Source organism: Streptomyces sp. SAS_270, assembly GCF_052543295.1.
In genome coordinates, this window is sequence record NZ_JBMNDS010000009.1 from 1 (window position 1) to 52,047 (window position 52,047).

Annotated in this window: 65 protein-coding genes (1 of these 65 only partly in view); 27 read left to right on the top strand and 38 right to left on the bottom strand. The window is 69.5% G+C overall.

Going from position 1 to position 52,047, the window contains the following annotated elements:
- Positions 1–1,069, top strand: a 1,069-nt coding sequence (locus tag ACN6LB_RS08395; protein ID WP_445025210.1) for a penicillin-binding transpeptidase domain-containing protein, incomplete at its 5' end; no start/stop codon positions are given.
- A 571-nt stretch (positions 1,070–1,640) separates the two neighbouring features.
- Positions 1,641–3,584: a radical copper oxidase GlxA gene (gene glxA / locus ACN6LB_RS08400; protein WP_445025211.1), complete on the top strand. Its 1,944-nt coding sequence runs from the start codon at positions 1,641–1,643 to the stop codon at positions 3,582–3,584.
- A gap of 149 nt (positions 3,585–3,733) precedes the next feature.
- Here the strand turns inward: glxA (ACN6LB_RS08400) and ACN6LB_RS08405 are convergent, their stop codons facing one another.
- Positions 3,734–4,102: a hypothetical protein gene (locus ACN6LB_RS08405; RefSeq protein ID WP_445025212.1), complete on the bottom strand. Its 369-nt coding sequence runs from the start codon at positions 4,100–4,102 to the stop codon at positions 3,734–3,736.
- Positions 4,103–4,509: 407 nt separating this feature from the next.
- Here ACN6LB_RS08405 and ACN6LB_RS08410 point away from each other — a divergent pair, with 407 nt between their 5' ends.
- Positions 4,510–4,713 carry a hypothetical protein gene (locus ACN6LB_RS08410; RefSeq protein ID WP_445025213.1) on the top strand — a complete coding sequence of 68 codons (204 nt, stop codon included), beginning with the start codon at positions 4,510–4,512 and terminating at the stop codon, positions 4,711–4,713.
- 120 nt (positions 4,714–4,833) lie between these two features.
- On the opposite strand, the gene ACN6LB_RS08415 is transcribed toward ACN6LB_RS08410, so the two are convergent.
- Entirely contained in the window at positions 4,834–5,118 is a 285-nt protein-coding gene (locus ACN6LB_RS08415; RefSeq protein WP_445025399.1) for a hypothetical protein, read from the bottom strand.
- Between ACN6LB_RS08415 and ACN6LB_RS08420 the strand changes: the two genes are divergently transcribed.
- A complete protein-coding gene (locus ACN6LB_RS08420; protein ID WP_445025386.1) occupies positions 4,999–5,283 on the top strand; it encodes a GNAT family N-acetyltransferase in 285 nt (94 codons plus the stop codon). The genes ACN6LB_RS08415 and ACN6LB_RS08420 overlap by 120 nt on opposite strands.
- Here the strand turns inward: ACN6LB_RS08420 and ACN6LB_RS08425 are convergent.
- From ACN6LB_RS08425 to ACN6LB_RS08445, 5 genes are all read right to left on the bottom strand, one after another.
- Positions 5,273–5,929 carry a YHS domain-containing protein gene (locus tag ACN6LB_RS08425; RefSeq protein ID WP_445025214.1) on the bottom strand — a complete coding sequence of 219 codons (657 nt, stop codon included), beginning with the start codon at positions 5,927–5,929 and terminating at the stop codon, positions 5,273–5,275. The two genes, ACN6LB_RS08420 and ACN6LB_RS08425, sit on opposite strands and share 11 nt — an antisense overlap.
- A gap of 59 nt (positions 5,930–5,988) precedes the next feature.
- Positions 5,989–6,837: a hypothetical protein gene (locus ACN6LB_RS08430; protein ID WP_445025215.1), complete on the bottom strand. Its 849-nt coding sequence runs from the start codon at positions 6,835–6,837 to the stop codon at positions 5,989–5,991.
- The gene (locus tag ACN6LB_RS08435) at positions 6,824–7,483 is read right to left on the bottom strand and encodes an ATP-binding cassette domain-containing protein (RefSeq protein WP_445025216.1); all 660 of its coding nucleotides are present in this window, start codon (positions 7,481–7,483) and stop codon (positions 6,824–6,826) included. Before ACN6LB_RS08435 ends, ACN6LB_RS08430 begins: the two co-directional genes overlap by 14 nt.
- 14 nt (positions 7,484–7,497) lie before the next feature.
- The gene (locus ACN6LB_RS08440; protein WP_445025217.1) at positions 7,498–8,142 is read right to left on the bottom strand and encodes a TetR/AcrR family transcriptional regulator; all 645 of its coding nucleotides are present in this window, start codon (positions 8,140–8,142) and stop codon (positions 7,498–7,500) included.
- 1,222 nt (positions 8,143–9,364) lie between these two features.
- Positions 9,365–9,874 carry a nitroreductase family deazaflavin-dependent oxidoreductase gene (locus tag ACN6LB_RS08445; RefSeq protein WP_445025218.1) on the bottom strand — a complete coding sequence of 170 codons (510 nt, stop codon included), beginning with the start codon at positions 9,872–9,874 and terminating at the stop codon, positions 9,365–9,367.
- 170 nt (positions 9,875–10,044) lie between these two features.
- Between ACN6LB_RS08445 and ACN6LB_RS08450 the strand changes: the two genes are divergently transcribed.
- The 3 genes from ACN6LB_RS08450 (at position 10,045) to ACN6LB_RS08460 (ending at position 12,588) form a co-directional block, all read left to right on the top strand.
- On the top strand, positions 10,045–11,133 hold the full coding sequence (locus ACN6LB_RS08450; RefSeq protein WP_445025219.1) for a PP2C family protein-serine/threonine phosphatase: 1,089 nt from the start codon (positions 10,045–10,047) through the stop codon (positions 11,131–11,133).
- Between the two features lie 34 nt (positions 11,134–11,167).
- A complete protein-coding gene (locus tag ACN6LB_RS08455; RefSeq protein WP_445025220.1) occupies positions 11,168–11,689 on the top strand; it encodes a MarR family winged helix-turn-helix transcriptional regulator in 522 nt (173 codons plus the stop codon).
- A gap of 236 nt (positions 11,690–11,925) precedes the next feature.
- Complete coding sequence (locus ACN6LB_RS08460; protein ID WP_445025221.1) at positions 11,926–12,588, top strand: hypothetical protein; 663 nt, start codon at positions 11,926–11,928, stop codon at positions 12,586–12,588.
- Here ACN6LB_RS08460 and ACN6LB_RS08465 read toward each other — a convergent pair whose 3' ends face one another.
- The 5 genes from ACN6LB_RS08465 to ACN6LB_RS08485 all read right to left on the bottom strand — a co-directional run bounded on the left by ACN6LB_RS08465 (position 12,589) and on the right by ACN6LB_RS08485 (position 18,928).
- The gene (locus ACN6LB_RS08465) at positions 12,589–13,335 is read right to left on the bottom strand and encodes a DUF4142 domain-containing protein (protein ID WP_445025222.1); all 747 of its coding nucleotides are present in this window, start codon (positions 13,333–13,335) and stop codon (positions 12,589–12,591) included.
- A gap of 116 nt (positions 13,336–13,451) precedes the next feature.
- Positions 13,452–14,219, bottom strand: a complete 768-nt coding sequence (locus ACN6LB_RS08470) for a DUF4142 domain-containing protein (RefSeq protein ID WP_445025223.1) — start codon at positions 14,217–14,219, stop codon at positions 13,452–13,454.
- A gap of 152 nt (positions 14,220–14,371) precedes the next feature.
- Positions 14,372–16,306, bottom strand: coding sequence for a radical copper oxidase GlxA (glxA, locus tag ACN6LB_RS08475; RefSeq protein WP_445025224.1), 1,935 nt, complete (start codon positions 16,304–16,306; stop codon positions 14,372–14,374).
- Positions 16,307–16,904: 598 nt separating this feature from the next.
- Complete coding sequence (locus tag ACN6LB_RS08480) at positions 16,905–17,150, bottom strand: hypothetical protein (protein WP_445025225.1); 246 nt, start codon at positions 17,148–17,150, stop codon at positions 16,905–16,907.
- 98 nt (positions 17,151–17,248) lie between these two features.
- A complete protein-coding gene (locus tag ACN6LB_RS08485; RefSeq protein ID WP_445025387.1) occupies positions 17,249–18,928 on the bottom strand; it encodes a chloride channel protein in 1,680 nt (559 codons plus the stop codon).
- A gap of 328 nt (positions 18,929–19,256) precedes the next feature.
- On the opposite strand from ACN6LB_RS08485, the gene ACN6LB_RS08490 reads away from it, so the two are divergent.
- Together ACN6LB_RS08490 and ACN6LB_RS08495 are read left to right on the top strand one after the other, a co-directional pair.
- Positions 19,257–19,772: a universal stress protein gene (locus ACN6LB_RS08490; RefSeq protein ID WP_445025226.1), complete on the top strand. Its 516-nt coding sequence runs from the start codon at positions 19,257–19,259 to the stop codon at positions 19,770–19,772.
- Between the two features lie 71 nt (positions 19,773–19,843).
- Positions 19,844–20,008 (top strand): hypothetical protein, encoded by a 165-nt coding sequence (locus ACN6LB_RS08495; protein WP_445025227.1) that lies wholly within the window; start codon positions 19,844–19,846, stop codon positions 20,006–20,008.
- Positions 20,009–20,064: 56 nt separating this feature from the next.
- On the opposite strand, the gene ACN6LB_RS08500 is transcribed toward ACN6LB_RS08495, so the two are convergent.
- Together ACN6LB_RS08500 and ACN6LB_RS08505 are read right to left on the bottom strand one after the other, a co-directional pair.
- Positions 20,065–20,370, bottom strand: coding sequence for a YciI family protein (locus ACN6LB_RS08500; RefSeq protein ID WP_445025228.1), 306 nt, complete (start codon positions 20,368–20,370; stop codon positions 20,065–20,067).
- Positions 20,371–20,434: 64 nt separating this feature from the next.
- A complete protein-coding gene (locus tag ACN6LB_RS08505; protein WP_445025229.1) occupies positions 20,435–20,977 on the bottom strand; it encodes a TetR/AcrR family transcriptional regulator in 543 nt (180 codons plus the stop codon).
- A gap of 467 nt (positions 20,978–21,444) precedes the next feature.
- On the opposite strand from ACN6LB_RS08505, the gene ACN6LB_RS08510 reads away from it, so the two are divergent.
- Positions 21,445–23,502, top strand: a complete 2,058-nt coding sequence (locus ACN6LB_RS08510) for a serine/threonine-protein kinase (RefSeq protein WP_445025230.1) — start codon at positions 21,445–21,447, stop codon at positions 23,500–23,502.
- Positions 23,503–23,743: 241 nt separating this feature from the next.
- On the opposite strand, the gene ACN6LB_RS08515 is transcribed toward ACN6LB_RS08510, so the two are convergent.
- The 7 genes from ACN6LB_RS08515 to ACN6LB_RS08545 all read right to left on the bottom strand — a co-directional run bounded on the left by ACN6LB_RS08515 (position 23,744) and on the right by ACN6LB_RS08545 (position 29,684).
- Positions 23,744–24,073 (bottom strand): hypothetical protein, encoded by a 330-nt coding sequence (locus ACN6LB_RS08515; RefSeq protein ID WP_445025231.1) that lies wholly within the window; start codon positions 24,071–24,073, stop codon positions 23,744–23,746.
- Between the two features lie 509 nt (positions 24,074–24,582).
- Positions 24,583–25,092, bottom strand: a complete 510-nt coding sequence (locus ACN6LB_RS08520; protein WP_445025232.1) for a BBE domain-containing protein — start codon at positions 25,090–25,092, stop codon at positions 24,583–24,585.
- A gap of 344 nt (positions 25,093–25,436) precedes the next feature.
- Complete coding sequence (locus ACN6LB_RS08525) at positions 25,437–25,967, bottom strand: FAD-binding oxidoreductase (RefSeq protein WP_445025233.1); 531 nt, start codon at positions 25,965–25,967, stop codon at positions 25,437–25,439.
- A gap of 222 nt (positions 25,968–26,189) precedes the next feature.
- Entirely contained in the window at positions 26,190–26,567 is a 378-nt protein-coding gene (locus ACN6LB_RS08530) for a hypothetical protein (protein WP_445025234.1), read from the bottom strand.
- Positions 26,568–26,693: 126 nt separating this feature from the next.
- Entirely contained in the window at positions 26,694–27,992 is a 1,299-nt protein-coding gene (locus tag ACN6LB_RS08535; protein WP_445025235.1) for an SLC13 family permease, read from the bottom strand.
- On the bottom strand, positions 27,989–28,357 hold the full coding sequence (locus ACN6LB_RS08540; RefSeq protein ID WP_445025236.1) for a hypothetical protein: 369 nt from the start codon (positions 28,355–28,357) through the stop codon (positions 27,989–27,991). The genes ACN6LB_RS08535 and ACN6LB_RS08540 overlap by 4 nt, the downstream gene beginning before the upstream one ends.
- Positions 28,358–28,430: 73 nt before the next feature.
- On the bottom strand, positions 28,431–29,684 hold the full coding sequence (locus ACN6LB_RS08545; protein WP_445025237.1) for a cation:proton antiporter: 1,254 nt from the start codon (positions 29,682–29,684) through the stop codon (positions 28,431–28,433).
- 256 nt (positions 29,685–29,940) lie between these two features.
- Between ACN6LB_RS08545 and ACN6LB_RS08550 the strand changes: the two genes are divergently transcribed.
- The gene (locus ACN6LB_RS08550) at positions 29,941–30,354 is read left to right on the top strand and encodes an STAS domain-containing protein (RefSeq protein ID WP_445025238.1); all 414 of its coding nucleotides are present in this window, start codon (positions 29,941–29,943) and stop codon (positions 30,352–30,354) included.
- On the opposite strand, the gene ACN6LB_RS08555 is transcribed toward ACN6LB_RS08550, so the two are convergent.
- The 3 genes from ACN6LB_RS08555 to ACN6LB_RS08565 form a co-directional block, all read right to left on the bottom strand.
- A complete protein-coding gene (locus ACN6LB_RS08555; protein ID WP_445025239.1) occupies positions 30,349–30,810 on the bottom strand; it encodes a CBS domain-containing protein in 462 nt (153 codons plus the stop codon). The two genes, ACN6LB_RS08550 and ACN6LB_RS08555, sit on opposite strands and share 6 nt — an antisense overlap.
- Positions 30,811–30,938: 128 nt before the next feature.
- Complete coding sequence (locus ACN6LB_RS08560; RefSeq protein WP_445025240.1) at positions 30,939–31,349, bottom strand: hypothetical protein; 411 nt, start codon at positions 31,347–31,349, stop codon at positions 30,939–30,941.
- Positions 31,350–31,456: 107 nt separating this feature from the next.
- On the bottom strand, positions 31,457–32,089 hold the full coding sequence (locus ACN6LB_RS08565; protein ID WP_445025241.1) for a hypothetical protein: 633 nt from the start codon (positions 32,087–32,089) through the stop codon (positions 31,457–31,459).
- Positions 32,090–32,155: 66 nt separating this feature from the next.
- Between ACN6LB_RS08565 and ACN6LB_RS08570 the strand changes: the two genes are divergently transcribed.
- Together ACN6LB_RS08570 and ACN6LB_RS08575 are read left to right on the top strand one after the other, a co-directional pair.
- The gene (locus ACN6LB_RS08570) at positions 32,156–32,743 is read left to right on the top strand and encodes a hypothetical protein (RefSeq protein ID WP_445025242.1); all 588 of its coding nucleotides are present in this window, start codon (positions 32,156–32,158) and stop codon (positions 32,741–32,743) included.
- A 135-nt stretch (positions 32,744–32,878) separates the two neighbouring features.
- The gene (locus ACN6LB_RS08575) at positions 32,879–33,088 is read left to right on the top strand and encodes a hypothetical protein (RefSeq protein ID WP_445025243.1); all 210 of its coding nucleotides are present in this window, start codon (positions 32,879–32,881) and stop codon (positions 33,086–33,088) included.
- Between the two features lie 117 nt (positions 33,089–33,205).
- Here ACN6LB_RS08575 and ACN6LB_RS08580 read toward each other — a convergent pair whose 3' ends face one another.
- Positions 33,206–33,622 carry a GIY-YIG nuclease family protein gene (locus tag ACN6LB_RS08580; protein ID WP_445025244.1) on the bottom strand — a complete coding sequence of 139 codons (417 nt, stop codon included), beginning with the start codon at positions 33,620–33,622 and terminating at the stop codon, positions 33,206–33,208.
- 49 nt (positions 33,623–33,671) lie between these two features.
- Complete coding sequence (locus ACN6LB_RS08585; protein ID WP_445025245.1) at positions 33,672–33,878, bottom strand: three-helix bundle dimerization domain-containing protein; 207 nt, start codon at positions 33,876–33,878, stop codon at positions 33,672–33,674.
- A 161-nt stretch (positions 33,879–34,039) separates the two neighbouring features.
- Between ACN6LB_RS08585 and ACN6LB_RS08590 the strand changes: the two genes are divergently transcribed.
- Genes ACN6LB_RS08590 through ACN6LB_RS08600 form a run of 3 tightly spaced genes read left to right on the top strand, consistent with a single transcriptional unit; the run spans position 34,040 to position 35,708 of the window.
- On the top strand, positions 34,040–34,936 hold the full coding sequence (locus ACN6LB_RS08590; RefSeq protein ID WP_445025246.1) for an MFS transporter: 897 nt from the start codon (positions 34,040–34,042) through the stop codon (positions 34,934–34,936).
- Positions 34,846–35,490, top strand: a complete 645-nt coding sequence (locus ACN6LB_RS08595) for an MFS transporter (protein ID WP_445025247.1) — start codon at positions 34,846–34,848, stop codon at positions 35,488–35,490. Before ACN6LB_RS08590 ends, ACN6LB_RS08595 begins: the two co-directional genes overlap by 91 nt.
- 47 nt (positions 35,491–35,537) lie before the next feature.
- Positions 35,538–35,708, top strand: a complete 171-nt coding sequence (locus ACN6LB_RS08600) for a hypothetical protein (RefSeq protein WP_445025248.1) — start codon at positions 35,538–35,540, stop codon at positions 35,706–35,708.
- Here ACN6LB_RS08600 and ACN6LB_RS08605 read toward each other — a convergent pair.
- Positions 35,663–36,499, bottom strand: coding sequence for a phosphatase PAP2 family protein (locus ACN6LB_RS08605; RefSeq protein WP_445025249.1), 837 nt, complete (start codon positions 36,497–36,499; stop codon positions 35,663–35,665). The two genes, ACN6LB_RS08600 and ACN6LB_RS08605, sit on opposite strands and share 46 nt — an antisense overlap.
- Positions 36,496–37,386: a prolipoprotein diacylglyceryl transferase gene (gene lgt, locus ACN6LB_RS08610; RefSeq protein ID WP_445025250.1), complete on the bottom strand. Its 891-nt coding sequence runs from the start codon at positions 37,384–37,386 to the stop codon at positions 36,496–36,498. Before lgt ends, ACN6LB_RS08605 begins: the two co-directional genes overlap by 4 nt.
- A gap of 168 nt (positions 37,387–37,554) precedes the next feature.
- Here lgt and ACN6LB_RS08615 point away from each other — a divergent pair, with 168 nt between their 5' ends.
- Both ACN6LB_RS08615 and ACN6LB_RS08620 read left to right on the top strand, forming a co-directional pair.
- Positions 37,555–38,061, top strand: a complete 507-nt coding sequence (locus ACN6LB_RS08615; RefSeq protein ID WP_445025251.1) for a MarR family winged helix-turn-helix transcriptional regulator — start codon at positions 37,555–37,557, stop codon at positions 38,059–38,061.
- Positions 38,062–38,444: 383 nt separating this feature from the next.
- The gene (locus ACN6LB_RS08620; protein WP_445025252.1) at positions 38,445–39,482 is read left to right on the top strand and encodes a SpoIIE family protein phosphatase; all 1,038 of its coding nucleotides are present in this window, start codon (positions 38,445–38,447) and stop codon (positions 39,480–39,482) included.
- Between the two features lie 183 nt (positions 39,483–39,665).
- Here ACN6LB_RS08620 and ACN6LB_RS08625 read toward each other — a convergent pair whose 3' ends face one another.
- Complete coding sequence (locus ACN6LB_RS08625; protein WP_445025253.1) at positions 39,666–40,070, bottom strand: DUF302 domain-containing protein; 405 nt, start codon at positions 40,068–40,070, stop codon at positions 39,666–39,668.
- A gap of 177 nt (positions 40,071–40,247) precedes the next feature.
- On the opposite strand from ACN6LB_RS08625, the gene ACN6LB_RS08630 reads away from it, so the two are divergent.
- The 3 genes from ACN6LB_RS08630 to ACN6LB_RS08640 all read left to right on the top strand — a co-directional run bounded on the left by ACN6LB_RS08630 (position 40,248) and on the right by ACN6LB_RS08640 (position 42,811).
- On the top strand, positions 40,248–41,612 hold the full coding sequence (locus ACN6LB_RS08630; protein WP_445025254.1) for an MBL fold metallo-hydrolase: 1,365 nt from the start codon (positions 40,248–40,250) through the stop codon (positions 41,610–41,612).
- Between the two features lie 69 nt (positions 41,613–41,681).
- Complete coding sequence (locus ACN6LB_RS08635) at positions 41,682–42,068, top strand: rhodanese-like domain-containing protein (protein WP_445025255.1); 387 nt, start codon at positions 41,682–41,684, stop codon at positions 42,066–42,068.
- Positions 42,065–42,811, top strand: a complete 747-nt coding sequence (locus ACN6LB_RS08640; RefSeq protein WP_445025256.1) for a sulfite exporter TauE/SafE family protein — start codon at positions 42,065–42,067, stop codon at positions 42,809–42,811. The genes ACN6LB_RS08635 and ACN6LB_RS08640 overlap by 4 nt, the downstream gene beginning before the upstream one ends.
- Before the next feature lie 21 nt (positions 42,812–42,832).
- On the opposite strand, the gene ACN6LB_RS08645 is transcribed toward ACN6LB_RS08640, so the two are convergent.
- Positions 42,833–43,120, bottom strand: a complete 288-nt coding sequence (locus ACN6LB_RS08645; RefSeq protein ID WP_047017838.1) for a metal-sensitive transcriptional regulator — start codon at positions 43,118–43,120, stop codon at positions 42,833–42,835.
- A gap of 81 nt (positions 43,121–43,201) precedes the next feature.
- Between ACN6LB_RS08645 and ACN6LB_RS08650 the strand changes: the two genes are divergently transcribed.
- Positions 43,202–43,789 (top strand): rhodanese-like domain-containing protein, encoded by a 588-nt coding sequence (locus tag ACN6LB_RS08650; RefSeq protein ID WP_445025257.1) that lies wholly within the window; start codon positions 43,202–43,204, stop codon positions 43,787–43,789.
- 51 nt (positions 43,790–43,840) lie between these two features.
- Here the strand turns inward: ACN6LB_RS08650 and trxA are convergent, their stop codons facing one another.
- The 3 genes from trxA to ACN6LB_RS08665 are packed head-to-tail and all read right to left on the bottom strand — an operon-like array spanning position 43,841 to position 46,408.
- Positions 43,841–44,212 (bottom strand): thioredoxin, encoded by a 372-nt coding sequence (trxA, locus tag ACN6LB_RS08655; RefSeq protein WP_445025258.1) that lies wholly within the window; start codon positions 44,210–44,212, stop codon positions 43,841–43,843.
- Between the two features lie 52 nt (positions 44,213–44,264).
- Positions 44,265–45,959 (bottom strand): aminotransferase class V-fold PLP-dependent enzyme, encoded by a 1,695-nt coding sequence (locus ACN6LB_RS08660; RefSeq protein WP_445025259.1) that lies wholly within the window; start codon positions 45,957–45,959, stop codon positions 44,265–44,267.
- Positions 45,956–46,408, bottom strand: a complete 453-nt coding sequence (locus ACN6LB_RS08665; protein WP_445025260.1) for an OsmC family protein — start codon at positions 46,406–46,408, stop codon at positions 45,956–45,958. Before ACN6LB_RS08665 ends, ACN6LB_RS08660 begins: the two co-directional genes overlap by 4 nt.
- A 277-nt stretch (positions 46,409–46,685) precedes the next feature.
- On the opposite strand from ACN6LB_RS08665, the gene sqr reads away from it, so the two are divergent.
- The 5 genes from sqr to ACN6LB_RS08690 are packed head-to-tail and all read left to right on the top strand — an operon-like array spanning position 46,686 to position 49,440.
- Positions 46,686–47,927: a type III sulfide quinone reductase, selenoprotein subtype gene (sqr, locus tag ACN6LB_RS08670; protein WP_445025261.1), complete on the top strand. Its 1,242-nt coding sequence runs from the start codon at positions 46,686–46,688 to the stop codon at positions 47,925–47,927.
- A 28-nt stretch (positions 47,928–47,955) separates the two neighbouring features.
- Complete coding sequence (locus ACN6LB_RS08675) at positions 47,956–48,273, top strand: TusE/DsrC/DsvC family sulfur relay protein (protein WP_445025262.1); 318 nt, start codon at positions 47,956–47,958, stop codon at positions 48,271–48,273.
- Between the two features lie 15 nt (positions 48,274–48,288).
- Positions 48,289–48,762, top strand: a complete 474-nt coding sequence (locus tag ACN6LB_RS08680) for a DsrE/DsrF/DrsH-like family protein (RefSeq protein WP_445025263.1) — start codon at positions 48,289–48,291, stop codon at positions 48,760–48,762.
- 1 nt (position 48,763) lies between these two features.
- The gene (locus tag ACN6LB_RS08685) at positions 48,764–49,255 is read left to right on the top strand and encodes a PIG-L family deacetylase (RefSeq protein ID WP_445025264.1); all 492 of its coding nucleotides are present in this window, start codon (positions 48,764–48,766) and stop codon (positions 49,253–49,255) included.
- The gene (locus ACN6LB_RS08690; RefSeq protein ID WP_445025265.1) at positions 49,240–49,440 is read left to right on the top strand and encodes a hypothetical protein; all 201 of its coding nucleotides are present in this window, start codon (positions 49,240–49,242) and stop codon (positions 49,438–49,440) included. The genes ACN6LB_RS08685 and ACN6LB_RS08690 overlap by 16 nt, the downstream gene beginning before the upstream one ends.
- An 18-nt stretch (positions 49,441–49,458) precedes the next feature.
- Here the strand turns inward: ACN6LB_RS08690 and ACN6LB_RS08695 are convergent, their stop codons facing one another.
- The 5 genes from ACN6LB_RS08695 to ACN6LB_RS08715 form a co-directional block, all read right to left on the bottom strand.
- On the bottom strand, positions 49,459–49,662 hold the full coding sequence (locus tag ACN6LB_RS08695) for a hypothetical protein (RefSeq protein WP_445025266.1): 204 nt from the start codon (positions 49,660–49,662) through the stop codon (positions 49,459–49,461).
- 394 nt (positions 49,663–50,056) lie between these two features.
- Positions 50,057–50,662, bottom strand: a complete 606-nt coding sequence (locus ACN6LB_RS08700; RefSeq protein WP_445025267.1) for a class I SAM-dependent methyltransferase — start codon at positions 50,660–50,662, stop codon at positions 50,057–50,059.
- A gap of 10 nt (positions 50,663–50,672) precedes the next feature.
- On the bottom strand, positions 50,673–51,143 hold the full coding sequence (locus ACN6LB_RS08705) for a three-helix bundle dimerization domain-containing protein (RefSeq protein ID WP_445025268.1): 471 nt from the start codon (positions 51,141–51,143) through the stop codon (positions 50,673–50,675).
- A 35-nt stretch (positions 51,144–51,178) separates the two neighbouring features.
- Positions 51,179–51,457, bottom strand: coding sequence for a metal-sensitive transcriptional regulator (locus ACN6LB_RS08710; RefSeq protein WP_445025388.1), 279 nt, complete (start codon positions 51,455–51,457; stop codon positions 51,179–51,181).
- A 60-nt stretch (positions 51,458–51,517) separates the two neighbouring features.
- Positions 51,518–52,047: the 3' portion of a sulfite exporter TauE/SafE family protein gene (locus ACN6LB_RS08715; RefSeq protein ID WP_445025269.1), read on the bottom strand. Its footprint extends 442 nt past the window's final position; the window shows 530 of its 972 coding nt (coding positions 443–972); its start codon lies beyond the right edge, outside the window; the stop codon is at positions 51,518–51,520.

Consider the following 52,047-nt stretch of genomic DNA (forward strand, 5'->3'; position numbering starts at 1 on the left):
CAGGTCCGCTTTCCCGTCACTGCGGGACATCGTGGCGACGATCCGCAAGAACGCGGAGCCGACCGGTGGCAGCACCGGCACGGGCGTAGCCATAGTCGACGACGCCGGTGCGGGTTTGAGGACGCTGAAGGTCTTCTCCAAAGGGCGAGCCCCGGTCATCAAGACGACCATCGACGCCACGCTCCAGGCGGTGGCCGAGAACGCAGTGAAAGACTCCCACCTTCAGGGCAAACCCACCGGAACCGTGGCACTCGACTGGAGAACCGGCCACATCCTCGCGATCGCCCACACCGGTGAGGATGGGGATATCGCCATCAACGGCATCAAGTCGCCGGGCTCCACCATGAAGATCATCACCTCTGCGGCCCTGTTCGACCAGGCTGGCCTCGCCCCAAGCAGCCCCGCCCCCTGCACGGACTCGTTGATGGCCAACAGTCAGCTGTTCCACAACGACCCCGGGGTGCGGGCCAATCCCGGCTCCACGATCGCCCAGGGCTTCACCGTGTCGTGCAATACCTCCTTCATCAAGGACGGCTTCCACTACCTCGTCCGCAACGCAGACGCCTCCGCCCTGCACGACGAGGCCGTAAACGTCTTCGGCATGGGCAGCTGGTCGATCGGCGGCGGGGTCGCCACCACCGACCCGAGCATCCCGGCGGACGTGCAGGGCGGCGACCAGGCGGCCCAGTTCATCGGCCAGGGCCAGGTCACGGCCACCCCGCTGTTCATGGCGTCCGTGGCGGCGACCGTGCGCGACGTCGGCTTCAAGCAGCCGGTCATCCTGCCGGGACAGCATCAGGACAACGCGCCCCGGTCCATGTCCGCTCGTACGGCCGGCTACCTGCAGTCGATGATGCGCTCCGTGGCCACCAGCGGCACCGCCGCACCACGACTCGGCGGACTCGCGGGCGTCGGCGCGAAGACGGGCACCGCCGAAGAGGGCGACCACACCAACGGCTGGCTGACCGCGTACAACTCCCGCATCGCCGTGGCCGCCCTGGTCGAAGGGGGCAGCTCCGGAGTGGACTCCGCCGGATACGTCGTTCGGCACCTGCTGGCCGGGAACTGACCTCAGCAACAACATCTGCGGCTGCGGAACCGCCTGTTCCTCGGCCCTGTCAGAGAACGACGTCTTCCCTCGGGGCAGTTCAAGAGAAGTGGCTGGCAAGGCGCCTTCGTCACTGTCGGAGGAGGATCACCCGGAGCTTCTCAGAGCCGTTGCGAGGCGGTGGCGGAAACATCGGTGTGGTCACCTCGTTCGCCTTCCGGCTGCGCCCGCAGAAGACAGTCGGGGTTGCGCGGCGCCGGGGTGACCGGCCGACTGCACGTCAGAGGTGCCCCGCTGGTGCCGGGAGTTCCTGCCCGCTCGTCGGAAGACGTCAGCGGCTTCTTCCTGTCCTGGTCGTCCCGCCCGGTCCGTCGTTCCCTGAGTCGATGCACCAACCGGCACCGCACGCCTTCCACTTCACCACCCCAGGGCGTCGATATCGCACCTGTTACATGGCTTTGGGGCATCTTTTGCATAGTGCAAAATAAGATGTCCGGGTCGTGGCGACAGCCGATCCGACGGCGTCGTCGACCCTTGCCGTGAGCACGGGTCAACGATCAGAGCGTGCAGACATTCCGGGGGGATGCAGGACATGAGTGACCTTGGCGCACGCCGTCGCGTCCGTCGTTTAGCAGTCGGCACCGTGGTGGTGCTCGCACTGGCGGGGATGAACGGGCCGTGGCTGTACCGCTTCGGGAGCGAGAAGTACCACACCTACAAGATCAACAAGCCGGAGTACAAATCCGCCAACGGGCACTGGGACCTCGTCGACGTCCCGAAGGACTTCCGGCAGAACACCATCCACGGGGCCCTCCTGCCGACCGGCAAGGTGCTGCTGGTAGCCGGGTCGGGCAACAACCTCGACAACTTCGACGCGAAGAACTTCCGCTCCGTCGTCTGGGACCCGGTCAAGAACAACTACCGTGAAATCAAGACCCCGGCCGACCTGTTCTGCACCGGCCACATCCACCTGGCCGACGGCAACCTGCTGTTCGCGGGCGGCACCAGGCGCTACGAGAAGCTCAAGGGCGACGTCACCAAGGCCGGCGGGCTGATGGTCGTCCACAACGAGGACCCGGACAAGTCCGTCACGCTGCCGTCCGGCACCCGCTTCACCGGCAAGCAGAACCACAAGACTTTCGTCTCCAAGGACTCGGTCACGGTCAAACCGGCAAAGAAGATCTTCGACAGGAATACAGGGAAGTTCCTGCGCACCGAGGCCGGTCTGGGCCGCGTCTACGTCGAGGCGCGCAAGAGCGGCACCCGATACGAGACCGGCGCCCAGGAGAACTACCGGGTCGAGGGCCTGACCGGTACCGACACCCACAATGTGTACGGCATCGCCAACAAACTCGGCCTGGACAAGAAGGACTTCCAGGGCATCCGCCAGGCGTACGAGTTCAACCCGTATACCGAGAAGTTCACCAAGGTCGCCCCGATGAACGAGGCCCGGTGGTATCCGACACTGACCCGACTCGCCGACGGGCGGGTGCTGGCTCTGTCCGGCCTCGACGACATCGGCCAGGTCGTGCCGGGCAAGAGTGAGATCTACGACCCGAAGACCAAAACCTGGCACTACAGCGGGAAGGTCCGCCAGTTTCCTACCTATCCGGCGGTCTTCCAGCTGCCCGACGGCACCTTCTTCTACTCCGGCTCGAACGCCGGCTACGGGCCCAGCGACGTCGGCCGCACTCCGGGGATCTGGCAGTTCGACACCAACAAGTTCACCAAGCTGCCCGGTCTGGACGACGCGACCCTGATGGAGACCTCGGGCACGGTCCTGTTGCCGCCCGCCCAGGAGGAGAAGTTCATGGTGGTCGGCGGCGGAGGCATCGGTGAGTCCACCAAGTCGACGAACAAGACCCGGGTCATCGACCTCAAGGCGAAGGCACCCCGGTTCACGGACGGTCCCGAGCTGGAGAAGGGCACCCGCTACCCGGAGCTGTCGATCCTGCCCGACGACACGGTACTGATCACCGGCGGCTCGCGAGAGTACCGGGGCCCGTCCTCCGAGAACATCCTGCAGGCCCGCATCTACGACGCCAAGAGTGGCAAGACGCGGTCGGTCGCCGACCCTGAGGTGGGCCGCAACCACCACTCCGGCTCTATCCTGCTGCCCGACGGCAGGGTCATCACCTTTGGCGGCGACTCGCTCTTCGCCGACAAGGCCAAGACCAAGCCCGGTGTGTTCGAACAGCGCCTGGAGATCTACACCCCGCCGTACCTGTACCGGGACTCGCGCCCCTCGCTGGCGAGCGGCCCCAGCACGGTCAAGCTGGGGCAGACCGCAACCTTCACCACCAAGTACGCCTCGGTAATCAAGGCGGCGCGGCTGATCCATCCCAGCTCCACCACCCACGTCACCGACGTCGAACAGCGTTCCATCGCCCTTGCCCTGAAGAAGACGAAGGACGGCAAGGGCATCCAGGTGACCGTCCCGAACGACCGCGACCTGGTCCCGGCAGGCTGGTACATGCTTTTCGTGACCGACGACCAAGCCACCCCCTCCAAGGCGTTGTGGGTCCGGGTGCCCTGACGGGCTCGCGCGTTGTTGCTCGCGAGGATGAAGGTGTGTCGCCGGGACCGCACCCGCCGCCTGCGGCGGCCGGGGCGGCGGAGACACTGCATGTTTCTCAGCCGGGCCACTCGGTGCGGTGTTCGTCTCGGTCGGGTGGTGCCCGGCTCTCACAGGAGAAGTTCGAGCCGGTGAAGTTCCTTGCGTACGGTGTCCAGATCCGCTCGGCTGCGCTCCAGGACCAGGTAGAAGAACAGGCCCTCGTGGGGTCGGCGGGTGATCAGCCGGATGAGGTGGTACTCGGTGTCCAGCGTGATCAGGATGTCCTGGACGCGCTCGGGTGCATAGCCGATCAGGTGCAGGGCGGCGAGTTTGGCGCGCACGACGTCGGTGTCGCCGTGCGCCGCCAGATCGAGGTCGAGACCCTGCGGGTGGCCCGCGGTGCCGAGGGGCATGCGGCTGACGTAGTCGACGACTGCGGCGCCGATTGCTCCCTCGAGTTGCATCGCCCGGTTCAGCGCGATCTTGATGCCGGTCACGGTCGGTCTCCTTTCGGCGCAGGGCGAAGCTCCGTGCCGACCAGGCTTCCCGGCGCTCCAGTCCCGCACCGCGCCTCCTGCCGAAGGGCGCGGGCCGAGCCATGTTTGCATCGTGCCACGGTCCGTGAGGCTTGGCCTCGGATACGACACCACTGGACGCAACGGGAAGCGAGAGAGGAGGGGGCGCGGCGTGTGCGTACCAGCTGTCGGTCGCATGCTGTGGCCCAGGTGTTCGATGCCGCGCTCCGGTAGATGGCGCGTTGCCTTGGCTGCGGTCGCTCACGTGACCGGATGTTCAGATGTTCAGGCTCTTCCCGTGTCGCAGCCGACCGGACCGGCCGGTTGTACCGTTCGACGAGGAGCCGTCCCGGTGGCGTGCGCCCACGTCGGCGTGGCCACGTCATGTGGTGGCGCTGGTGCTGGGCGCCGACCTCGACGGCAACGCCACGGCGCTCGGCGCCTCCGCCAACGGCGCCGTCCTCGGCATCGCCGAACGCGTCCAACAGCCGATCTCCTTCTGGCAGTTCACCAAGTACGGCCTGATCGTCACGGCCGTCACCGTCGTCATCTCCCTTGGCTACGTCTGGCTGTGTCACTTCGGCCTCAGTTGACCTGAACGGGGCAGGCCCATGGATCCGTTGGTCATAGTCCTTGTGGCCCTCGTGGCCACTGGGGTGATCGGAACTGTTCTGGCGAAGATCCGTCACCTAGGAAGGGCGGGCGCGCGGAGGTCACGGCTCGCCCACGGCCGTGCCACGGCGGCAGTGCTGGTGCGCTGCGTCGCCGAACTGGGCTGTGGGTCTGCGGCGCCGTCGGGCGCGAACCGGGGCGAAGGAGGCCCAGGCGCGCCGAGTGAGATCGTCCTGCTCGACGAGAAGCACACGGTCATAGGGCGACTGCGCTTCCGCGAGTGTCCCAGGTGCCGCACCGGACGGGTCCTCGACGTCTGGGTCGACGAGGGGTGGCAGCACCAGGGCCTCGGCCACGCCCTGATCGACACACTGCTTGAACGTCATCCCGGGCACCGCTGGAGCACCACCCGGAAAACGCGCCGAGGTCGGGTCTTCTTCGCGGTGATGGCCGGGGCGACGGCGGTGGCGTTTCCGCAGCGTGGTCCGTTGTGTGTGCATCTCGCGGGGCGACTTGCGCATGCCTGGCGGCGGGTGACCGCTATGCGGTGAGGGGCATGCCGTGCTCGTCGGCGAAGATGCGTCGGCACTGGCCGTTGCAGAAGCCGTAGAGGGTGCCCTCGTATTCCAGGGTGAGATGGGTGGAGTCGAGGTCGACCGTCATCCCGCAGACCGGGTCGATGACCCGGCCCGGCGGGAGATCCTCGGCGGGCATCCGGGCGATGGCGTCACGATGCGGCGCGGTGAGTTGCTGGATGAGGTCCAGGCTTCCCATGGGGTGGCCCAGAGTGCCGAGGCTGCCCTCGGAGACGCCGATGACGTGGATCCAGGCATGGGGGTCGTGGCGCAGCCGCCCGGCGTCGCGTCCGGCGTCGGTCTCCGCCTCGACGAGGGCCTGGGTGAGCCGGTCGATGGCATGGGCGCTCATGTCCTTGCGCCAGGCTGCCGGGGCGGTGACCCGGACCAGGTATCGGGGCGGGTCGGCGGGGTTCACCGGCTCTTTCCCGCCGACCACCCAGGTCGCGGGCTCATGGATGAGGACCTGAGTCAGTGCCTGGGCGGAGTCGATGACTTCGGGGGCGTGGGAGTCGTCGGGGCGGTCGGATGCCATGAGTAGTTCGATCATCCGGTGGGCGAGCCGATCGCGTTGCGCGGCGTCCAGTACGCCCGGTGGTGTGAGGAGTTCGATGAGCATCATGGGTCCATGCTCACCGCGTGTCCCGCGCTCCGGCATCGTTCCGGCGGAGTGCATCGGGCCTACTCCGAGGGGAGTGCAGCGCTACCGCGCCGGGAGTACTCCCTGCGCGGCAGGCTCGGGTGTGTACGGTTGCTGGTCCGGATTCGGAAGATGACCAGTCCGACGGCAATGAACGCGGCAGCCCAGGCCAGGCCGAGGATGAGGTGTCCCCACAGGGCGTTGTGGCCGAAGGAGCCGCCGACGGCGAACTGCATGGGGCCGAAGGACGGGAACCATTCCAGGACGGGCTTGTTGGCGAGCGGGTTGCCCAGCGGGTTCTGCAGGAAGGTGTCCATCAGCCCGCCCATGATGATCAGGAAGAAGCCCTCCAGGTCATGCTTGACCAGGACGCCGAGGAGGAGGCCGAAGGCGCCGTAGGTGAGGGCGATGACCGTGAAGCCGGCGAACACCGCGAGCCAGCCGCCGGTGGTCGGGCGCCAGAAGAACAGGATGGCGAGCGCGGTGTAGAGGGCGATTGCGGTCGCGACCAGAGCGACGGCGAGGGTCTTCGCTCCGATAAGCGTGGCCTGACGGCATCCAGCGAAGACGAGCCGGCGGTCGAAGGCGAGTGCCTTGCGGACGGCGTCGAACACGACGAACCCGGCGATCATCGTCACGGAGTTGAGCCCGGCCGAGATCAGGGTGAGGCGGCCGCCGTCCACGTGCAGGATCTCGCCGGTCGCATACAGCTTGAAGTCCAGCATCTCGCCCGAGGCCAGCGCGTCCATCATCAGGTACCAGACAGGCACGAAGACGACGAGCAGCATTCCGGCGAGCCGGTTGCGGGTCTGGTCGCGAACCGAGAAGCGCAGGGCCGTGGGGAACTGCCCGTACAGCGGCCGTAGTTCGGGTGCCTCAGGCGCTGACATGGTGGCCCTCCCGGGATGTCGTGCGCGGGGTGAGCCGGCCGTCGGTGAGGTCGGCCAGCAGGTCGAAGCGGTCCTGCTCGAACACGAGGTGGGTGATGATCACAACTGCCTTGCCGCGGCCGCGCAGGTCGTCGACCAGGTCCCAGAAGCGCAGGTAGGTCTCCCAGTCGAAGCCCTGGTAGGGCTCGTCGAGGAGCAGGAGGTCCGGGTCGTGCAGGAGGGCCAGCGTGAGGTTGAGCTTCTGCCTTGTGCCGCCGGAGAGTTCATCGGCCACGGTCTGCCGGTAGCGCTCGTACCCCAGGCGGTCCACGAGTTCGTGGCCGCGGTCCAGGTCGGGCAGGCGGTGGGCGGCGGCGAAGTGGCGCAGGTGCTGTTCGACGGTGAGGCTTGCGTTGAGGACGGGGTCCTGCGGGCAATAGCCGAGCGTCCCGGACAGCGTCACCTCGCCCCGGTCCACGGGGAGGGTGCCGGCGAGTGCTTTGAGGAGGGTGGACTTTCCGGCGCCGTTCTCCCCGACGACAGCGACGAGTTGCCCGGGGCCGACGGTGAGGTCGGCGCCGCGCAGGACGCGGTGCTTGCCGTAGGACTTGTGGATGTCGCGGGCCTGGAGCACGGATGGCGGTTCGCGTGTGGATCCGGTCGGCATGCGAGGTGTCCTCTCTAGGACTGGTTAGGCGGGTCTCCTTGAGGTGAGGCGTTCAGCCCGCCCGCGTAGATGCTGAGCACCTCCGGCGCCCAGAGGGCCATGCCGTCGGCCGACAGTGGGTCGGTGCCCAGGACGTCGGCGAGGCGGTCGCGCAGCAGGAACACGGCCAGGTCGTTGGCGAGGAGGAACGCGGCGCGCACTGCCGGCTCGCGGCCGGGGGCGGCCAACCCGGCCGCGGTCAGACCGTCGAGCGCGGCGCGGCTGAGGTCGAACAGGCGCCGGAACAGCTGTCGTCCGGTCTCCGTGTCGGACAGCAGGAGCCGCCGCAGGTAGCCGGGCAGCGGTGAGCCGGCAGGCAGGTGCCGGGCGAACGCCTCGCTCAGAGAGCCCGCCCCGGTCCCCGGATCGAGCAACTCCGCCCCACCGTCGCCGGTCAACTCGCCGAGCATCGCCTCGAAGACGGCGAGCACGTACTGATCGACCTCGCCGCGCAGCCCCTCCTTCGAACCGAAGTGGTGCACCACGAGCCCGGCCGACACCCCCGCTGCAGCGGCGATCTGCCGCACGGTCACCTTCTCCGGGCTCTGCTCGGCGAACAGCCGCAGAGCCTCGTCGCGGATGACAGCGCGGGTGGTCCGGTCGTCCGGCATTGAACGCATGTACAGCACATTAAACGTTTGTTCAGTCGCGTGTCCAGTGGCTTGCAGATCGGGTGGGTCCGCGGGTCCGGAGCGAGGCGGTCATGGCCCGGCCGCGGATGGGATGGCTTCTGCCCGGGGCGTGGGAGCTTTCCGTGGGCCTGACGATCTCCGGCCGGTCCTGGTGAAGGGCGATCCGCGGGCCGTCAGGGCACGAGCCGGTGCGGACGGGTCATCCGGCCTGCAGCCCTGTAGAGGACGGACCTGCGGAGGCGGAATCCGGCGCGAGATGCGGTGTCGTGGGCAGACCTGAGGGGGCCACGTCCAGTTGCTGCACGATGCCACCGGGATCGTCGTTCGGAGTGCCGGCGCTGGTGGACAGATGGGACCAAGCCAGCGCGGCGAGGGTGATGGTGGCGGCCGTGGCCATCGCGCGGGCGACGCGCCGGAGCCGTGCGCGCCCGTCCAGATACCGTCAGGCCGGCCCGACCCAGGGGGAGTCCGGCTGCCACGGCTCACCGACTGCGTTCGCCTGATCGTAAGAACACCGCCTCTGGTGCTCTGTCCTGTCCGCCTCCGAAGGTCGGGTGCACCACGACGGTGCACGTTCCTGTGCAGAGGGCTCCTTGGGGGCGGAGGTGCGGTTGGCATCCTCGCAGTCGGCGAGGAACTTCAGCCAGGCCCCTCGTGGATGGCGTCCGGCTTCGAGCGGTCCGTTTCTGCCTGGCCCCCGGGTGGTCACAGTTCCCCCATCCCCCTCGTGTTCGCAGATCGACGACGGCCTGGGCGAGGCGCTCACGCACCGCTCTCCGTCCCAGGGGTGCATATCTGCATGATCCGGAGGGATGTCCATTCTGCAGGTCGACCTGGCCCGGCAACATTGCACCGTAGACGGGGTGCAACGCCGGCGGCCGCGGCCACCGGCCATGGAGCCGTACGAGAGGGGGACCCGCCGACGGCCGGCCTGCCGTACGTAACCATGCCGGTGTCACTCCTGGGCGCCGAGCGGCAGTCGGTCGTCGGCTTGGTCCCCCGGTAGTGATACTTGCATAGTGCAAAATCAGATCGCCAGTCTTTCTCGCCTTTCGTTGAACTTCTTCTGATGTCCTTTGCGGAGCGTCATCAGCGATGACGGGCCGTCCGGGCGTGCCTGTCTCGCAGGAGCTCCGGCCCCTGTCCGCCGCCGGTCGTGTCGTGGTGACAGCGGAGCGAGGGGGAGTAGCCAGTCCCGGCTGCGGGCCCGTCAGGGCCGAAAGCCTGCGGCGGCGTCGAGGCGTACGAAGGGGATGGCGCGGCCCGCCTCCCGATAGGACGCCTCGCCGCCGTCGGCGGGAAGGCCCATGAATGCGCACAGGCGGCGGGCCGTTCGGGGGTGCTGTCGGGCGTAGCGGCCCATGATTTCGGCGCCGTCGTCGGGGGTGAGGAAGTGGGCTGTGACGGCGTGGTGGCGGTTGCCGACCTCGATGACGGTCTTCGGGTCCGCGTGCAGATTGCGGTACCAGGCTGCCCGTGGGCCGAAGCCGGACGCGACGACCCAGTGGCCGCCCGTCGGCTCGTGCTCGTACTCCACCACTTCGAGGACCACTCGACGGTGGAGTCCGGTGACGCGGCCCGTGTGGTGCAGCAGGAGCAGCCGCTTGCCGAAGACCCATCCCAGTCCGCAGCGGAAGAGGAATACTGGCAGGCGGGCGAGGAGCCGCCGCCAGCCGACGGGGAGTTGGGGTCGGCCCGATGTGGTCTGTCTGTGGGGCATCTTCGCCTTCCGGACGTCGGACATGTCGGCTCTCGGCCTCTGCTGGGTGAAGAGCCAGGAGTGAGAGTCCCTTCCTTGCGGGAACCGTTGCATAGTCTAAAGGCGGGGAGGGGTGCCTGTGCCAAAACCATCGGGCAACTCTCGTGTGCTGGGATATTGCTGGAGGACGCATGAGCGCGGGGAAGTCGACGCCCGGTGTCGCGGTGCTGTCGTGGATGCCGGTGGCGGCGATGGCCGTCGTGGCGGCGGCCGACGTTGTGGCCGGTCCGGGGGTGGGGTTTCTGCCGTTGGTGTCGCTCGGGCCGGCGTTCTCCGGGTTGGTCGGCGGTTGGCGGCGTACGGCGCTGATCGGCGCGGTCGCGCTGCTGTTGTGCGTGGGGCTTGGTGTGTACGACGGGCTGTTCGAGGAGCGTCGGGGATTCACCGCGATGGCGTCGGTGGCCGGTGTCACCGGCGTGGGCATCGCCGCCGCGGTGGCGCGCTCTCGCAGGGAGGCCGAGCTGGCCAGCGTGCGGTCGATCGCGGAGGTAGCCCAGCGGGTGCTGCTGCGGCCGGTGCCGCGGACTGCGGGCCCCCTGCAGGCGGCGGTGTCGTACACGTCGGCCGTCGCCGAGGCGCGCATCGGCGGGGACCTGTACGAGGTGGTCGCCTCGCCGCACGGGATCCGGGTGATCGTGGGGGACGTCCAGGGCAAGGGACTCGCAGCGGTGGAGACCGCCGCGGTGGTGCTCGGTGCCTTCCGGGAGGCGGCCCACGACGAACCCGACCTGGTGGGGCTGGGCGAGCGACTGGAGCGCAGCGTGGCCAGGGAGTTGGAGGGGGAGAAGTTCGTCACCGCCGTACTCGCCGAAATCGGCTCCGATCGCGACGTCGTTTTCCTCAACTACGGTCATCCGGCCCCGATGGTCGTGCGCCAGGACGGCGCCGTCGACTTCCCACAGCCACGCGCATATGCCCTTCCCCTGGGGCTGGGCGCCCATGGCAGCGAGGGTCCGAAGCCGTATCGGGTGGACTTCGCGCCCGGCGAACAACTGCTGCTCTACACCGACGGAGTCACCGAGGCCCGCGACGCGGGCGGCTCCTTCTACCCTCTCGGCGAACGGGCGGACCTGCTCAAGGAACCCGACGCCGACCGCGCCCTCCACGCCCTGCGCGAGGACCTGGTCCGGCACGCCGCCGGGCCGCTCCACGACGACGCCGCGATGCTCCTTTTGCGCTACCACGGTCATGGGGAGGGAAAATCTGCTCCGACCGGGTGAGCGGGCGGGGACTTCGGCGAGGTAGAAAGGACGCATGCAGGAGCATGAGATCAACACGGGAACCACGGACGACGGCGATGCCGTCACGCGTGCGGTGCTGACCGCCTCGCGGCTGCTGGTGGCGGTTTCCGCCCGCTCGCTCGCCGAGGTCGAGGAGCGGGTGACGCTTCCGCAGTTCCGGATGCTGGTCGTGCTGTCCACCCGCGGTGCCACCAAACTCGTGGCGCTGGCGAACCTGCTCCAGGTGGCGCCCTCGACGGCGATGCGTATGGTCGACCGGCTCATTGCGGCCGGGCTCGCCGACCGGCAGACCAACCCCGACAACCGCCGCGAGACCATGCTGCAGCTGACCGAGGAAGGCAGGCGCACCGTCGAGGACGTCACCGCCCGGCGCCGCTCCGAGATCGCCGCGATCGTCCAACGCCTGAGGCCGACGGAGCGGCTGGCCCTCATCGAGGCCCTTAATGCCTTCAACGAGGCTGGGGGAGAACCCCCTGCCCCGGCACTGGACGACCCGGAACCGTATCCGTTGGGCTGGGCGACGGACGCGCGATGACGCGCGACGCGTGACGCTGCCCACGTCGGTGCATTCGGGCTGCGCTTCCTCTTTCCCCGGTTCCTTTTGCATAATGCAAGGGAATCGTGAAAAGTGCGCCCGGCAACGGGGGCCGCATGTGCCTGTTCGGACGTGGGCAGCGCGGATCACCGGCCCGCGTCGTCTGAAGACGAGGCCGCAGACGGATACGGAAGTGAGTGGAGACGTGCATGCGCCGACCGCGCCGACCTCGCTCCATGACAGAGTCGTACCTGATGGCGCATCTGCGGTCCACCGTGTGGGGGCCCGCGGAATTCGTCGGCCTGCCCCCGTGGTGGCTGGTCGGAGAAGGACTGCTGGCCGGGACGGTGGGGACAGCGGCCATCGTCGGCACGGCGGTCGCGGGCGCGTGGTACGGGAACTCTCAACTGGCTGACGGCGAGGCCGGCTTGGTGTGCGCCGCCGCGCTCGCCCTCTACCTCTGCGTGGTGCGGGCCGGACGGGCGCTGGTCGGCATCGTGGCACTGCTCGGTGTGTGCCTGGCACTCCAGGCGCCCGAGGCGGCCGCAGGTGTGGTCCTGGCGGAGCGGGGACGCGTGGAGTCGGTGATGGTGACGTCTGTCGAGGACACGGCAGCCTCAGGACACGGACGCTACCTCTGCTCGGTGTCCGACCGCGACGGCGTACCCCTCAAGGTCCGTATCTGGCGGGGCTGCGAGCAGACCACCAGCCCCGGCGACGCTCTCGCCGTGGTGTACGACCCGAAGGGGCAGCTGCCGCCGCGCGGCGTGCAGTCCGGAACATCCCCGGCAGGCTCCCTGCTCGATCTGGGCGGCTGGGTGGCCGCCGTGGTCGCAGGGTGTGTGGTTGCGGTCGTCCGCTCCTACCGGCTCGCCGCCGTCGCGCCCGCACCCCGTTGATCATCCGGCCGTCGGGCTGGGGGCTGGGGTCGGGGAGCTGGTGTTCACGTGGAGGTCGGGGCGCGGAGCGAGCACGACGAGCGGGGCTCCGGGCTGGGGCGCGGGCGGAGTGAGCTGGTCCTTGGGCAGCTTGGGCGGTGTGGTCTGCTGGAAGTTGACCTGGTCGTAGTTGACGAGGCCGGTCTTCTCCAGGACCGTGATGTGGTCCAGGACGGTGTCGTTGGCGAGGTCGGCGAGGTGGCGCACCATGGTGTTCTGGGTACTGGCCCGGATCTTGGCGATGGTCGGGAAGATCTGGCCGTGGGTGACGCGCATGATGTTGGCGGCGGTCGAGTCGAACTCCGTGCCGCGCTTGGAGTCCACGGTCGCCACGAACTGCTGTTGTTGCGGCGTGGCCTGGTTGGGCAGAGTGATGTTCAGCTCGGGGGCGATCCTGCGGCACAAGTCGTCGAGTCCGGCGTGGCCGACGACCAAGTGCTCGCCGGCCTCCTTCATCTCCGCGGACGTGCCCCGCTTCATGGCCAGTTCACCGAGGGGGTACTCCCACAGGCCGGCCGAGCGGACCTTGACGACGAAGTCGCGGTCGGCCTCGGTCAGTGGCCCGTACCGCGTGTTGGCGATGATGCGGGACGTGTTCGTCGCCGCGTCCTGAATCCCGAGCATGCTCGGGTAGGCGAGGGCCGCGAGGGTCAGCGTCAGCGCACCGCCGACGAAGACGGTTCCGATCGTGTTGCGGGAGCTGGGCATGTGGTCTCCTGGCGCGAGTGGACGGTACGCCGGAAGGTGCGGACGCCGTAGGTGAATCAATCATTGCGCTGAGCAAAATTTGCATGTGGCTCGGCGTCGTGCGGGAAGGGGTCTGGTCAGCCCGTCGTCGGCGTGGGGGACGGGGCGGCTGTGGTCGCGCTCGGGCCTGTCGGTACGCCGCTGTCCGACACCCCGGCGGGGGGTGTGAGGACGACCACGGGTGAGCCCGGCTGCGGGACGGGCGGTGTGACCTGGCCGGACGGGAGCTTCGGCGGGTTCGTCTCCTGGTTGTTGACCTGGTTGAAGTTGACCAGCCCGGTCTTCTCCATCTGCTCGATGTGGTCCAGGACCACATCGTTGGCCTGGTCGGCCAGTTGACGCACGAGGGTGTTGGTGGTGGTGGAGCGGATCTTGGCGATGGTGTTGAAGATCGAGCCGTGCTTGACGCGCAGGATGTTGGCCAGGTCGGTGTCGAACTGCTTGCCGGTGTCCGACTGCAGGGTCGCGAGGAAGCCCTGCTGTTGTGGAGTGGGCTGGTTGGGGATGGTGATGTTCAACTCGGGCGCGATCCTGCGGCAGCTGGCGTCGAGTGCGGCGTGTCCGATGACCAGGTGCCGGCCTGCCTCGCGCACGGTCGCAGTTGTCCCCTTGTTCATGGCCAGCTCCCCCGAGGGGAGCTCCCACAGTCCCGCGGCGCGCACGAAGACGACGAAGTTGCGGTCGGCCTCGGTGAGCGGGCCATAGCGGGTGTTGGCGATCACCCGGGACTGGTCGGTGGACGCGTTCTGGACGCCGAGCATGCTGGGATAGGCCAGAGCGGCCAGGGTCACGGTCAGTGCGCCGCCGACGAAGACAGTTCCGATTGTGCTGCGCGACAGGGGCATGGTGTCTCCCGGTTTGGACGGCGCGGACGTCAGGGAGTACGGCTGAATCTCACAAGAAGACCTTTGCCGTAGGTAAAGATTGCATGATGCCATACGGCTTGGGTTCACGCTCCAGCGAGGACGAAGTGGCTTGCCCGAGGCCACAGCCGCCATCAGTGCACGTGGAGCCAGACGGTTTTGGAAGGAATGCCTTTGCGGTCGGTGACGGCTGCCATGTACCAGCCGGCGGGCACGAGTGAGGAGTCGTCGGGTACTCGTACCGTGAGCGAGCCGTTGGTGCGGTGGGTGATGTCGAGAGCGATGGAGCGTTGGTCGAAGTCGGTGACGTGGGTGGTCGATCCGGGGTGCAGGAGGCGGATGCGGCTGATGCGGGAGGCGTCTTCGGTGCGGAGGGTGATCTCGTCGCCGCGTTTGGCCTCGGTGCTGTCGGGCTGTTGCAGGTCGGGTTGTTTGCCGTGGAAGAGGTAGGGAGGGGAGAAGACTTCGACGCGCTGTTCGAAGTGGCCGGGGCGGGAGTCGGCCTGGTCGGAGAAGAGCGGGTCGGAGCCGAAGACGGCGACCCGGCCGTCGGGCAGCAGCAGGGCCTCGGTGTGGTAGTTACGGCCGATGGTGGGGTCGGCGGCCGGGATGAAGGTGTTGGTGGCGGGGTCGTAGAACTGGGCCTTGAGGAGGTCGCTGGCGCCCTTGCCGCGATATCCGGAGCTGCCGCCGGTGGTGAACACCGTGTCGTCCGGCATGATCACGCTGTTCAGGTAGCGGGTGTTGGCCGGCAGGCGCGGGCCGGGGGTGAAGACGGGGTGGGCGGCGCCGAGGTCGGCGATGGCCGTGCGGGAGGTGGCGGTTCGGGACTCGCCCACGCCTCCTCCGCCCAGCACCATGACCTTCTTGTCCTGTGCCGGTGGCAGCAGGACGGAGGAGGAGGTCTCCAGGGTGTCGGGGTCGCCGAGGCCGGGAACCGGGGTGAAGGTGTTGGTCGTCAGGTCCCACAGGCCGGGCTTGCGGCCCTTGTCCGCGGGTCCGTACCCGGCGTTGGATCCGCTGTAGAAGATCTTCTTCCTGTCCGTGAGGAAGAGGGAGGGGTAGGTGGGGAAGTAGCGGGTCGGGGCCTTCGACCAGGTCTTCGTCTTCGGGTCGTAGATCTCGTTCTTGCCGGGGACGACCTGGCCGATGTCGTCGAGCCCGGAGGTGGCCAGGACGCGGCCGTCGGCGAGTGTGGTGAGGGACGGGTACCAGCGGGCCTCGCTCATCGAGCCGACCTTGGTGTACGTCTCGGTGACCGGGTCGAACTCGTAGGCGTCCTTGATGCCTTGGAAGTCCTTCTTGTCGAGGCCGAGCTTGTTGGCGATGCCGTAGAGGTTGTTCGCGTCCTTGCCCTTCAGGCCCTGGATCTCGTACTGCTCGGTGGTGTTGGTGATGCCGAGCGGGCCCTGTTCGGCGGCCTCGACGAAGACGCGGGCCTCGCTCGCGGTGACCGTGACGTTGCCGCCGCGACCGGTGGGGGTCTTCTTCGCGGCGGGTACGTGCACGGTGACCTGGGAGCGGTAGGCGACGCCGGCGGGAGAGCGGAAGACGGTGCCCTTGGGGAAGGTGCGGGCGTGGTCGGGGTCTTCGTTCTTGACCAGCATGGCTCCGCCGGCCCGTGTCACGTCGCCCTTGAGGACCTCGTAGCGGGCGGTGCCGCCGGCGATGAGGATCTTGCCGTCGGGGAGTTGGGTGTGCCCGGCGCAGAACAGGTCCGCCGGAGTGTCGATCTTCTTGAAGGTGTCCGCTGCCGGATCCCACAGAGTGCTCTTGAATACGCCGCCGTCGAACTGCTTGACGTTGTTGCCGCTTCCGGCGATCAGCAGAACCTTGCCGGTGTGCAGCAGGATCGCGTGGATGGAGTTGAGCTGGTACTTCTTCGGCAGCGCGGCGAGCGTCCAGTGACCGTACTTCGACTTGTACTCGGGCTGGTTGATCTCGTAGTGGTGGTAGGCGTGCTGGGCGAAGCCCGCCACGGCGGGGGCGTTGAGCACAGCCAGTGCCACCGCCGCGCCGGCGGCGAGCAGGGTCTTGCGGGTGGTGAGGCGGGAGGGTCGCTTGGCCATCGGGGTGTGCCTCCGCTGCGGGCGGGTCGGGGCGTGGATGTAGCGACAACTACCGCGAGCGCTCCGGGAGTGGAGTGCGACACGCTCGTTTGCATTGTGCAAAATGCCCTGATGTGACCAATGTGCCAACCTTTACGGGAGACGTACGGCTCAGGCGAGCGCGATCACATCCGCTCGTTCCAGTGGACCCGGCCCGGCCGGGCCGGGAAGAAGGCGTCGATCACGGCGAGCCGCATCGGCAGCAGTACGACGCAGTGGTTTTCGTCGGCTCCGGAGCGAAGAAGCCCTCCTGGCGGACCCGCAGGCCCGCGAATAGGCGGACCGGGAAGGTGACGCTGGGAGAACGTGTCGGCCTGGCCGGCCGCCCACGACCTTCGCCTGAGCCTGATGTTGCGTATGAGAGCGATAGTGAACTGCTGGGAGCCCTCTCGCTCGATCATCGGGCGGGAGGTGCACCGGCGGCCGGATGCAGCACCGCGGGGCGGCTGGCCCTTGGCGGTGCCATGTCCGTCGCGACTGCCAGGGTGCAGGTACTGGCAGACTGGCTCAGGCTGGCGCGTTCTGTAGCACGCGGGGTTGGGGTGCGGCTCCATCGTCGTCACTTCTCGTGCAGGCGCGCTGTCGCGACACGCCCCGGCCGCATGATGCGTATCGTGCGGCTCTCGCAGGCGAGGCAGCGGGGCGACTGCAGCGGTGACGGCACGCGCCTGTCCCCGAGGTGGTAGGCGGCGTTGATCCGCCCGTACTTGTCCACGGTCACGTCGATGTCGTACGTGTCCTCCCAGCCGTGCCCGCAGTCGAGGCATGCGAACGAGTAGGAGCGCTGGACGTGCTCTGTGTGCATGGCCCACCTCTTCCGAACTGTCCGAGTGTCCAGACCACCCATACCCATTTTTGCACAGTGCAAAATAAAGAGCTTCGGCCCGCAGCCCCTGCTCGCCGTCAGGCGGCTGTATGCACGGCGCGCAGCGCGCTCTGGTGGCTGAGCCAGCCGACCGGCTTGCCGTGTGCCGAGTCGAGGACCGGCACGCCGGTTCCCGTGGCCGAGAGCAGAGCGTGCAGGGCCTGGGCGAGGGGCTGGTCGGCCAGGACGGGGGCGGGTGCTTCGGCGAGTTGGCCGACCTGTGTCGGCGCGTCCTCCGGCTGTTCGGCCAGGGCCTCCGCCACCGCCTGCGCGGTGACCACGCCGATGTAGTGCCCGGCGTCGTCGGCCACCGGGAGCGCGCCGTGGCCCGACAGGCTCAGCAGATCGGCGGCGTCCGTCAGCGTCGCGGACGCGGCCAGCGGGGAGGGCAGCGCCTCCATGACCGCGCCGACGTGCTGGGTGCCGATCCGTGCGCCCGGGGCGGGACCGTCGAGGTCGATGCCGCGACGGCGCAGCTTCAGGGTGTAGATCGTGTCCCCGGTCAACAGGCGGCTGGTGGCGGTGGCCAACACGATGGCCAGCATCAGAGGCAGGATGATCGAGTACTCGCCGGTGAGCTCGAAGAGGATGACGACGGCGGTGATCGGCGCGCGCGCCGCGCCGGCGAACACGGCGCCCATGCCGACCAGCGCGTACGCCCCCACCGCGCCGGCCGACCCGGGCAGCAGGTGGTGGACGCCGATGCCGTACGCCGATCCGAGCATCGCCCCGATGAACAGGCTGGGCGCGAACACGCCGCCGGAGCCGCCGATGCCGATGGTCAGGCTCGTGGCCAGCATCTTGCCCACCAGGAGCAGGAGCAGAAACCCGACCGCGTAGCCGCCCTCGGTCGCCTTCTGCAGCACCGGGTAGCCGACGCCGTACATCTGCGGCAGGGCCAGCAGCACCAGGCCGAGCACCAGGCCGCCGACCGCGGGGCGCAGCCATTCCGGGCCGCGCCAGAGCCAGTCGCAGGCGTCCTCGACCAGGTACAGGAAGCGGGCGAAGCCCACACCGACCACGGCGGCGCCGACGCCGAGCGCGGCGAACAGGCCGTACTGGGCGAGATGGTCGACGTGGAAGTCGGGGAGGTTCAGGAAGGCCGTGTCGCCGAACGCGGCGCGTCCGATGATGCTCGCGGTGACACTGGCCAGCACGGTGGCCCCGAACGCCTCCGCGCTGAACGTCCTCAGGATCAGCTCCATGGCGAAGAACACGCCGGCCAGCGGGGCGTTGAAGGTGGCCGCGATACCGCCCGCCGCGCCGCAGGCGACCAGGAGCTTCATCCGGCCCTCGGTCACCTTGGTCACGCGGCCGAGCGTGGAGCCGAGCGCCGAGCCGATCTGCACGATCGGGCCCTCACGGCCCACCGAACCGCCGGAGCCGATCGTCAGCGCGGAGGCCAGCGTCTTGACGACCGCGACCTTGGGGCTGATCCGGCCGCCACGCTGGGCGACCGCGAGCATCACCTCGGGCACCCCGTGGCCGCGCGCCTCCTTGGCGAACCGGTTCACCAGCGGGCCGTACAGCAGGCCGCCGAGAACCGGGGCGAGCAGGACGAAGGACGGACCGAGCCACGGCACGTGCGGGTTGCTCGCGCCGGGGGACGCCGCGTAGTCGGCGTGGCCCGAGAAGAGGCGGGTGAACGTCTTGATGCACCAGCGGAAGACGATCGAGCCCGCGCCGGCCCCCGCGCCGACCACCACGGCGAGCGCCATCAGGCCCCACGGCGCGGTCCGCAGTCCCGCGAACGTCTGGGAAGGCGCGGAGGTGTTCGCTGCGGTGCTGGTCATGCGTTTCCCGTCCTTGGCTGCCTGGATGGCACTCATCGATTCCCCTTTCTTACTTTTGCATTATGCAAAACGTGTCAAGGATGCTGGTAGCCGGGGTAAGGCCGGGTTCGGGGCCTCACGACTGGGGAGTGCTGTCTTCCCGTCGGGGCGGCGCCGCCTCCCGGTCAGGCAGAGATCGGGACCGAAGGTCCCTTGGCGGTGAGTCACCGGCACGGGAGCCTGGGAAGACCGGATGGTATGGAGGTGGCGAACCATGAACGACCGGACTTCCCCGCCGCGGATCGTGATCGGCGTGGACGGGTCGGACTCGAGCAAGGCGGCGCTTCGGTGGGCTGCCCGACAAGCGGCGCTGACCTATGCGGAACTGCGTCCCGTGCAGGCGTGGCGGCTACCGCCCACCTACGGCACGGCGGTGGACTATTCGGATGCCGACTTCGAAGGGCACGCTCAAGAAAACCTGCGACGCACAGTAGAGGAAGTGCTGGGGGAGTACCCGCAGGTGAGCGTCGTTCCCCAGGTCGTGGAGGGCCACCCGGCCGCGGTACTCACCGAGGCGGCCAGGGACGCCGACCTGCTGGTCGTCGGCAGCCATGGGCGCGGGGCGTTCGCCGGAATGCTCCTCGGATCGGTCAGCCAGCACTGCGTGCACCACGCCGCCTGTCCGGTACTCGTCGTGCGCGCCGACGAGCGCTCCTCCGCGGCACTGTGCGGAGCGGACGGTCGCCGATGGCAGTCCGGCGAGTGTGACCCGTCGGTTGCGCACGGGTGAGTCACCGCCTCCGGTTCCGCTGCGGTACTGCCTCACAGACAGGTGCCCGGGCCGGAGGCGGGAGTAATCCGATGGCGGACCTCGGCGAGACACCCGACGGTGGTCAGGTCGCGTCGCATGTGCCCCTCGCCGCGGCGGTCCGCCCACACCCGATGGAACCGGCCCGCGCCGGTCACGCCGTGCACGCCAGGGGCGGCCATCGAGAACACGCCGTCGCCGCCAACTCACCACCGTAGATCCGCCGCCCGTTCAGACAGTGCCACCGCTATCGCCGCGCCTACGCAGACCAGCGTCAGGAACCCGGTTCACCGCCAATTCCCAGGAAGGACAGCCGTGGGTCGGTCAGGTTCGGGTCGATATCTATGACTTCCGCGGTCACGATGTCGTGGACGACGAACGGGTCCTCGGCAATTCGATCCTGAAGTGCTTCGGGCGTTGGTCCCGTGGCGAGCACGGCGCCGCCTTGTCCGGGCCGGATGCTCCCGACCAGGAGGAACACGCCGTCGTCCATGCCGCGGCGGATCCATTCCTGATGTCCGGCCATGTGCTCGGGTGCCTTGGCTTTGTTGGTGGAGAAACGGAGCAGGACGACGTACACGTCGGTCTCCTTATCGGATGTCGAAAGATGAACGGGCAGGGTTCAGCGCGGAGGAGCAGCCCGGTCAGGAGGAGGCGAACTGCCCGGTCAGCCAGGTGTTGAGTCGATCAACCTCGCGTCGCACGAAGTCGCGATCGTGGAAGGCGTTCGACAGCGTCGCGACGCCCTGGCTGAAGGTCAGGACGTGCAGGGCCAGGTCGTCGGCGTCCGCCGTTCTCCCAAGGGCTTCGAACTGCGCACGCAACCAGGTGCGGAACACCTCGAACACGCCGACCGCGTGCGCGCGGGAGGGGTGGTCGAGCTTGGCCAACTCGCTGGTCAGCGTCCCGACCGGACATCCGTAGCTCTCGATGTCGCCCTGATTGGTGATGACGATCTCGACGAATTGCCGCAGGCGTTCCAGAGGGTCGGTTGAGCCCTTGTTCCACTCGGCCAGCATCTCTCGTGTGCTTGCCAGGCGAGCCTGGATCACGGCTTCGAGGATCTCGTCCTTGGTCCTGAAGTGGTAGTAGAAGTTCCCACGGGAGATTCCGACCGACTCGGCGATCGAGGCGAACGAGGTCCGTTCGTAGCCCTGCTCATAGAACAAGCGGTTCGCGGCGTCCACGATCTGCTCCCGCGTACCCACCAACACTCACCTCGCGGCACTCGCCCGCGCCTGGGACGAGCGTCCTAGGCGGATGATCAGAACTCTAGGACATCCGTCCTAGAGGGCAAAGTCGGCGACCTCAACAATGTGAGGGCCAGGGAGATTTGAGCCCTCGCTGCCGTCGGGGTTGATCACGATCAGGTGACTTTCGGCGGATCGAGGCAACCTCACAGTCCCCGCACCTGTCACACGGGCGAAACTCACAGCACGGCCGCAGGGGTGGGACATGAGCCAGCAGTACCCCCAGCCGCAGCCCGGTTGGGGCGGCTCGCAGCAGCAACAGCGGATTCTGCCCGAGGGCAAACCGGCAAAGGATCTCCGAAGGCGCAGGTCGTGTCACCGCCGTGGGGCCGTGTAGCGGTGACCCGCGGCCGCCATCCGTTGCTTTGCCACCTGCCTGATCGCATATCAAGAACGGACTCTCTGTGAGCAGTGTTGGCTCCGGCGGGCGGGTTCAGCCCGCCCGCCCCGGTGATCCTTCCCGCATTGGCCCGTACCGGATAATCGGCCGCCTCGGCGCCGGCGGCATGGGCACCGTCCATGCCGGCCTGACTGCCGACGGGCTTCGGGTCGCGGTCAAGGTGATCCACCCCGCGCAGGCCGAGGATCCGGAATTCAGGGCCCGGTTCCGTCGCGAAGTGCAACTCTCCGCCCGCGTACAGGGGGCGTGCCTCGTGCCGCTCCTGGCTGCCGACCCCGAGGCCGCCGCGCCGTGGCTGACCACTGCGTACGCGCCGGGTCCCACGCTCGATCAGCATCTGTTCGAGCAGGGTCCTCTCACCGGCGGCACCCTGTACGCCTTTGCGACCGGTACCGCGCAGGCGCTGGCAGCCATCCACGAGGCTGGCGTGGTGCACCGCGACGTGAAGCCGCAGAACGTCATCCTCACTCCGGCAGGGCCGCGCGTCCTGGACTTCGGCATCGCCCGCGCCGCCGATGGAACCAGCGTGACCCGGACCGGCGTCATGACCGGCACTCCCGGCTGGATCAGCCCGGAGTACTACCGCGCCGGTATGGCCGGTCCCGAAGGCGACATGTTCGCCTGGGGCGCGCTCGTCGCCTACGCCGCCACCGGCCATCTTCCGTTCGGCACCGGTACTCCCGACGTGGTCGCATTCCGCGTCATCTCCGGCGATCCCGACCTGGACGGTGTTCCGGAAGAGCTGCGGCAGCTTCTGGAAAGAGCGCTCGCGAAGGATCCCTCCGACCGGATGACCGCTGTCCTGGCAGCGGAGGAGTGCTCGCTTCTCCTGGCGTCTGAGGCCACGCAGGTTCTCAGTGGCGGAGGCGGGCTGGAACCCACTCGTGTCGGCGAACTGGTCACGGCCGCGTGGAACATGCCCACCCTGGACGACCCGACCTGGCATGCGCCGTCCTCATCGTCATCGTTCCGGAGGCGCACCGTGACGACTGTTGTCGTCGCTGCGGCCGTGCTCGGCGGCATCACAGGCGGCATCGTGGCCTTCCCTACCAGCGGCGACAGCAGCGGCGCGAGTAAGTCCACCGCCGGCAAGACCACGGCATCCCCGGCCGCAGGCGCACACGGCACCGCGCAACGCTCCGAAACCGACGCGCCCGGCACTGCGACCGAATCGCCGGTCGATCCGCGCAAGGCCGTCGTCCCTGCAGATCCGTTGGCCGGGGTGCCCAACCCAGCCTTCACGCGAGCGGGTGACGAGTCCCAGCCGACCTCCGACGAGTGGAGAGCCAGCACCCTCGCGAGTACCCCAGAGGAAAAGGACGCAGAAAAAGCGATCCGCGACCAGATGGCGTCCATGCTGGCCACCAAGGACATGGACTTCATGCAGCCCACGGTCACGTTCGATAAGCGTGCGCAAACGGTGATGGTGACCGGCGGCCCTGTCTCTCAGATTCCCGAAGAGGACCAGGAAGTGTTCCGCAGGGCCGGAGACATGGCCGCCTGCACCACGCTCGCGCACCAGCTAAAGGGCAACCCCACCACCTGGCCCTACGGACGCTTCGCCGTCTCCTGGAAGAATTTCGACGGCGACGTCGAGCCCAGCGTCCTCGGCTTCGGTGAGGCCACCGATGGGTGCTATACAGCGATCGCCGGGCAGTGGCAGGGCGACGAAGCCGGTTTCGCGACCGCCGGGATCCCGAGTAGCGACAGGGACGAGATCCGAGTCGCTGGCGCCGCCGACAGGGCCATCATCGCTGCCTGGAATGCCAGGATCGCCGAAGGGAACGGCCTCGAGCCCTTCGCTGCGAGTGACGCCATCGACCTCGGATTCGATCCGGTCGAGAAGGCCGCGTACGTGTGGGCCCGGGACACCGACGGGGCGCTCACCGGCCGCGCCCAGAGAGCCAACTTCCAAGACTCCGTCTCTACAATCCTCTGCCGGAAACTGACAGCCGAGTACCACAGCAACAAGACCTGGAACTACACCCGCTGGTCCGTCGCCGTCTACGAGGGAAACAGCCGCGTCCCCGAACCCCTGGGCTCGGGCGAGTGCACCCCCTGAACCCCACAGCCTTCAACGAGCCTGTCGGAGCCTGGGCCTTGGCCACCATGGTTGGCCTCATCGTCGTATCCCCGCACCACACGCGAGGAGGATGCGGCGGTCAGCGTTGCTCCGAGGCGGCGGACGCGTCGGCAGCGACAAGAGCAGGCCCTGCGCAACACCGGTGCGTTTGCGCACTGCGCCGATGTGCATGTCCGGTCTCGAAGGACGTGATCTCGGTGGGGATGGCAATAGGTCGGGGCTATGCGGCGGGCAACAATCTGCGACTGGCGCAGAACCCACGGACGGCAGTCACCGCTATGACCATCAGTACGAGCATGGCCAGATTGGGCCCGTAGGAGACTTCCAGGAACCCGTCGGTCCCCGGGTGCGACCGCACCTTGATGACGCCTGCCGGAACGACACCCGTCAGGACCTGGTGCACCCCGGCTAGGACCACCCCGCTGACCACGCCCCAGCCGAGCAGGGTCCCGGCGCTCATGCCCGACCGGCGGCCCTGACGCCAGCAGTGCCGGACCACTCCCACCGCCCCGATGGCCAGCGCGATCACGATCGCGCCCCATCCAGCCATCCACGACCCGGCAGTAACGGCTCCCAGTACCGAAGCGACCGAAACTCCAAGGCCCCGTCCGGTCAACGCCTCCATGGACCCCTCCGGCGGAGCCACTGCCCGTGCCAGCAGCCAGCTCACTGCGCCCAGGGCCGCCAGAACGGCCGCGCCCCGCGCCCACAGACCTCCAGAGCGGCTGCGCCGGTCTCGTTTCCCCACTGGTCCCCCCGGACTTCCTCACTGTGGCCGTCAATCTACCAATCGGTACGACGTCCCAGTGGGAGAGGCTGTTATGGCTGCCCGCGGCGTCCATCCCGAACCACTCGTGCAGGCGGTCCCCGCGATCACCGATCCCGTTGTCCCGCCCGTCGTGGGGTCCGGCGATGAATCCGTCGACCGACATCGACATGTACAGCACAGCATTGCCCATAGCTCCTCCTCGCGTGGCGGCGTGGTGGGAGCGGCCGCCGCGAAGCGACCTGCCTGGTGCTGGCGCATCCGCGGTCAGCACCAGGCAGGTTCGTGCCTCGTCAGCCGTGCTGTCCGGCCCCCGTCGGGCGGGTGGGCTGGATGTTCTGGTTCAGGCGGAAGATATTGGTCGCGTCGTACGCGTTCTTGAGTGCGACAAGGCGCTCGTAGATCTCCGGCGCGTACGCGGACCTGACCCGGTCGGCCCCTTCCACGCCGAGGTTGTTGACGTAGACGCCGCTGGCGTACGCCTGCATCGCGGTGGCGAACTCGCGCGCCCATGTGATGTGGTCGGCGTCCTCGGCGTCGTCCTGCCAGACGGTCAGGATCGCGAAGTCGAACACCGCGTCGCGATGGCCGAAGGCGGCGGTGTCGAGTCCCGGACGGCTGATCGCTCCGCCGAGGTGCTGGAAGTAGAACGACGACCAGGGGGACGCCATCCGCGGAGCGTGCTCCATGACGGTGGCGATGGTGCCGTCGGTGATCTCGTCGACGAAGTGGGACTTCCAGTAGTTCCGCCGGCCGTTCGGATAGGCCGCGTCGGAGCCGCTCTGCAACGCGGTGTAGGGCATCGGCGCGATGGAACCGGCGCAGCGGCCGCAGTGCACGCTCACCGGCGGCCAGGTCGCCGGCCCAGCACACCGCCAGCGTCACGACCAGCTCGCCCTCGAACTCGGACGCGATCGGCATCCCGGGCGGTGCGCGGAACACCCCCGCGGTCACGGAGAGCTCGTCCGGCGCGGTGGCGACGAATTCCGTGAAGAAGCGCAGGACTTCGGGGGCATCCGAGAACGCATGCAGCACACCGCCCGCGAGCACCTGCGGGCCGACAGGATGCAGGCGATACTCGAACGAGGTCACGACGCCGAAGTTGCCGCCACCGCCGCGCAGGCCCCACAGCAGCTCGGGGTTCTCGTCAGCCGGCGGTCACCCGTGTGCCGTCAGCGGTCACGACCCTGGCCGACATGAGGTTGTCGCAGGCGGGGCCGTGCTTGCGCGCGATCCACCCCAGGCCGCCGCCGAGCGTCAGCCCCGCGACTCCCGTCATCGAGACGTTCCCGGTCGGCGTCGCGAGCCCGAACACCTGGGTCGCGCGGTCGAGTTCGCCGAGCAGCACCCCGGGCTGCACGGTCGCGCGAGCCCGGTCCGGATCGACGGCGATCGCCTTCAGACCACTGAGGTCGATCACGACGCCCGCGTCACACACCGCGTTGCCGGTGACGTTGTGGCCGCCGCCCCGAACCGCGACGGGCATTCCACTCTCCCGCGCGAACCGAAGCGCCGCGACGACGTCGTCCTCACCGGCGCACCGCGCGATCAGCGCGGGCCGACGGTCCACCATCCCGTTCCACACCCGCCGCGCGGACTCGTACCGCTCGTCGTCGAGTCCGATCAGCTCGCCTGCGAACCCATCGTGCAACGTCCGGAACTTCGCGTCGTCGAGCATGGTGCCTCGCTTCCTCAGACCCCGTCGATGCTAGCCGCCGGAGCGCGTCGCCACGAAGCGAGCGGCACCGGTACGCCCCCGGGCCGCAAGCCTCCACGACTGGGCCCTGGCGGACGTGCACGACGTCGAAGTCTTCCTGACCGCCCTGCCGTAGGGCCGCAAACGGCGGCTGACCGTGCAGCGGCAGTTCTTCCGCTGCGCCCGCCTAGAGACGCCGGTACGTCAGCAGCCCTCGTCGGTCTTGACCACGCCGAAGGTGATGGACTGGTCGTTGACCGGGTAGCCGGGAGCCGGCCGCTGAGTGCAGATCTTCCACTCGGACTCATCACGCACCGCACGGCGCTGGCCGCTGAGGTCGGTGGCGGTGATGCGAGCGGCACCGGCGATCTGCTGCCTGGCGCCCTGGAGGTTTCCGCCGATGAAGTCGGCCATGCCGCCCACGGCGCCGCCCTGGTCCTCGGAGGTGTCGGAAGTGGCGGTGGGCCGGGGCGTGGCGGGTGTGGGCTCGGTGGCCTGCTCGGCCGTGCCGTCGGTGCTGCAGGCGGCGAGCGTGGCGAGCAGCGCCATGGTGGTGGCGGCCTTCGCGACGGTGGTGCGCATGTCTCTCCCGGATGCGTGTGATGAATCGGTCATGGTTTACCAGGCGTCCCGGATGGTGCGGACCCCGCGTGCCATCAGCGACGGGTCTATGGGCACTTCCTCCGTTGCTGTTCGGTTCGGATTGGGTCAGGCGAGGGCGAAGTAACGCAGCCACACGTAGAGCAGGGAGATGGACACGGTCACCGCGGTGACCACCAGTCCGTACTTGGTGAACTGCCAGAAGGAGATGGGCTGTCGGTTGCGTTCGGCGATGCCCAGGACGACGACGTTGGCGGAGGCGCCGATGGCGGTGGCGTTGCCGCCGAGGTCGGCGCCCAGGGCCAGGGCCCACCACAGGACGTGGTCACTTGCCCCGCCCATGTCCTTCACCAGGTCGCTGGTGATGGGCGCCATGGTGGCGACGTACGGGATGTTGTCGACGATGCCGGAAAGGACGGCGGAGCCGCCGAGCAGGGTCATGGACCCGCCCAGTTCGTTGCCGCCGATCGCATCCGCCAGCTTCTGGGAGACCTCGCTGACGACACTGGTGTCGATGAGGCCGCCGATCATGATGAACAGGCCGGCGAAGAAGGCGAGGGTGGGCCACTCCACCTCCGAGAGGACCTCGCTTGTGTCGGCTGTCGAGATGGCGATGAGGAGTCCGGCGCCGAGCAGGGCCACGATGCTCGGCTCGTAGTGCAGCACCGGGTGCAGGACGAAACCTGCGACCACCAGGGCCAGCACGATCAGGCCCTGGATGAGCAGCCGTGGGTCCTTGATGGCTTCGCGCTCTTCCAGGGCCATGATCTCGGCGGCGCGGTCGCCGTCGTAGACGAAGGTCTTGCGGAACATCACCCGGCAAAGGGCGACGAGTACCACCAGCAGCAGGGCGATGAGAGGGGCGAGGTGGACCAGGAAGTCGTTGAAGGTCAGGCCTGCCCGGCTGGCGATGATGATGTTGGGCGGGTCGCCGACCAGGGTCGCCGTGCCGCCGACGTTGGAGGCCATCACTTCGGCGATGAGGAAGGGGGCTGCGGGTAGTGCGAGGCGCTCGCAGACCAGCAGGGTGACCGGGGCGATCAGTAGCACCGTGGTGACGTTGTCGAGCAGTGCGGAGGCGACGGCGGTGATGACAACGAGCATGGCCATCACCCGGAAAGGCTTGGCGCGGGCGCGCTTGACGGCCCAGATCGCCAGGTACTCGAACATGCCGGTCTTTTTCAGCACGCCGACGATCATCATCATGCCCATCAGCAGGAAGATGACGTTCCAGTCGATGCCGGAGTCCTCGGAGTAGAACGCCGAGACATCGTCGGTCGCGCCGATTGCGAGCATCAGGCCCGCGCCGCCGAGAGCGACAGCGACGCGATGGATCTTCTCGCTGATGATGAGGGCATAGGCGCCGACGAAGACGACGATCGCCGCCCAGCTGTGCCAGTCGTTCACGGTCCTCCGATGACGTACTCGATCAGGGTGTCAGTGGTGACCGCGCCGATCAGGGTGGGCTGGGCTCCGTCGTGCTCGACCACCGCGCCGATCGGGGCGTCCTTGCGCGTCATGAGGGCCACGATCTGCATGGGCCATGCGGCCGGCCCGACCACAGTGGCGGTGAGGTGCCGCCGGGGAAGCCAGGCCGCCGCCGACTGCCCGGCCATCTCCTCTCGTACCTCGGTGTCGAGCCGGTCGTCGATCACGGCCGAGAGGAGCGGATCCTCCCGCACGGAAGCGGGCACCAGCGCCTGGACGACGCGGGTGCCCGGCACGATTGCGTACGGGTGCTGGTCCTCACGCGGGACCCGCGGCGCCGGCAAGTGCTCACGGACGACGAGCCGGGCAGCTTCATCAGCGTCATCGGCCGGCGCCGTGGGGCAGGGTCTGGCCAACTCACGTGAGCGCATGGTCGTTTCCTTCGCTCAGGCGTTCTGCGGCCGGGGGAGTGTCGTCCTCGTCGTCGGGGATGCCGACCAGGTCCTCGACGTCGAACATCCGGGCGATGGGGACGTCCGTGCTGGAGTGCGCGACGATCGAGAACGCGATGCACACGGCGATCAGCGTGTACGCCTCCTCGGCCTGCGGGATGCCGGACTGCAGCACCAGCAGCCCGTACACCACGGAGGCGAAGCCCTTCGGCCCGAACCAGGCCGCGGTCAGCTTCTCCCGGCGGTCGAAGCGCGTACCGATCAGGGAGAGCAGCAGCGACGCGGGGCGGATCAGCACGATCGCCAGCACGACGGCGACGTAGCCGCCCAGCGAGAGGTCGGCGAACAGGTGCGGGGTCAGCAGGGCGCCGAACACCAGCAGCGCGGCGAACTTGGCCAGCTCGGCGAGTGCCTCGCCCAGCAGCTCGAACGCCTCCTTCGCCTCCGGCGCGGTGGCGGCGAGCACCGCGCCCGCGGAGAAGGCGGCCAGGTAGGGGTTGGCGTGGGTGAGGTGGCACAGCCCGTACAGGATGATGCCCGTGGCCAGCGGCAGCAGGGGCTGCAGTTTCGGCTCCGCGCCCAACAGGCGGAAGCGGACGAGTGCGTTGACGACGAGCGGCAGCAGGACGCCGAAGGCCAGCCCGAGCGCCAGTTCCAGGGCGATCTTCCCGATCGATGCCTCGTCGGCGTGGCCGGCGGCGGGCCCGGCCGCGGCGATCAGGACGAGCACCACCGGCAGTGCCAGGCCGTCGTTGATGCCGCTTTCCACGTTCAGCAGCTCGCGCAGCTTGGCGGGGACCTCCTTGCGGCCCACGATCGCGGAGGCGAACACCGGGTCGGTGGGCGCCAGTACGGCGCCCACCAGGAACGACGTCGTCCAGTCCAGGCCGACCAGGAAGTGCGTGACCAGCGCCATGAACACAAACGCGAGGGGCATGCCCAGGCCCAGCGCGCGGGCCGGGTTGCGCCAGTTCGCCCGCAGTTTGGCGAAGGAGACGTGCTGTCCGTCGGTGAACAGGACGGCGAACAGGGCCAGATCGGCCGTCACGGTCACGATCTCGCTGTCCGGCGTGATGTGGATGAGGCCGAGGAAACCGTCACTGACCAGCGCGCCGCCGACCAGGAAGAGAAAGGAGGTGGAGAGCACTGTCCGCGCCGCCAGGCCCGACAGCAGGACCGCCACCAGCAACGCGACGCCGAACACCGCAACGAGCACCATGGCGAAAGCCTCCGATCGGGAGAGAGATTGATCCCCTGCTCGCCGACCAGGCTTCCCGGCACACCAACGGGAACCTTACCCGTTCTTGACGCGTCTTTGATAGATCGTCCACACCCATCGTGAGGGGCCGGGACGTTGCCGGATTCCGGCAACCATGGACGACCGGGCGGCGGTCGGAGTCGGTTGGACCTAGCCTGGGATCAGGTGCGCCGGGAAGCCTGGTCGGCAAGCGACCGCCCCTGCCCTGGAGCCCCGGATGCCAGATTCCCCCCTCACCCGGAAGCCGCGCGAGCACCGCGGACTACTGGGGGCGGACAATCGTCTGCTCCATCCGTTTCGGCGCCGTGAACGCGGTGCCGGAACTGGCCGGGAACAGGTCGTTGTCCGACTCTCGGGTGAGATCACCGCACAGAACGCCGGGCGCATCGGGAAGAGCGTGCAGGGCGTTCTCGGCTCGCGGCCCGGTGTACTTGAGGTCGACCTCGGGCGGGTGTCGTATTTCAGCAGTGACGGTGGTGCGGTGTTCTTCATGGCGCTGCGCGCGGCGAGGGCACAGGGAACACAGGTGATCGCCACTCATGTCGGACCTCGGGCGCGCGCCACTCTCCAGCAGCTGGGACTGGGCCGGGTGCTGGACATCTACGACGGGGACGGCCCCGGCGGCTCATGACGCGGCGATGAGCAGCCGCTCCAGCAGGTGGGAGGCGGTGATCACTCCGAGTAGCCGCAGACCGTTATTGTCCTTGTCCACGACCGCGACCAACGGGCTGCGGGCCTGGGCCATCTGCGCCGCCACCTCCAGTGCGGTGTCATCCGGTGCGGCGAGCGGTGGCGCGGGCGTGGTCTTCGACAGGCAGTCGCGTACGGTGCGACCCTTGAGCGCCTGGCACAGCCGGTCGGCGTGCCGCTCGTCGACCACTGCGGCCAGCATCGGGTCCTCGATCACGTACGCCGGCACCAGGATCTTGATCATCTGGGAGGCGGGCAGGATTGCTTTCGGTGTGCCGTCGCCGTCCACCACGAGCAGGGCGGGAAGCCGGTGCTCGGCCATCAGCCGGGCTGCTGCCATGGCGTCGGTGCCGGCGCCGACGGTCTCGTACTCCACTGCCAGGTCACGTGCCCGCACGTCGGCTCCTGTTTCGCTGTTGGTCGTCCTGCAAGCCAGCGTCACCCGGATGCCGTGCGCTGACCAGCCGTCGCGCGGCAGTTGTCACGGAGTTCCGAGGCAGCCGGAAAGCAGCGGCCCTGTCCTTCCTATTGTGGCCCCTGGCCCGGTGTGGCGCGGTGATGGGCTCCGACGGCATTGGCGATCCGCGCGATCAGCGTCCCGAGGACAGCGGCGGTGAGGAGCAGAACGAGCCGGGCAGCGTCGAGAGGCCCCTGCCAGGCGAGCTCACCGCGCGGGGCGATGACGTAGCCGTTGAGGAACAACCAGCAGACGATGGCGATGCCGGGGGCCGCGCGGAAGCGGGCGGGCAGGCCCAGCAGCACCGCCAGCGCGCACAGGGCGGAGAGACCGATCGCGGAGCTTGCCAGTGCGCCGACGGCACTGAGTACCGCGACGAGGAGGAACGAGCCGACGAAGGCCGCCGCCCAGACGAACGGGGTCGCCACCGGCTCGGGCACCGGCCTGACGGCGCTGCGCAGCGGGCGCCACTCCACCATGACCAATCCTCTCCCCAACCGCCTACGCCCAGGAGGTGTTTCACCTTCCACAGGAGCGCACGCGGCGCCCGACTTGGCGAGGGGCCTGGGCTTCCTTGATGGATCCCCTACGGCACGACGAACAGCAGCGGCATGGCAATGGTGACGATCCAGGCGCCGTGCAGGAACTTCGTGGCGAGCACGATGATCAGCACGATGCCGGTGAAGAACGCTCCGGTGGCGTTGATGGCCTGTGAGCGGCGGATGCGGCGCCGCGCCGGCGGGTCGGTGGTGTGGGTCAGCTCCTTGGTCCAGTGCCGGACCATGCCCGCCTGGGAGAGGGTGAAGGAGACGAAGACTCCCACGATGTAGAGCTGGATGATCGAGGAGACGTCCGCGTCGAACGCGATGATCAGCCCGATAGCGGCCAGCGCGAGAAGCATGATGCCGTTGGAGAACACCAGCCGGTCGCCGCGGTTGTGCAGTTGGCGGGGCAGGAAGCGGTGCTGGGCCAGCAGCGAGGACAACAGCGGGAAGCCGTTGAAGGCCGTGTTGGCGGTCAGGATGAGGATGCCCGCGGTGAACGCCTGCACGTAGTAGAAGAGGAACGTCACGTCGCCGAAGGACGCCTTGGCGATCTGCGCGAGCGCGGTCGGCGTGGACGCGTCGGCGGGCAGGCCCAGTTCGGTGGGGTTGTCGGCGACATGGACGTGGTAGAGCAGGGCCAGGACGGTGATGCCGGCGAACATGCTGATCGACATCGCACCCATGATGACCAGCGACTGCGCGGCGTTGCGGCTCTTGGGCTTGCGGTGCCGGGACGTGCCATGACCAAGCCCGATTTTGAGCCCGAGGTCGCGGCTTACTGGGCGAAGTACCAGAAGGTCTTCTCCCGGGACGGGCTGCGGACATGTAGCCCCAGGGTGCTCAAGGACTTCGCCAACTCCAACATCGGTGCCCACCCTGGCAACCAGGCCACCTTCAACTCCGCCTGGAACGCAATGGGTGACGCGGCGGCAGGGGAGTCGACCCGTGAGACCGTCGAATATCTTCTGTACGGGTCTGACGACATGCCGCTCGCGGACCGGCTCCGGCACCTTCTGACGGGTGTGATGCCGTTCGCCATGACCGGGTTCAAGGAAGCTCTGCTCACGAGGGTGCTCTGCGTGGTGCAGCCTGATTGCTTCCTGTCGATCCTCAAGTACACGACGGAAGCGGGCGGCAAGCGCGAGATCGCGCGGCTGGTCTACGGGCTGGAGCTGCCGGCGCCCGAGTCGGTGAACTGGACCCTCGGTCGGCTCATCCTGTGGAGCAACGACCTTCTGCACGCCCTGGTCGGTGACGGCTTCGCCAACCAGCAGCACGCCGCCGCGTTCCTGTGGTGGGCCAAGGACCAGCCCGGAGGGCTCCGGTGAGCGGGGTGCTGACGGCGATCTCGGGCGGATTCCCTCTGTAGTCGGGGGTGGCCGGGGTTTGGCGCCCTGATTGGGCTGACGAGTCCTGTGTTGGCGTTGCCTACGGCGTGTGCGGCAACGCCGTAGGCTCCCGCCATGAAGTCCGTCATCACAGCCATCGACGAGGTGTCGCCGGATGGCGGTCGCAGGTGCAGTATGCATACCGTGCCGAGCCCGAACTGCAGTGGGCCGGTCGTGGCCGTCGTGACGTTCGATGACGCCGGAGGCACGGGCAATCACTGGAACGTGTGCCAGCGGTGGCTCACCGACAACCCGGACGCGGTTGCCTTCCGGAAGCGTCAGTGACTTCATCTTCCAGAGCCGCTTGCCTGGTGCTTCCGCTGCGTTGAGAGCGGGCGGAGAGAACGGCATGCCTGGACTGATGGCCGGTTCGGGCGAGTCCGACTCTTGTCGGGTGGCGGGCTACTTGTCCGGGCGGGGTCCGGCGCTGGTGTAGTAGGTGGCCCGTGCCTGTTTGACGCGTTCTCGGGTGGTGGTGTGCTCGGTGCCGTCGACGTTGAGGGGTGGGTACAGCCGGGAGATGAGTGCTTTCTCCACTGGGGCGGGGTCGGGGAGTTCGCTCCAGGTGAGGCCGAGGTGTCCGTGCATCCAGTTGGTGAGGCGTTGCTCGTCCTCGGGGGCGAGGACGACGCGGTCGGTCCAGGTGGTGCGATAGCCCTCGATGGGCATCAGCAGCCTGGCCAGCGTGCAGCGGAGGGTGGAGCGGCCGGAGTGCCTCAGGCGGTTGGAGACAATGCGGGTCCGCAGTCGCTTGGCCTTGCCGAGGTAGAGGAGGCGCTGCCCGGGATCGCCCTCGTTGACCGGCCCGCATGAGCGCACCCTAGGCGCGGCGCAGTCCAACTGTCAGGGCTTCGGCCGACGCCGGCGTTCAGTCGGAGAGCTCGCTCAGGATGCGGCGTGCCTGGCGTTCCACGAGGACGGGGACATAGGTGCGGATGGGCAGGTCGTCGAAGGAGGCGTAGGCCGTGGCGACCGCGGCCTCGACCTCGGCGGGTGCGCGGCTGTCGCGGTATGAGCTCTTGAGATGGTCGGTGACGTGGCGTAGGGCGACGTCTTCGTCCGGTTCGATCAGCATGGCTTCCCCTGACGCTGGGGCTACGGGGCTTCTCGGGCGGGGCCCGCGACAGCACCTTGGACACACCTCTGCCGCCCTGATTGCGGCATGGGCGGCGCGGTCGCGGGCCCCAGGATGAGACGGTAGCAGAATAGTTCGGTGACAGTTGTAATGTGTGGGTCATGGTCACGCAAGTGACTCCCCGCCGCCCCAGGAGGCGGTGGCCCGCCGCGCTCGTGCAGGAGCGGGCTCGCCCGGAGGCCATACGGTCGTGGCCGAACGCCTGGTGGCTGGCCGTGGGCGCGGTGTGCTTCGGCGCCTTCATGGGCCAGCTGGACGCCAGCGTCGTCACGCTGACCTACGGCAGCCTGCATGCGGAGTTCCATGCCTCGCTGGCGGCGGTGGAGTGGGTGTCGCTGGCGTATCTGCTCACTTTGGTGGCGCTGCTGGTGCCGGCCGGGCGGCTGGCGGACGCCTACGGCCGCAAGCTGCTGTACCTGTACGGCTTCGCCGTGTTCACCCTGGCCTCCGCGGCCTGCGGGCTCGCCCCATCTCTCGCGGCGCTGGTGGTCTTCCGGGTGGTGCAGGCGGCCGGGGCCGCCTTGATGCAGGCCAACAGCGTGGCGCTGGTGACCACGAGTGCGCCCCGGGAGCGGATGCGCAGCGCACTCGGCGTGCAGGCCGCGGCGCAGGCTCTCGGGCTGGCACTGGGCCCGACGGTGGGCGGGGCGTTGGTGTCGACCCTGGGCTGGCGCTGGGTCTTCGGGGTGAACGTGCCGGTCGGGCTGATCGCGCTGGTCGGCGGTCACTATCTGCTGCCGCGCACCCGGGCCCGCACGAAGGTGGCACGGTTCGACTGGGCCGGGCTCGTTCTTCTGCTGGTGGCGACCATGAGCGCCCTGCTGGGCGTGTCGGCGGCCTCCGGGCTGGCGGTGCCCGGGTGGGGCGTGCCCCTGTCGGCGTGTCGGTCGCGGCGGGGTGGAGGTTCATGCGGCGGCAGCAGCGGGCAGCCGCGCCGTTGCTGGACCTGGACCTGCTGCGGGTGCGCGCGGTCGCGTCCGGGCTGGTCGGGGCGCTGAGCGGGTATGTGGTGCTGTTCGGCCCGCTGGTGCTGGTCCCGGTGGTTCTGACCGCCCGGGGGTCCTCCGAGCTGACCGCGGGTGCGGTGCTGACCGCGTTGCCCGCCGGGTTCGCGCTGGCCGCGACGGGCGGGGACCGGCTGCTGCCACGATCTTTGAGCGACCGCGGGCGGTGCCTGTCGGGAACCGCCGTGTTCACCCTTGCCACCGCCGCGCTGCTCTTCGTTCCGCTGACCGTGGCCTGGCTCGTGCCGGTGCTGGCGCTCACCGGCCTGGGGCTGGGAACCTTCACGCCGGCCAACAACACCATGATCATGGGGGCGATCCCCGCCCGCTCCTCCGGGACGGGAGGCGGTCTGGTCAACATGACCCGTGGCCTGGGCACCGCACTGGGCGTCGCCCTGGTCACCCTCGCCCTGCGCCTTTTTGCCGGGGGCGGAATCCAGGCGGGTGCCCGGTGGGCTGCCGCTGTGCTGGTGGCCGCTTCGGCCGTTGCGGTCGCTTCGGCCTGGCTGAGCCCCCGAGGGAGCAGGGATGCGGAGCGGGAGGCGTGATGGGCGGCCCGAGGACTGCTCGGGTGATCCGGGGCGGTGGCGGGTGGGTGCGCGATGCCTGGATGGCGGGCCTGGACGTGATGGTCACCGGTGTGTCCGTGGCGGGCGCGGTGGTGTTGCAGGTGCGCTGGCTGGCCGGGCTGGCCGGGGTGTGGGCGGTGCTGGCGCTGCGTCAGGGCTGGCTGACCGTCAGGGCGTTCCGCCGCGGCGCGGGATAGGCCGGGCGGCCGGTGAGCAGCCGCTGGATGAGGAAGCCGGCCGCGAGAGTGACGGCGCCGGCGGCGGCGTCCGCGACGAAGTGGTTGGCGGTGGCCAGGATGACGGTGAAGGTCGCGACCGGGTAGCAGGCGCCCAGCACGCGTACCCAGGTGCGGCGGGCCAGGAAGGCCAGGGTCAGGCCGGACCAGGCGGACCAGACGATGTGCACCGAGGGCATGGCGGCGTACTGGTTGGACAGCGACGCCACGTCGCCGGAGGCCCAGGAGCCCCAGGTGTGGTGGGTGACCACGGTGTCGATGAAGCCCTGCCCGGCCAGGAAGCGGGGCGGGGCCGTGGCGCAGAACGCGAAGCCGACCAACGCGAGGAGCGTGGCCGTATACAGGGCCGTGCGCACCGGGCGGTAGCGGGCGGGATGGCGGACGTACAACCAGATCAGGACGCCGATGGTGACGATGAAGTGCAGGGTGGCGTAGTAGTAGTTCATCCCCACGATCAGCCAGCCGATCCGGTCGGCCGCGTGGTTGACGGTGAGTTCGATGTCTACGTGCAGGAGCCGCTCGGCGTGCCAGATGGCGTGCGCGCGGTGCAGTGCGGCGGCGCGGTGGGCGGGGACGGCGTTGCGGGTGAGTGTGTAGGTCCAGTAGAGCAGGACGGTGCAGAGCAGCTCCGCCCACAGCCGGGGCCGGTGCAGGGGGCGCAGCCTGGCAGGGAGCAGCGGGCCGAGGTGACGGATCCGCGAGGTTGGGGCGGCAGCAACTTGCGAGGATTCGGTGTCGGGAGCCGCTGTCACGCCCCCTCCCGGCCGGAAGCGCCGGCCGAAACAGATGCCCGTGCTTCCTCTCCGTTCTTCGCGCCGGGGTACGGGGCGTCGTCGCCCGGGCGTGGGTGCCGAGTGGTGATCAGGTACGCCAGCGCGCCGGTGAACAGGACGAGAGAGACGTAGTCGTTCAGGCGCAGGCCGAGGAAGTGGTTGGCGTGGTCGATGCGCAGGGCCTCGATCCAGGCCCGGCCGGTGGTGTAGGCGAGGACGTAGCTGGCGAACAGTCGTCCGCGGCGCAGGCGTTGGTGGTGGCGGGCGTCCAGCCAGAGCAGCAGCGCCATGACACCGAGGTCCCACAGGGACTCGTACAGGAAGGTCGGGTGGTACAGGGCGACGGTGGGGCTGTCGGCGGGGCGGTTGGCCGGGTCGATGTACAGCGCCCAGGGCAGATGGGTGGGGCTGCCGTACAGCTCCTGGTTGAAGTAGTTGCCCCAGCGGCCGATCGCCTGCGCGAGCACCAGTCCCGGCGCGACGGCGTCGGCGAAGTCGGCCAGCCTGATGCCGCGGCGGCGGCAGCCCAGCCAGGCGCCGACCGCGCCGAGGGCCACCGCGCCGGGAATGCCCAGGCCGCCGTCCCAGATGAACAGGGCGTGCAGGGGCTGCTTGCCGGCGGCGAAGTACAGCTCGGGGTCGGTGATCACGTGGTAGAGGCGGCCGCCGAGAATACCGAACGGCACCGCCCAGATCGCGATGTCGGCGATGTCCTCACGCCGTCCGCCCCGGGCCTCCCAACGGCGTCCGGTCAGCCATACGGCGGTGAAGACGCCGGCCAGGATGCACAGCGCGTACGCGCGGATCGGCAGCGGCCCGAGGTGCCACACGCCCTGGGAGGGGCTGGGGAGGTACGCCAGGTTCATCGGATCGACCGTTCTCACGTGCACGGGATCCGGCCCGCGGGCCGGAACGACCCGGCCGACAATACATCGGACACCGAAGCTTTCGGAATCGGATGTCGACCGGGTCGGCGGGCACTCGCCCGACGAGCGCGCGGTCGGACCGGTGCGTGGCGCGGCTACCCTTGCTCCATGTCTGCGCAGCCCCGCTCCGAGGTCTCCCTGCCGCGACCCACCGGCGAGGCGCCGGACGCCGCCCTGCTCGCCGAGGCCATCACCCGGCTGCGTCGCGCGCTGCGCTCCTCGATCCGTACCGACTATCCGTGGGAGACCCTGCCCATGGCCCAGGTCGAGCTGCTTCAGGTACTCGGCCAGCACTCTCCCACCCGGATCAGCGACCTCGCCGCCCGCCGTCGGCTGGCCCCGAGTACGGTCAGCGGCCTGATCGGCCAGATGATCAACGCCGGGCTGGTGGCCCGTGACGTCGACCCCGCCGACCGCCGCGCCTCCGTCGTCACCCTCACCGACGCCGGCCGCGATCAGCTCGCCGCCTGGACCGCCGCCCACGAACACCGGATGGACGCCGCCCTCGCGGCCCTCGACGACGAGGCCCGCGCCGCCATCGCGAACGCGCTGCCCGCCCTGTTCCAGCTCGCCGAACACCTCGGTGAGCCGACAGGCGGCGCCGAGACACCGTGAAAGGCCACGGACGGACCTGCTCGCCAAGCGCTGCCGTCAAGTCCTCATCGCCGTTTGCCGCACGCCGGCAAGGCGGGCCCGGCGACGCTTGATGCACCATCCCGGCGGGCGTGCGGGTAGTAGAGACCCTGCACCGGAGAGTGCAGTGGGCTGGGCGGCACCGCGCTCCAAGCGCAACGCCCCATTTGTGGCTCCTGCCCTGACGGAGTGTCCGCTCGCGGCTACGCTGTGCGGGAGGCGAACGCTGTCGGAGAAGGTGGGGTGCGGTGCTCACTCGACTCTCCGCTCCCAGGGCCCACATTGCGGTGGGGGCTGCGACCTTGCTACTGGTTCTCGCCGTCGCCGGATGCGACGTGGCCTTCCGCGGAAGCCACCGGGGGATCATGACCTTGCTTGCCGTCGCCCCGGCCCTCGGGCTGTGCCTGCCACCCCACCGTCGCCTGCCGCTGTTCGCAGGCGGCGTGGCCGTCGGCGGTGCGCTGGCACTCGGTTCGCTGGAGTGGCGGGACCGGCCGTTCGTGGTCGTTGGAACGCTGGTCAACATCACGTTGGTCACCCTTGCCATGCGGCGCATCGAACGGCGCAGACAGGACACCGAACGACCGGTCAGCTCCGAAAGCGCACCCGCGATCGCCCCGGCACAGCCGGACCCGCTGCGGACCTGGTCCTCCCGGGTCGGCGATGTGCGCGTGGAGGCACGCGTCGTTCCCGCTCCCGGGCAGGACCGCCTGCGCAGGGTGTCCTACGACCTGAGACCCACCCGGTTCGGCCCCCGGCTGCTCGTCGCCGCGTCCCCGCACGGAGACGCACACCCGGAGGAGACCGCCGCGCACTTGCTTCACCACTGGGCGAAAACCGCCGAGGAGGAGTCGAGCCTTGCTGAAGCCGCCCGGCGACTGGACGCGGCCGTGAGCGCTGAGCGGGAGGGGTCCGACAGGGGTGTCAGTGCCCTGCTGGTCTCCCTCGCGTCCGACACCGCCGCCGAGGTGATTTGTTGTGGGCAGGCGTCGCCTCTCCTCATGGCCAAGGACAAGGTCCAGCCGCTGAATGTCCTGGCCCCGCTGCCGGCGCTGGGCCGATTCACCTCGCACCGAGCGGACATGCCGATCTATACGACGGCGGTGCGGCTCACCGCGGGGCGACGGTTGCTGCTGCACATGAACGCGCCGCTGGAGCGGGATCGGGAGGGCGGGGACGGGCACCCGCTGGTGGACGTGCTCCGAGCTCAGGCGGACGGCCTGGCAACTCTGGCGCCGGATGCGTGCCTGGGCCGGCTGTCCACGCGGCTGGCCGAGTGCGCCGAGGAGGGGACCGGGGGCGAGGTCGTCCTCATGGCCGTCGAGCGGGAGCCCCAGGCTGCGCAGTCGTACGTCCCCACGCGCGGGGACGCATCGGGTGAGGAACGTCTGAAAGTGGGGTGACCTGACCGTCAGGAGCGGCGTCCGGGGTTTCGACATCCTCCGCCGGACGCCGTCGGCCGACCGGGGTCCCCGAGGCGGGTGCGGTGGAGAACCCGTATATGCAGCCCCACAGAACCAGGGGAGGTTTTCGCCCTGGGACCGCTCTTGCCCGCGCCGCGGTTTCCGTGAGGGCGGCGCCCCTGCTCAGCTCTTCGCGCCAGGTGTGGTGAGTGAGGCGAGGGCGGCGTCGAGGCGGCGGGTGGCCTCCTCGGCCACGGGGCGCAGGGCGTCGATTTCGGTGAGGGCGACCATGGTGTTCGGGTCGAGGGCCTGTACGGCGGTGCGGTCGCCGTCGCGACGGACGACGACGTTGCAGGGCAGCAGCAGGCCGATGGAGCGGTCGGTCTCCAGGGCGCGGTGGGCCAGCGGCGGGTTGCAGGCGCCGAGGATCAGGTAGTCCTCCATGTCGTGGTCGAGCTTGGCCTTGAGGGTGGCGGTGACGTCGATCTCGGTGAGGATGCCGAAGCCCTGGGTGGCGAGGGCGTCGCGGACACGCTCCGCGGCGGTGGCGAAGTCGGTGTCGAGGTGCACGGTGCGGTCATAGCGCATGGCGATGGCCTTTCTCTTCGGCTCGCGTGGCGCGGGACGGGTGTCCGGCCGTATGTGCGAGGTACTCGGGAGTTGTTTCCGCGGGCTTTTCCTGCCCTTGAAAATACCCCCCGGGGTACTCATGCTACCGTCGAATACATACCCCCCGGGGTAAATCTTCACTGAAGGGAGTACCTCGTGTTCTTGGTCGACACGATCGAGGTGTCGGGGCTCGGCAATCGGAGCTACCTGGCGGGCGGTGAGCGGACGGCCGTGGCGGTCGACCCGCCGCGCGACCTCGACCGGGTGCTGGAAGCAGCCGCTCGGCGCGGGGTACGGATCTCCCACGTGGTGGAGACGCATGTGCACAACGACTACGTGACCGGCGGCCTGGAACTCGCCCGGATCACGGGCGCCGCCTACCTCGTGCCCGCGGGAGCCCGCGTCTCCTTCCGGCGCGTACCGGTGCGCGACGGTGACCGCACGGAGATCGACACCGGTGCCGGCCTGACCCTGCGCGCGCTGGCCACCCCCGGGCACACCCCGCACCACACCTCCTACGTCCTGGAGGAGAGCGGCACGGCGGTCGCGGCGTTCACCGGCGGCTCGCTGCTCATCGGCACCGTCGGCCGCCCCGACCTGGTCGAGCCCCGGCTGACCGAGCACCTGGCCCGCGCCCAGCACGCCTCCGCGCACCGGCTGGCGGCCGAGCTGCCCGACGAGACGGCCGTGCTGCCCACCCACGGCTTCGGCAGCTTCTGCTCCTCCTCGCAGGCCGAGGGCGGTGATACGACCATTGGCAAGGAGAAGGTGTCCAACGAGGCGCTCACCCGGGACGTCGACACCTTCGTCGCCGACCTGCTCGCCGGCCTGGACGACGTGCCCGCCTACTACACGCACATGGGCCCGGCCAATGCCGTCGGACCGGCGCCCGTCGACCTGACCCCGCCGTCCGTCGCGGACGCCGACGAGATCGCCGCGCGTCTCGCGGCGGGGGAGTGGGTGGTCGATCTGCGGAACCGGGTCGCCTTCGCCGAAGGGCACCTCGCGGGCTCCTTCAACTTCGAGGCGGAGGGGCAGCTCGCCACCTATCTGGCCTGGCTGATCCCCTGGGGCAAGCCGGTCACCCTGCTCGCCGAGACTCCCGAGCGACTCGCTGCCGCGCAGCGTGAGCTGGTCCGGGTGGGTATCGACCGCCCCGCCGCCGCGGCCACCGGCGGGCCGGCCGACTGGGTGCGCACGGGCGAGACGCCCGCCGTCTTCCGCCGTGCGACGTTCGCCGATCTCGCGGGGCGCACGCGGGGCGGCGTCGTGGTCCTCGACGTGCGCCGGGCGTCCGAACGTACGGATGGGTTCGTCGCGGGTTCGCTCCACATCCCGATCCACACCCTGCCCCGCCGCCTCGACGAGGTTCCTGAGGGCGAGGTCTGGGTGCACTGCGCGGGCGGCATGCGCGCCGCGATCGCCGCCTCCCTGCTGGACGCCGCCGGCCGGGACGTCGTCGCCGTGGACGACTCCTTCGAGGCAGCCGAGAAAGCGGGACTCACCCTCCGGACCTCTTGACGGCGCCGGACGCCGCAGAGGCCGGCCGATCTTCCCTGACGACGTGACGAACAGGAGCCAGAAACCGAGATGAGCATCTTCCGACGGGCCCGGGGCGGCCCGGGGCGCGTGAGTGTGCAGGAGGCGGCCATACGCACCGGGCACGGCAACCCCGATGGCGGCGGTGACGCCGTACTGCTGGACGTGCGCGAACCCTACGAGTGGCAGGCAGGGCACGCGCCACGGGCCGTGCACCTGTCCCTGTCGGCGCTGGCCGCCGGGGCGGGGCTGCCCGCCCACGCGCAGGCGCGGCCCCTGATCGTGATCTGCCGTTCCGGCAGCCGCTCCCGGCAGGCCGCCGAACTGCTCGTCGCCCGGGGCTCGGAGGCCGTCGACGTGGTCGGCGGGATGCGGGACTGGGCCAAGGCGGGGCTGCCGCTGGTGGACGCGCGCGGACAGAGCGGCACCGTCGCGTGAGCGCACTCATACTCGCCCTGGCCGCCGGAGCGGTCATCGGCCTGGCGCTCGGCGCGCTCGGTGGCGGCGGCAGCGTGCTGGCCGTCCCGGCCCTGATCTACCTGCTCGGCTTCAGCCCGGTCGGGGCGACGACCGCGAGCCTGGTCATCGTCACGCTCACCTCGGTCACCGCGATGGCCGCGCACGCCCGCGACGGGCATGTGCGCTGGCGTATCGGGCTGCTGTTCGCGGCGGCCGGGATCGGCCCGGCGATGCTGGGCGGCGCACTCGCCGCCCATGTCCCGGCGGCCGCACTGACGGCGGCCTTCGCCGTGGTCGCGGGAGCGGCCGCCGTGCGCATGCTGCGTTCCCAGCCGGCTGACGAGGGCGCTGTGACGGTGCGGCCGGTGCGGGCGGCGGCGGCCGGGGCCGGCCTCGGCGCGGTCACCGGTGTCCTCGGCGTCGGCGGTGGCTTTCTCGCCGTCCCTGCGCTGGTGGGAGTGCTGGGCATGCGGATGCGCAACGCGGTGGGCACCAGCCTGCTGGTCATCACCGTCAACTCGCTGGCCGCACTGTCGATGCGCGCCGGCACGGTCGAGAACCTGGACTGGGCGGTCGTCGGCCCCTTCATCGCGGCGGCGATCCTCGGCGCTTGGGACGGCAAGCGGCTGGCCCTGAAGGTCACCGGGCCCACGCTTCAGCGGATCTTCGCTCTGGTGCTGCTGGCCGTCGCGGCCTTCATGCTGATCGACGCGCTGTTGTGACGGCCGCCGCGGCGAGGGCCCTCAGGCCAGGGACAGGAACAGCTTCTCCAGACGGGCGCGCATCGCCTCGGGGTCCTCGCCGTTCTTGCGTCCGGACTCCATGTCGGTCACGCACTGCTGCAGGCCCGTCGCGATGATCGCGAAACCGGCCCGGTCCAGCGCGCGCGAGGCGGCGGCGAGCTGGGTGACGACGTCCTCGCAGTCGCGCCCCTCCTCGATCATCCGGATCACCCCGGAGATCTGACCCTGCGCCCGGCGCAGCCGGTTCAGCACGGCCTTCAGGTCCGCACCCTCAAGCTCCAGTTCCACGATCACTCCTCGAAAAATACCCCTAGGGGTACTGTACGTCCCGGTTCGGGGCGGCGTCGACCATTAAGGATCACACCTGTCATGACCAACTTCCCGACCCCTGTCACCCTCGGCACGGACCAGGCCCGCACGCGGCTGCACGAGCTGACCGTCATCGACGTGCGCACGCCCGCCGAGTACGCCTCCGGCCATCTGCCCGGCGCCCTGAACATCCCCCTGGATCACGTCCGGCGGGCGCTGCCAGAGATACGGCACGCCGCCGGGCGCGGTGACGTCCTCGTCGTGTGCGCCTCGGGCGTGCGCTCGGAGAACGCCTGCAAGCTGCTGGCCAGGCAGGGCGTCACCACGGCGACGCTGGCCGGGGGCACCGGGGCCTGGGCCGCCGAGGGGCACGACCTGCACACCCCGGCCGCCTGCGAAACGCGGGCCGGCTGGAGCATGGAACGCCAGGTGCGGTTCACCGCCGGCAGCCTGGTCCTCGTCGGCCTGGTTCTGGGCCTGCTCGTGCATCCGGCCCTCCTGCTGATCTCGGCCGGCATGGCGGGCGGCCTGGTCTTCTCCGCCCTGACCGGCACCTGCGGCATGGCGGCCGTGCTCGGCAAGCTGCCGCACAACCGCCCGCACACGGCCGACCTGAACGCCGCGCTCGCAGCTCTTCGCGGCCGCTGACCGCTTGCGACCCAAGACCCCGCGCAATCGCGCGGTGGGTGCCTGAGCCCCTCAGTTCGCTTCCGCCGAGCCCGCAGCGGCTTTCTGGCGCACGGCCTCCATGTCGACGGCGCGGATCTTCCCGATGAGTTCCTCCAGCGCCTGCGGTGGCAGCGCGCCCGGCTGCGAGTACAGGACGGTCCGGTCGCGGACCGCCATCAGGGTGGGGATGGACGAGATCTGGAAGGCGCCGGCGAGTTCGGGCTGTGCCTCGGTGTCGACCTTGCCGAAGACGATGTCCTGGTGGCGCTCGGCGGCCTTCTCGTAGACGGGGCCGAACATCCGGCACGGTCCGCACCAGGCGGCCCAGAAGTCGATCAGCAGGATCTCGGAGCCGGTGACGGTCTCCTCGAAGTTGTCCTTGGTCAGTTCGACGGTCGGCATGGGGTTGCCCTCCGCTCCTGTATACCCGGTGGGGTATCTTGGTCTGCTCGGTTCAACCGGTACCGGAGCGGGTTTGTTCCACACAGGTGGGCGGCAGCGGGAACCAGCGCATGCGCTCGAAGTCGGCCGGCAGCCCGGTGGGGCCGTCGCCGAGCCGGTCGGGACGAGCGGCCAGTACCTCGCGGGCGCGGGCGAGTTGACCGGACAGCGCCTCCTCGCCCAGCCGGGGGTGGCGGACGGCCGGGGCGGAGATCCGCCCGTCGACGCCGAAGCGCACGTCGGTCAGCCGCAGCGGGGGCTCGGTGGGGCTGCTGTGGTGGCGCCACTGTCCGGTGTGCGCGTCGAAGCGGTAGTCGGGCAGGAGCCGGTGACCGTGTGTGGCGATCAGATCGACGGCGTCGATGAGGTAGTCGCGGACGGTGTTGCTGATGAAGTAGTTGAAGTTGACGCGGATCCAGCCGGGCTTGATGCCGTCACAGCCGTGCACGACCTCGTCGAGCAGGGCGTGGGAGGTGGGGGCGTCGATGGCCAGCAGGCGGTGGCCATAGGGGCCCGCGCAGGAGCAGCCGCCTCGGGCCTGGATGCCGAACAGGTCGTTGAGCAGGGCGACGACGTAGTTGTGGTGCAGGTAGGCGTGCGCGCCGTGGTGGATGCGGAAGGAGACTATGGACAGGCGGCGGGCGTGGTGGTTGCCGAGGATCTCGATGCCGGGATTGCGGTCCCAGTCCGCGAGCGCGCGGCGCCAGTGCCGCTCCTCCGCGGTCTGGATGGTGTCGGCGCCGACGGCTTGCTTGAGGGTGAAGACGAGCCCTGCCCGGATGGATTCGACGATCGCGGGGGTGCCGCCCTCCTCGCGGGCCACCGGGTCGTCGAGATAGCGGTGGCCGAGGGGATCGACGAAGGCGACCGTGCCGCCGCCGGGCGCGGTGGGCACGGCGTTGCGCACCAGCTCGCGGCGCACGACGAGCACGCCCGGGGTCTGCGGCCCGCCGACGAACTTGTGCGGGGACAGGAACAGCGCGTCCTTGTGGTCCCCGGCGCCCGGAGCGGTCTCGGTCATCCGGATGGGGATGTACGGACCGGCCGCCGCGTAGTCCCAGAAGGACAGGGCGCCGTACGTGTGGAGCAGGCTTGAGATGCGGTCGGTGTCGGTGAGGATGCCGGTGACATTCGAGGCCGCGGAGAAGCTGCCGATGCGCAGCGGGCGGTCGGCGTACCGGCGCAGTCCCTCTTCGAGCCGGGCCGGGTCGATGTGGCCGTCCGGGTCCTCGTCGATGACCGCGACGTCGGCGATCGACTCCCGCCAGGGCAGTTCGTTGGAGTGGTGCTCGTACGGGCCGACGAACACCACCGGACGCTCGGCCTCGGGCGGCTTGTCGGGGCGGCGCAGTTCCAGAATGCCGACCAGCTTGTTCACCGCCGCGGTGGCGCCCGAACCGCAGAAGATCACCAGGTCGTCCTCGGTGCCGCCGACCGCGTCGCGGATGATCCGGCGGGCGTCCTCGCGCAGCCGGGTCGTCTGCAACCCGGTGCTGGAGCTCTCGGTGTGGGTGTTGCCGTAGCAGGGCAGCACCTGCTCGCGGACGAAGTCCTCGATGAAGTCCAGGGAGCGGCCGGAGGCGGTGTAGTCGGCGTAGACGATCCGCTTCGGGCCGTAGGGCCCGTCCAGCACCTCGTCGTCGCCGATCAGGCCGCCGCGGATGCGGTCCAGCAGTGCCGACACGACCGGAGCCGAGGTCGTACTCATGGCTCCAGCTCGATGTCGATCTCAGGAGGCTGATGGAGGGTGTTGTGGACCGTGCAGTGCGAGGCCACGGCAAGCAGAGCCGCATGCCGCTGCTCGGGCAGCTCCGGCGGCGGGACGATCACAAGGCGCAGGGAGGCGACACGCGCCGGGCGATCGGCGGCCATGGTGAACTCGGTGCGGACCCGCAGACCGGCACGGGGCAGGCCGTGCCGGTCGAGGTAACGGCCCGCGTAGAACGCCACACAGGCGGCCAGCGACGCCGCGAAGAGCTCGGTGGGAGTGGGCGCGGTGTCGGTACCGCCCGCCTCCAGCGGCTGGTCGACCTGGAGGCGGTGTTCGCGGACGTCCACGCTGTAGGCGTCGCCCTCGACGTGGATGACCTCCAGTCGGTGCACGTCCACGGACTGGGTGCGGTTCGTGCTGAGGGTCTGCGGTGTGCTGCCGGTCATGGCCGAGCCCTTCTCGCTGATGTCGACTGCTCCGAATTCCAGTCGACCGCCGAGTGCGGGGGCGGGGTGAGGGTCCGACGGGGTGCGCCGGGGACCGTTCAGCCCTCGTGCCCGCTTGTGCGGCGATATACCCTGATGGGTATTTTATCGGGGCGTTCATGCCGGACATATGGGGTCCTGGGGCCGGTGGGCCCAGTCGAAGACATACCCGGGTGGGTACTCGTGTGAGGACCAGCGGCCCATGCCCGACCGTCGTCTGACGCACGACAGTGGGGTCATGGGCAAACACATCGTGATTCTCGGCGGCGGAACCGCCGGCACCATGACCGCCAACCGCCTGTGTCGCACGTACGACCAGAGCGAGTGCCGGATCACGGTCGTCGACCAGAACGACGACCACCTCTACCAGCCCGGCCTGCTGTTCGTGCCCTTCGGGCTCGCCCGGCCCGACCACCTCGTCCGCCCCCGTCCCCGACAGCTGGACGCGGCCGTCGACTACAAGCAGGCGCGGATCGAGCGGGTCGACCTGGACGCACGAACCGTGCACCTCGCCGGTGGCATCCGGCTGCGGTACGACCTCCTCGTGGTCGCCACCGGAGCGACACTGCTGCCGGAGGAGACCGCGGGACTGACCGGAACCGGCTGGCGCGAGAAGGTCTTCACCTTCTACGACCTCCCCGGAGCCGTGGGCCTGCACGAAGCGCTGGAACGCTTCGAGGGCGGCCGCCTGGTGATCGACGTCGCCGACCTGCCCCTCAAGTGCCCCGTCGCGCCTTTGGAGTTCGCATTTCTAGCCGACTGGTACTTCCAGCACCGAGGCATCCGGGACCGGGTCGAACTGACCTACGCCACCCCGCTGGACGGTGCGTTCACCAAGCCCGTCGCGGCCAAGGCGCTGGGCGGTCTGCTCAAGGAGAAGGGTATCGAGCTGGTCACGGAGTTCACGCTCGGCGAGGTCGACGGCGAACGCCGGCGGCTGGTGTCGTACGACGAACGGGAGGTGCCCTTCGACCTGGCGGTCGTCGTCCCGCTGCACGGCGGCGCCGAGTACGTCGGACGCTCCGAGGGCCTGGGCGACGAACTGGGCTTCGTCCCCGTCGACCCGCACACCCTCCAACTCCCCGGTCGGCCCGAGGTGTTCGCCATCGGCGACGCGGCGGGCCTGCCCGCCTCCAAGGCCGGATCGGTGGCCCACTTCGAGGGTGAGGTGCTGGTGCACAACATCGAGCGGTTCCTTGCCGGGCAGCCGCTGGACGCCTCGTTCGACGGGCACGCCAACTGCTTCGTGGAGACGGGTTTCCACAAGGCGTTGCTGATCGACTTCAACTACGACACCGAGCCGCTGCCCGGCCACTTCCCGGGCCCGGTCGGTCTGCCGCTGCTCAAGGAGTCGCACGCCGCCCACCTCGGCAAGCTCGCCTTCGAGTGGCTGTACTGGCACAGCCTGCTGCCCGGCCGGGACCTGCCCGGCATCGGCTCGGCCATGCCCGAGCACGGCAAGGCGCACGCCGGCACCTGAGGCCGACACCCGAGAGAGGAGAACCGTCATGCCCACCGCCACCTACGCCGGCATCGCCGTCCCCGTCGACGACGAGGGCTTCTTCACCGACCCCGCGTGCTGGAGCGAGCCGATGGCCGAGCAGATCGCCAAGGAGGCCGGCGTCGACACGCTGACCGACCGGCACTGGGTCGTCATCCGCTTCATGCGTGAGCAGTACGCGGCCAAGGGCACCGGCCCCACCGTGCGCGTCCTCGGCAAGACATCCGGTGTCGGCGTCAAGGAGCTCTACCAGCTCTTCCCCAAGGGCCCGGCGAAGACGGCCGCGAAGATCGCCGGTATCCCCAAGCCGCGCGGCTGCATCTGAGGAGCGTGAGCCGTCATGACTGGTGCCGCCGCGATCGAGAAGGTCTCGATCATCGTCTCCAAGGGCTCCCTGGAAGGGATCTACCCCGCCCTGATCATGGCCAACGGCGCCCGCGCCGAGGGCATCGAGGCCGACCTGTTCTTCACCTTCTTCGGCCTGGACGCCATCACTAAGAAGCACTGGGAGCACATCAAGCTGGCCACCGTCGGCAACCCCGGCCTGCACCTGCCGACTCTGCTGGGCGGCATGCCAGGGGTCCCGGACCTGGTCACCCGCTACATGGAACGCAAGATGGACAAGCTCGACATCCCGCCGATCCCGGAGTTCATCGAGATGATCGCCGACACCGGCGCGGGCATCTACGCCTGCAAGGCATCCGTCGACCTCTTCGAACTCGACAAGGACGACCTGGTCGAGCAGGTCCAGGGCATCATCACGGTCGGCGAGTTCTACGAGCACGCGGCCGGCGGGCAGATCATCTACACCTGAGATGGCCGGCACGGGCGCCGGGGGCGGGCTGCCGGACGCAATACGGCGCGTGCTGGCGGTGGTCGCCCACCCCGACGACGAATCGTTCGGCCTGGGCGGCCTGCTCGCCCTGCTGTCCGACTCGGGTGTGCCCACGGCCGTGCTCTGCTTCACCCATGGCGAGGCGTCCACCCTGCATGGCAGGCCCGGCGACCTGCGCACCGTGCGGGTAGCCGAACTCGCCTGCGCCGCAAGGGAACTGGGCGTCGAACGCGTGGAGCTGACCGGACACCCGGACGGAGCGCTCGACGACATGCCGTTGCTGCTGCTCGCCGCGGAGGTGACCCGCCTCATCGACGAGCAGCGCCCCACGCACCTGCTGGTGTTCGACACGGGGGCGTCACCGGGCACCGGGACCATCAACGGGCCACCAGCGCCGCGCTGTTCGCCGCCCACGGGACGGGCGTCGCCGTCCTGGGGTGGACCTTGCCGCGGGACGTGGCGGAACGGCTGAACACCGAGTTCGGTACGTCCTTCCTCGGGCGGGACCCCGCCGAATGCCGTGTCGTCGAACCGGTGCCGCGCGAGCGGCAGGGCTGCGCCATCGCTTGTCACGCCAGTCAGTCGTCCGACAACCCCGTGCTCTGGCGCCGCCTGGAACTCCTGGGCGACCGGGAGTACTTGCGCGTACTGGAGTAACCCGAACGCGTGCCCGAGTCAGTACGAGGGTGAGTCCTCAGGCGTCGGCCCGACGGGCTCGGTGCCGTGCTCGGCCAGGCCGGCGTGCAGGAGGAGCAGGCGGGCCAGGTCACGTGCCTCGCCGGCGGTGAGCGCCGTCCACACGCCCGGCTCACCGCCCTGGTCGCGGCCCACGTCCAGGGTGACCCGGCTGATGGGCCGCTCCGCGGGCGTGAGCCGCATGCATCGCACGGCGATCCTGCGCCCGCAGGCGGTCACGACAAAGCTGTCCCCGCTCGCCGGAGGTCGGTCACGTCGTGCCGTCGCCATTGTCCTCACGCTCCTCCGCCGGGTCGGGTGACGGTCCCCGGCGGGTGTTGTCCGCGACAGAGGTGTCGTCGATGACCTGAATACCCGGAGGGGTATAAGGGTCAGCAGTCGGGGAGGCCGCGTTGTTCCCCTCGTGCACATGCCGTCGTTCTCCGCGACACGGGCGACACGGGCGACACGGGCGACTCGGCGGATCGCGTGCACGGAGCGAAAGGGGAAGACCGGGGCCGTCCGGGCCTTTGCGGAAGCTCTCTGACTGGTAACTGGCGACCAGGCCCGGTAGAGCGCCCTGACGCGCCGACCGGTGTCATCTCCGCACGGCGTGGACGAGTGCGTCGAGGGCCGTGTGGCTGTTGCCCTCGGCGTCGGTCACCGGCCGGGAGGCCGTCTCGGCCCGCAGGATGTCGACGTACGGCCGCCACAGGTCGGCGACCTGCTCGGCGGTGTAGAGCACGCGCGGGTCCTGCGGGCCGCCGTATCCGTGCTCGGGGTTGGCCGCGTCGTGGCCGACGAGCAACAGGGTGCCGCCCGAGCGGACGGCAGCGGCGGCCCGGGGCAGCAGCTGGGCCATCTCTGGCCACGGCAGGTGCAGATAAGCGATCAACACCAGGTCATACGTCGCCTCCGCGGGCGTCCAGAGGGTGAGATCGGCGTGGACGGTGTGCAGCCGCACACCGCGGTCGACGGCCAGCCGCCCGGCCTTCTCCAGGGCCACGGCGGAGAAGTCGACGGCGTCCACCTCCCAGCCCTGTTCGGCGAGCCAGACCGCGTTGCGGCCTTCGCCGGCGGCGAGGTCCACCGCCCGTCCGGACGGCTTCAGACCGGCCAGCTCCTCGGCGACGAAGCGGTTGGGCTCCGCCTTCCAGACCAGTTCGCTGCCGCGGTAGCGTTCGTCCCAGCTCGCCGCGTCCATGTCCTGCGCCTCATTTCTCCGCGTGCGCGGGATCGTCGTCCGTGTCGATGTCGTCGTGCAGGTCCATCGTGTCGTCCCCCGCGAGCAGATAGGGGTAAGGGCAGCTGCTGGGGTCCGGGGCGATGCAGGCGTTGCAGGGGCGGGATCGGTCCAGGACGCACTTCGGGGTCGGTTTCACGTCTCGCCGCCTCTCGTCGCCCAGGGCGGCGATGAGTTCGGACAGCTGCCTCGCGGCACGTTTGAAGGCCAGGACGGGAACGTAGTGCCGTACGCGGGCGTCGGCGAAGAACGCGAACGCCTCCGTCGCTGCCGTCGCCAGTGTCTCGGGCGGGAGGTTCGGGAATCGGTGTGCGAGCCGCTCCTGGACATCCTGGCGGGCGCGTTGCTCCGCTGCCGGTGTCAGAAGGTGGGTCGGTCGAGTGTCGGGGCAGTGGTTGCCGGGCTGGACGGACCGGTCGGTGACGACGGCGCGGGAAATCACCTTGCACCCCCTGAGATGGGATTACGGGGTCCGGGTCAGGCGAGCGTCAGGAACAGCTTCTCCAGTTCGGCCTCGCTCAGCGGCGGGACGTGCCCCTGTTGTTGTTCGGTGAGGCACTGGCGAATGCCGCCCGCCACTATCTTGAAGCCGGCCCGGTCCAGGGCGTGGGAAACCGCGGCCAACTGGATGACGACGTCCTTGCGGTCGCGTTCCGCCTCGATCATGGCGATGACCGCGGCCAGTTGTCCCTGGGCCCGTCGCAGCCGGTTGAGCACCTCGGCCCACGACTCCGCTGCCTTGTCGTCGGTGTTCACGACTTCGGTGGTGTTCACCGGACACCTCCTCGGGCTGGGTTCGGGGCGCGTGTGCCGTACCTAGGTGTCCTGCGGCGACGCGCTGACGCCGTTGCCGCGCGCGGTCTCGGCGCGGACGGCGAGCGAGGCCACAGGTTCGGTTGCGTCATCCGGCACCGCCGGGGTGTCGCCCGTCCGCTGCGGCGTTCGGCCGGAGCGCCCCAGCATGCGCCAGCTGAACGTGACCCCTGCCGTCGCGGCCACGGAGGCCCACGTCCAGGGGCTGGTGAGCAGGGTGTGGCGCAGATCGGAGCCGGTCTGCTGGCTGAGGACGAAGATGCCCATGACGGAGACGAACCAGCCGAAGGACTTGCGCAGCGCGTCCTGCGGGATGCGCCCGGCGAGCAGGCCGCCGATGAGGCTGCCGACGACGGCGGTCGCGGTGACGAGTGCGGCGAAGCCCCAGTTGATGTGCACGCTGGCCAGGTATCCGGCCAGGCCGGCGAAGGACTTCATGGAGATGACCAGCAGCGAGGTGCCGACGGCCACGGTCATCGGCAGCCCGCCGAGCAGCGCGAGGGCCGGGACGACCAGGAAGCCGCCGCCCGCGC

What these genes read in the sequence shown, in the direction of transcription:
- glxA (WP_445025224.1), bottom strand. Translation starts at nt 16,306, where the DNA reads ATGGCCAAGCGACCCTCCCGCCTCACCACCCGCAAGACCCTGCTCGCC.
- ACN6LB_RS08585 (WP_445025245.1), bottom strand. Translation starts at nt 33,878, where the DNA reads ATGCTGATCGAACCGGACGAAGACGTCGCCCTACGCCACGTCACCGAC.
- ACN6LB_RS08675 (WP_445025262.1), top strand. Translation starts at nt 47,956, where the DNA reads ATGCCCACCGCCACCTACGCCGGCATCGCCGTCCCCGTCGACGACGAG.
- ACN6LB_RS08515 (WP_445025231.1), bottom strand. Translation starts at nt 24,073, where the DNA reads ATGGCTGGATGGGGCGCGATCGTGATCGCGCTGGCCATCGGGGCGGTG.
- ACN6LB_RS08495 (WP_445025227.1), top strand. Translation starts at nt 19,844, where the DNA reads ATGGCGGACCTCGGCGAGACACCCGACGGTGGTCAGGTCGCGTCGCAT.
- ACN6LB_RS08435 (WP_445025216.1), bottom strand. Translation starts at nt 7,483, where the DNA reads ATGCCGACCGGATCCACACGCGAACCGCCATCCGTGCTCCAGGCCCGC.
- ACN6LB_RS08565 (WP_445025241.1), bottom strand. Translation starts at nt 32,089, where the DNA reads ATGTCGATCAGCATGTTCGCCGGCATCACCGTCCTGGCCCTGCTCTAC.
- ACN6LB_RS08660 (WP_445025259.1), bottom strand. Translation starts at nt 45,959, where the DNA reads ATGAGTACGACCTCGGCTCCGGTCGTGTCGGCACTGCTGGACCGCATC.
- ACN6LB_RS08465 (WP_445025222.1), bottom strand. Translation starts at nt 13,335, where the DNA reads ATGCCCAGCTCCCGCAACACGATCGGAACCGTCTTCGTCGGCGGTGCG.
- ACN6LB_RS08460 (WP_445025221.1), top strand. Translation starts at nt 11,926, where the DNA reads ATGACAGAGTCGTACCTGATGGCGCATCTGCGGTCCACCGTGTGGGGG.
- ACN6LB_RS08450 (WP_445025219.1), top strand. Translation starts at nt 10,045, where the DNA reads ATGAGCGCGGGGAAGTCGACGCCCGGTGTCGCGGTGCTGTCGTGGATG.
- sqr (WP_445025261.1), top strand. Translation starts at nt 46,686, where the DNA reads ATGGGCAAACACATCGTGATTCTCGGCGGCGGAACCGCCGGCACCATG.
- ACN6LB_RS08485 (WP_445025387.1), bottom strand. Translation starts at nt 18,928, where the DNA reads ATGGCGCTCGCCGTGGTGGTCGGCGCGGGGGCCGGCGCGGGCTCGATC.
- ACN6LB_RS08685 (WP_445025264.1), top strand. Translation starts at nt 48,764, where the DNA reads ATGGCCGGCACGGGCGCCGGGGGCGGGCTGCCGGACGCAATACGGCGC.
- ACN6LB_RS08425 (WP_445025214.1), bottom strand. Translation starts at nt 5,929, where the DNA reads ATGATGCTCATCGAACTCCTCACACCACCGGGCGTACTGGACGCCGCG.
- ACN6LB_RS08525 (WP_445025233.1), bottom strand. Translation starts at nt 25,967, where the DNA reads ATGCTCGACGACGCGAAGTTCCGGACGTTGCACGATGGGTTCGCAGGC.
- ACN6LB_RS08470 (WP_445025223.1), bottom strand. Translation starts at nt 14,219, where the DNA reads ATGCCCCTGTCGCGCAGCACAATCGGAACTGTCTTCGTCGGCGGCGCA.
- ACN6LB_RS08445 (WP_445025218.1), bottom strand. Translation starts at nt 9,874, where the DNA reads ATGCCCCACAGACAGACCACATCGGGCCGACCCCAACTCCCCGTCGGC.
- ACN6LB_RS08650 (WP_445025257.1), top strand. Translation starts at nt 43,202, where the DNA reads ATGACCAACTTCCCGACCCCTGTCACCCTCGGCACGGACCAGGCCCGC.
- glxA (WP_445025211.1), top strand. Translation starts at nt 1,641, where the DNA reads ATGAGTGACCTTGGCGCACGCCGTCGCGTCCGTCGTTTAGCAGTCGGC.
- ACN6LB_RS08620 (WP_445025252.1), top strand. Translation starts at nt 38,445, where the DNA reads ATGACCTTGCTTGCCGTCGCCCCGGCCCTCGGGCTGTGCCTGCCACCC.
- lgt (WP_445025250.1), bottom strand. Translation starts at nt 37,386, where the DNA reads ATGAACCTGGCGTACCTCCCCAGCCCCTCCCAGGGCGTGTGGCACCTC.
- ACN6LB_RS08665 (WP_445025260.1), bottom strand. Translation starts at nt 46,408, where the DNA reads ATGACCGGCAGCACACCGCAGACCCTCAGCACGAACCGCACCCAGTCC.
- ACN6LB_RS08530 (WP_445025234.1), bottom strand. Translation starts at nt 26,567, where the DNA reads ATGCGCACCACCGTCGCGAAGGCCGCCACCACCATGGCGCTGCTCGCC.
- ACN6LB_RS08490 (WP_445025226.1), top strand. Translation starts at nt 19,257, where the DNA reads ATGAACGACCGGACTTCCCCGCCGCGGATCGTGATCGGCGTGGACGGG.
- ACN6LB_RS08695 (WP_445025266.1), bottom strand. Translation starts at nt 49,662, where the DNA reads ATGCGGCTCACGCCCGCGGAGCGGCCCATCAGCCGGGTCACCCTGGAC.
- trxA (WP_445025258.1), bottom strand. Translation starts at nt 44,212, where the DNA reads ATGCCGACCGTCGAACTGACCAAGGACAACTTCGAGGAGACCGTCACC.
- ACN6LB_RS08595 (WP_445025247.1), top strand. Translation starts at nt 34,846, where the DNA reads ATGCGGCGGCAGCAGCGGGCAGCCGCGCCGTTGCTGGACCTGGACCTG.
- ACN6LB_RS08440 (WP_445025217.1), bottom strand. Translation starts at nt 8,142, where the DNA reads ATGCGTTCAATGCCGGACGACCGGACCACCCGCGCTGTCATCCGCGAC.
- ACN6LB_RS08545 (WP_445025237.1), bottom strand. Translation starts at nt 29,684, where the DNA reads ATGGTGCTCGTTGCGGTGTTCGGCGTCGCGTTGCTGGTGGCGGTCCTG.
- ACN6LB_RS08700 (WP_445025267.1), bottom strand. Translation starts at nt 50,662, where the DNA reads ATGGACGCGGCGAGCTGGGACGAACGCTACCGCGGCAGCGAACTGGTC.
- ACN6LB_RS08520 (WP_445025232.1), bottom strand. Translation starts at nt 25,092, where the DNA reads ATGCCCTACACCGCGTTGCAGAGCGGCTCCGACGCGGCCTATCCGAAC.
- ACN6LB_RS08575 (WP_445025243.1), top strand. Translation starts at nt 32,879, where the DNA reads ATGAAGTCCGTCATCACAGCCATCGACGAGGTGTCGCCGGATGGCGGT.
- ACN6LB_RS08635 (WP_445025255.1), top strand. Translation starts at nt 41,682, where the DNA reads ATGAGCATCTTCCGACGGGCCCGGGGCGGCCCGGGGCGCGTGAGTGTG.
- ACN6LB_RS08415 (WP_445025399.1), bottom strand. Translation starts at nt 5,118, where the DNA reads ATGACGTTCAAGCAGTGTGTCGATCAGGGCGTGGCCGAGGCCCTGGTG.
- ACN6LB_RS08480 (WP_445025225.1), bottom strand. Translation starts at nt 17,150, where the DNA reads ATGCACACAGAGCACGTCCAGCGCTCCTACTCGTTCGCATGCCTCGAC.
- ACN6LB_RS08680 (WP_445025263.1), top strand. Translation starts at nt 48,289, where the DNA reads ATGACTGGTGCCGCCGCGATCGAGAAGGTCTCGATCATCGTCTCCAAG.
- ACN6LB_RS08550 (WP_445025238.1), top strand. Translation starts at nt 29,941, where the DNA reads ATGCCAGATTCCCCCCTCACCCGGAAGCCGCGCGAGCACCGCGGACTA.
- ACN6LB_RS08455 (WP_445025220.1), top strand. Translation starts at nt 11,168, where the DNA reads ATGCAGGAGCATGAGATCAACACGGGAACCACGGACGACGGCGATGCC.
- ACN6LB_RS08590 (WP_445025246.1), top strand. Translation starts at nt 34,040, where the DNA reads ATGGTCACGCAAGTGACTCCCCGCCGCCCCAGGAGGCGGTGGCCCGCC.
- ACN6LB_RS08625 (WP_445025253.1), bottom strand. Translation starts at nt 40,070, where the DNA reads ATGCGCTATGACCGCACCGTGCACCTCGACACCGACTTCGCCACCGCC.
- ACN6LB_RS08615 (WP_445025251.1), top strand. Translation starts at nt 37,555, where the DNA reads ATGTCTGCGCAGCCCCGCTCCGAGGTCTCCCTGCCGCGACCCACCGGC.
- ACN6LB_RS08430 (WP_445025215.1), bottom strand. Translation starts at nt 6,837, where the DNA reads ATGTCAGCGCCTGAGGCACCCGAACTACGGCCGCTGTACGGGCAGTTC.
- ACN6LB_RS08560 (WP_445025240.1), bottom strand. Translation starts at nt 31,349, where the DNA reads ATGGTGGAGTGGCGCCCGCTGCGCAGCGCCGTCAGGCCGGTGCCCGAG.
- ACN6LB_RS08570 (WP_445025242.1), top strand. Translation starts at nt 32,156, where the DNA reads ATGACCAAGCCCGATTTTGAGCCCGAGGTCGCGGCTTACTGGGCGAAG.